At 45.9% G+C, this 57,671-nt stretch carries 54 protein-coding genes and 1 riboswitch (1 of these 55 running past the window's edge); of the genes, 20 read left to right on the top strand and 34 right to left on the bottom strand.

The window, feature by feature from the left end; genetic code table 11:
• On the top strand, positions 1 to 172 hold the final stretch of the coding sequence (locus AB6E78_RS10340) for a thiol:disulfide interchange protein DsbA/DsbL (RefSeq protein WP_055318939.1). The gene continues 428 nt to the left of window position 1, outside the view; only the last 172 of its 600 coding nucleotides appear in the window; its start codon lies off the left edge, out of view; its stop codon occupies positions 170 to 172.
• A gap of 205 nt (positions 173 to 377) precedes the next feature.
• Complete coding sequence (locus AB6E78_RS10335; RefSeq protein ID WP_019825524.1) at positions 378 to 1,331, top strand: DUF2860 domain-containing protein; 954 nt, start codon at positions 378 to 380, stop codon at positions 1,329 to 1,331.
• A gap of 64 nt (positions 1,332 to 1,395) precedes the next feature.
• Here the strand turns inward: AB6E78_RS10335 and AB6E78_RS10330 are convergent, their stop codons facing one another.
• The gene (locus AB6E78_RS10330; RefSeq protein WP_019825526.1) at positions 1,396 to 2,919 is read right to left on the bottom strand and encodes a YifB family Mg chelatase-like AAA ATPase; all 1,524 of its coding nucleotides are present in this window, start codon (positions 2,917 to 2,919) and stop codon (positions 1,396 to 1,398) included.
• A gap of 472 nt (positions 2,920 to 3,391) precedes the next feature.
• Between AB6E78_RS10330 and ilvG the strand changes: the two genes are divergently transcribed.
• The 5 genes from ilvG to ilvA are packed head-to-tail and all read left to right on the top strand — an operon-like array spanning position 3,392 to position 9,728.
• Positions 3,392 to 5,038 (top strand): acetolactate synthase 2 catalytic subunit, encoded by a 1,647-nt coding sequence (gene ilvG, locus AB6E78_RS10325; RefSeq protein ID WP_048657824.1) that lies wholly within the window; start codon positions 3,392 to 3,394, stop codon positions 5,036 to 5,038.
• A 1-nt stretch (position 5,039) separates the two neighbouring features.
• Positions 5,040 to 5,324 carry an acetolactate synthase 2 small subunit gene (gene ilvM / locus AB6E78_RS10320; protein WP_017055442.1) on the top strand — a complete coding sequence of 95 codons (285 nt, stop codon included), beginning with the start codon at positions 5,040 to 5,042 and terminating at the stop codon, positions 5,322 to 5,324.
• 12 nt (positions 5,325 to 5,336) lie between these two features.
• Positions 5,337 to 6,305, top strand: a complete 969-nt coding sequence (locus AB6E78_RS10315) for a branched-chain amino acid transaminase (RefSeq protein WP_017063017.1) — start codon at positions 5,337 to 5,339, stop codon at positions 6,303 to 6,305.
• Positions 6,306 to 6,338: 33 nt separating this feature from the next.
• Positions 6,339 to 8,180, top strand: a complete 1,842-nt coding sequence (gene ilvD, locus AB6E78_RS10310; protein ID WP_017058786.1) for a dihydroxy-acid dehydratase — start codon at positions 6,339 to 6,341, stop codon at positions 8,178 to 8,180.
• A gap of 3 nt (positions 8,181 to 8,183) precedes the next feature.
• Complete coding sequence (gene ilvA / locus AB6E78_RS10305) at positions 8,184 to 9,728, top strand: threonine ammonia-lyase, biosynthetic (protein ID WP_102426595.1); 1,545 nt, start codon at positions 8,184 to 8,186, stop codon at positions 9,726 to 9,728.
• Positions 9,729 to 9,825: 97 nt separating this feature from the next.
• On the opposite strand, the gene punR is transcribed toward ilvA, so the two are convergent.
• A complete protein-coding gene (punR, locus tag AB6E78_RS10300) occupies positions 9,826 to 10,740 on the bottom strand; it encodes a DNA-binding transcriptional activator PunR (RefSeq protein ID WP_372133394.1) in 915 nt (304 codons plus the stop codon).
• A 163-nt stretch (positions 10,741 to 10,903) separates the two neighbouring features.
• Between punR and punC the strand changes: the two genes are divergently transcribed.
• Positions 10,904 to 12,115: a purine nucleoside transporter PunC gene (gene punC / locus AB6E78_RS10295; protein ID WP_017063021.1), complete on the top strand. Its 1,212-nt coding sequence runs from the start codon at positions 10,904 to 10,906 to the stop codon at positions 12,113 to 12,115.
• A gap of 124 nt (positions 12,116 to 12,239) precedes the next feature.
• Here the strand turns inward: punC and glmU are convergent, their stop codons facing one another.
• The 23 genes from glmU to AB6E78_RS10180 form a co-directional block, all read right to left on the bottom strand.
• Positions 12,240 to 13,601 (bottom strand): bifunctional UDP-N-acetylglucosamine diphosphorylase/glucosamine-1-phosphate N-acetyltransferase GlmU, encoded by a 1,362-nt coding sequence (gene glmU, locus AB6E78_RS10290; RefSeq protein ID WP_017058790.1) that lies wholly within the window; start codon positions 13,599 to 13,601, stop codon positions 12,240 to 12,242.
• 182 nt (positions 13,602 to 13,783) lie between these two features.
• Positions 13,784 to 14,206, bottom strand: coding sequence for a F0F1 ATP synthase subunit epsilon (locus AB6E78_RS10285; protein ID WP_017058791.1), 423 nt, complete (start codon positions 14,204 to 14,206; stop codon positions 13,784 to 13,786).
• Between the two features lie 18 nt (positions 14,207 to 14,224).
• The gene (atpD, locus tag AB6E78_RS10280; protein ID WP_017058792.1) at positions 14,225 to 15,628 is read right to left on the bottom strand and encodes a F0F1 ATP synthase subunit beta; all 1,404 of its coding nucleotides are present in this window, start codon (positions 15,626 to 15,628) and stop codon (positions 14,225 to 14,227) included.
• Between the two features lie 34 nt (positions 15,629 to 15,662).
• The gene (gene atpG / locus AB6E78_RS10275) at positions 15,663 to 16,529 is read right to left on the bottom strand and encodes a F0F1 ATP synthase subunit gamma (RefSeq protein ID WP_017058793.1); all 867 of its coding nucleotides are present in this window, start codon (positions 16,527 to 16,529) and stop codon (positions 15,663 to 15,665) included.
• A gap of 48 nt (positions 16,530 to 16,577) precedes the next feature.
• Positions 16,578 to 18,119 (bottom strand): F0F1 ATP synthase subunit alpha, encoded by a 1,542-nt coding sequence (gene atpA, locus AB6E78_RS10270; RefSeq protein ID WP_102321083.1) that lies wholly within the window; start codon positions 18,117 to 18,119, stop codon positions 16,578 to 16,580.
• Positions 18,120 to 18,132: 13 nt separating this feature from the next.
• On the bottom strand, positions 18,133 to 18,666 hold the full coding sequence (gene atpH / locus AB6E78_RS10265) for a F0F1 ATP synthase subunit delta (RefSeq protein WP_017058795.1): 534 nt from the start codon (positions 18,664 to 18,666) through the stop codon (positions 18,133 to 18,135).
• Between the two features lie 15 nt (positions 18,667 to 18,681).
• Positions 18,682 to 19,152, bottom strand: coding sequence for a F0F1 ATP synthase subunit B (gene atpF / locus AB6E78_RS10260; RefSeq protein WP_032545592.1), 471 nt, complete (start codon positions 19,150 to 19,152; stop codon positions 18,682 to 18,684).
• Positions 19,153 to 19,211: 59 nt separating this feature from the next.
• Positions 19,212 to 19,469: a F0F1 ATP synthase subunit C gene (atpE, locus tag AB6E78_RS10255; protein WP_004411110.1), complete on the bottom strand. Its 258-nt coding sequence runs from the start codon at positions 19,467 to 19,469 to the stop codon at positions 19,212 to 19,214.
• Positions 19,470 to 19,517: 48 nt separating this feature from the next.
• Entirely contained in the window at positions 19,518 to 20,315 is a 798-nt protein-coding gene (gene atpB, locus AB6E78_RS10250) for a F0F1 ATP synthase subunit A (RefSeq protein ID WP_017058797.1), read from the bottom strand.
• Between the two features lie 8 nt (positions 20,316 to 20,323).
• Positions 20,324 to 20,713: a F0F1 ATP synthase subunit I gene (locus AB6E78_RS10245; RefSeq protein WP_017058798.1), complete on the bottom strand. Its 390-nt coding sequence runs from the start codon at positions 20,711 to 20,713 to the stop codon at positions 20,324 to 20,326.
• A 192-nt stretch (positions 20,714 to 20,905) separates the two neighbouring features.
• A complete protein-coding gene (locus AB6E78_RS10240) occupies positions 20,906 to 21,787 on the bottom strand; it encodes a ParB/RepB/Spo0J family partition protein (RefSeq protein WP_017058799.1) in 882 nt (293 codons plus the stop codon).
• Positions 21,788 to 21,810: 23 nt separating this feature from the next.
• Positions 21,811 to 22,584 (bottom strand): ParA family protein, encoded by a 774-nt coding sequence (locus AB6E78_RS10235; RefSeq protein WP_029235097.1) that lies wholly within the window; start codon positions 22,582 to 22,584, stop codon positions 21,811 to 21,813.
• A gap of 14 nt (positions 22,585 to 22,598) precedes the next feature.
• Positions 22,599 to 23,231, bottom strand: a complete 633-nt coding sequence (gene rsmG / locus AB6E78_RS10230; protein ID WP_372133397.1) for a 16S rRNA (guanine(527)-N(7))-methyltransferase RsmG — start codon at positions 23,229 to 23,231, stop codon at positions 22,599 to 22,601.
• Positions 23,231 to 25,126: a tRNA uridine-5-carboxymethylaminomethyl(34) synthesis enzyme MnmG gene (gene mnmG, locus AB6E78_RS10225; protein ID WP_017058802.1), complete on the bottom strand. Its 1,896-nt coding sequence runs from the start codon at positions 25,124 to 25,126 to the stop codon at positions 23,231 to 23,233. Before mnmG ends, rsmG begins: the two co-directional genes overlap by 1 nt.
• 482 nt (positions 25,127 to 25,608) lie before the next feature.
• Positions 25,609 to 26,043 (bottom strand): FMN-binding protein MioC, encoded by a 435-nt coding sequence (mioC, locus tag AB6E78_RS10220; RefSeq protein ID WP_017058804.1) that lies wholly within the window; start codon positions 26,041 to 26,043, stop codon positions 25,609 to 25,611.
• Positions 26,044 to 26,093: 50 nt separating this feature from the next.
• Positions 26,094 to 27,455: a tRNA uridine-5-carboxymethylaminomethyl(34) synthesis GTPase MnmE gene (gene mnmE / locus AB6E78_RS10215; RefSeq protein WP_029235098.1), complete on the bottom strand. Its 1,362-nt coding sequence runs from the start codon at positions 27,453 to 27,455 to the stop codon at positions 26,094 to 26,096.
• 130 nt (positions 27,456 to 27,585) lie between these two features.
• On the bottom strand, positions 27,586 to 29,208 hold the full coding sequence (gene yidC / locus AB6E78_RS10210) for a membrane protein insertase YidC (RefSeq protein ID WP_017058806.1): 1,623 nt from the start codon (positions 29,206 to 29,208) through the stop codon (positions 27,586 to 27,588).
• A gap of 2 nt (positions 29,209 to 29,210) precedes the next feature.
• Complete coding sequence (gene yidD / locus AB6E78_RS10205) at positions 29,211 to 29,468, bottom strand: membrane protein insertion efficiency factor YidD (protein WP_004735802.1); 258 nt, start codon at positions 29,466 to 29,468, stop codon at positions 29,211 to 29,213.
• Positions 29,435 to 29,758 carry a ribonuclease P protein component gene (rnpA, locus tag AB6E78_RS10200; protein WP_017055478.1) on the bottom strand — a complete coding sequence of 108 codons (324 nt, stop codon included), beginning with the start codon at positions 29,756 to 29,758 and terminating at the stop codon, positions 29,435 to 29,437. The genes yidD and rnpA overlap by 34 nt, the downstream gene beginning before the upstream one ends.
• Positions 29,759 to 29,803: 45 nt before the next feature.
• Positions 29,804 to 29,938, bottom strand: coding sequence for a 50S ribosomal protein L34 (gene rpmH / locus AB6E78_RS10195; protein WP_004735800.1), 135 nt, complete (start codon positions 29,936 to 29,938; stop codon positions 29,804 to 29,806).
• Between the two features lie 206 nt (positions 29,939 to 30,144).
• The gene (locus AB6E78_RS10190) at positions 30,145 to 30,882 is read right to left on the bottom strand and encodes an amino acid ABC transporter ATP-binding protein (protein ID WP_017063027.1); all 738 of its coding nucleotides are present in this window, start codon (positions 30,880 to 30,882) and stop codon (positions 30,145 to 30,147) included.
• Positions 30,879 to 31,550: an amino acid ABC transporter permease gene (locus AB6E78_RS10185; protein ID WP_009848134.1), complete on the bottom strand. Its 672-nt coding sequence runs from the start codon at positions 31,548 to 31,550 to the stop codon at positions 30,879 to 30,881. Before AB6E78_RS10185 ends, AB6E78_RS10190 begins: the two co-directional genes overlap by 4 nt.
• A 135-nt stretch (positions 31,551 to 31,685) precedes the next feature.
• Positions 31,686 to 32,435: an amino acid ABC transporter substrate-binding protein gene (locus AB6E78_RS10180; protein ID WP_009848135.1), complete on the bottom strand. Its 750-nt coding sequence runs from the start codon at positions 32,433 to 32,435 to the stop codon at positions 31,686 to 31,688.
• A 311-nt stretch (positions 32,436 to 32,746) separates the two neighbouring features.
• Between AB6E78_RS10180 and dnaA the strand changes: the two genes are divergently transcribed.
• The 4 genes from dnaA to gyrB all read left to right on the top strand — a co-directional run bounded on the left by dnaA (position 32,747) and on the right by gyrB (position 38,918).
• On the top strand, positions 32,747 to 34,168 hold the full coding sequence (gene dnaA, locus AB6E78_RS10175) for a chromosomal replication initiator protein DnaA (protein WP_017058808.1): 1,422 nt from the start codon (positions 32,747 to 32,749) through the stop codon (positions 34,166 to 34,168).
• Between the two features lie 81 nt (positions 34,169 to 34,249).
• Positions 34,250 to 35,350 carry a DNA polymerase III subunit beta gene (gene dnaN, locus AB6E78_RS10170; protein ID WP_017058809.1) on the top strand — a complete coding sequence of 367 codons (1,101 nt, stop codon included), beginning with the start codon at positions 34,250 to 34,252 and terminating at the stop codon, positions 35,348 to 35,350.
• A 53-nt stretch (positions 35,351 to 35,403) separates the two neighbouring features.
• A complete protein-coding gene (recF, locus tag AB6E78_RS10165; RefSeq protein WP_017058810.1) occupies positions 35,404 to 36,483 on the top strand; it encodes a DNA replication/repair protein RecF in 1,080 nt (359 codons plus the stop codon).
• Between the two features lie 17 nt (positions 36,484 to 36,500).
• Positions 36,501 to 38,918, top strand: a complete 2,418-nt coding sequence (gyrB, locus tag AB6E78_RS10160) for a DNA topoisomerase (ATP-hydrolyzing) subunit B (RefSeq protein ID WP_017058811.1) — start codon at positions 36,501 to 36,503, stop codon at positions 38,916 to 38,918.
• Between the two features lie 239 nt (positions 38,919 to 39,157).
• On the opposite strand, the gene AB6E78_RS10155 is transcribed toward gyrB, so the two are convergent.
• Positions 39,158 to 39,280, bottom strand: coding sequence for a hypothetical protein (locus AB6E78_RS10155; protein ID WP_267869012.1), 123 nt, complete (start codon positions 39,278 to 39,280; stop codon positions 39,158 to 39,160).
• Positions 39,281 to 39,422: 142 nt separating this feature from the next.
• Here AB6E78_RS10155 and AB6E78_RS10150 point away from each other — a divergent pair, with 142 nt between their 5' ends.
• Entirely contained in the window at positions 39,423 to 39,857 is a 435-nt protein-coding gene (locus tag AB6E78_RS10150; RefSeq protein WP_009848140.1) for an Hsp20 family protein, read from the top strand.
• A 106-nt stretch (positions 39,858 to 39,963) separates the two neighbouring features.
• On the opposite strand, the gene AB6E78_RS10145 is transcribed toward AB6E78_RS10150, so the two are convergent.
• From AB6E78_RS10145 to glyQ, 4 genes are all read right to left on the bottom strand, one after another.
• The gene (locus AB6E78_RS10145) at positions 39,964 to 41,214 is read right to left on the bottom strand and encodes a valine--pyruvate transaminase (RefSeq protein WP_048611244.1); all 1,251 of its coding nucleotides are present in this window, start codon (positions 41,212 to 41,214) and stop codon (positions 39,964 to 39,966) included.
• A 254-nt stretch (positions 41,215 to 41,468) separates the two neighbouring features.
• Entirely contained in the window at positions 41,469 to 43,556 is a 2,088-nt protein-coding gene (locus AB6E78_RS10140; RefSeq protein ID WP_372133400.1) for an alpha-amylase, read from the bottom strand.
• A gap of 202 nt (positions 43,557 to 43,758) precedes the next feature.
• A complete protein-coding gene (gene glyS / locus AB6E78_RS10135) occupies positions 43,759 to 45,825 on the bottom strand; it encodes a glycine--tRNA ligase subunit beta (protein ID WP_048610822.1) in 2,067 nt (688 codons plus the stop codon).
• A gap of 2 nt (positions 45,826 to 45,827) precedes the next feature.
• A complete protein-coding gene (glyQ, locus tag AB6E78_RS10130; RefSeq protein ID WP_017058815.1) occupies positions 45,828 to 46,745 on the bottom strand; it encodes a glycine--tRNA ligase subunit alpha in 918 nt (305 codons plus the stop codon).
• A gap of 210 nt (positions 46,746 to 46,955) precedes the next feature.
• A riboswitch (yybP-ykoY riboswitch) is annotated at positions 46,956 to 47,072 on the top strand.
• Positions 47,073 to 47,165: 93 nt separating this feature from the next.
• Here glyQ and AB6E78_RS10125 point away from each other — a divergent pair.
• Together AB6E78_RS10125 and AB6E78_RS10120 are read left to right on the top strand one after the other, a co-directional pair.
• Entirely contained in the window at positions 47,166 to 47,720 is a 555-nt protein-coding gene (locus tag AB6E78_RS10125) for a TMEM165/GDT1 family protein (protein ID WP_017058817.1), read from the top strand.
• 151 nt (positions 47,721 to 47,871) lie between these two features.
• Positions 47,872 to 48,126: a hypothetical protein gene (locus AB6E78_RS10120; protein WP_017058818.1), complete on the top strand. Its 255-nt coding sequence runs from the start codon at positions 47,872 to 47,874 to the stop codon at positions 48,124 to 48,126.
• Positions 48,127 to 48,209: 83 nt separating this feature from the next.
• Here the strand turns inward: AB6E78_RS10120 and tusA are convergent, their stop codons facing one another.
• Positions 48,210 to 48,461: a sulfurtransferase TusA gene (tusA, locus tag AB6E78_RS10115; protein WP_004736675.1), complete on the bottom strand. Its 252-nt coding sequence runs from the start codon at positions 48,459 to 48,461 to the stop codon at positions 48,210 to 48,212.
• Positions 48,462 to 48,610: 149 nt separating this feature from the next.
• Between tusA and AB6E78_RS10110 the strand changes: the two genes are divergently transcribed.
• Together AB6E78_RS10110 and AB6E78_RS10105 are read left to right on the top strand one after the other, a co-directional pair.
• Positions 48,611 to 48,796, top strand: a complete 186-nt coding sequence (locus AB6E78_RS10110; RefSeq protein ID WP_004736674.1) for a hypothetical protein — start codon at positions 48,611 to 48,613, stop codon at positions 48,794 to 48,796.
• Positions 48,797 to 48,952: 156 nt separating this feature from the next.
• Positions 48,953 to 49,894, top strand: a complete 942-nt coding sequence (locus tag AB6E78_RS10105) for a LysR family transcriptional regulator (RefSeq protein WP_017058819.1) — start codon at positions 48,953 to 48,955, stop codon at positions 49,892 to 49,894.
• Positions 49,895 to 50,029: 135 nt separating this feature from the next.
• Here AB6E78_RS10105 and AB6E78_RS10100 read toward each other — a convergent pair whose 3' ends face one another.
• From AB6E78_RS10100 to fadB, 3 genes are all read right to left on the bottom strand, one after another.
• On the bottom strand, positions 50,030 to 51,010 hold the full coding sequence (locus AB6E78_RS10100; RefSeq protein ID WP_017058820.1) for an MDR family oxidoreductase: 981 nt from the start codon (positions 51,008 to 51,010) through the stop codon (positions 50,030 to 50,032).
• A gap of 242 nt (positions 51,011 to 51,252) precedes the next feature.
• A complete protein-coding gene (gene fadA / locus AB6E78_RS10095) occupies positions 51,253 to 52,416 on the bottom strand; it encodes an acetyl-CoA C-acyltransferase FadA (protein WP_017058821.1) in 1,164 nt (387 codons plus the stop codon).
• Between the two features lie 26 nt (positions 52,417 to 52,442).
• The gene (fadB, locus tag AB6E78_RS10090; RefSeq protein WP_017058822.1) at positions 52,443 to 54,614 is read right to left on the bottom strand and encodes a fatty acid oxidation complex subunit alpha FadB; all 2,172 of its coding nucleotides are present in this window, start codon (positions 54,612 to 54,614) and stop codon (positions 52,443 to 52,445) included.
• A gap of 227 nt (positions 54,615 to 54,841) precedes the next feature.
• Between fadB and AB6E78_RS10085 the strand changes: the two genes are divergently transcribed.
• Genes AB6E78_RS10085 through hemG form a run of 3 tightly spaced genes read left to right on the top strand, consistent with a single transcriptional unit; the run spans position 54,842 to position 57,495 of the window.
• Entirely contained in the window at positions 54,842 to 55,465 is a 624-nt protein-coding gene (locus tag AB6E78_RS10085) for a YigZ family protein (protein WP_017058823.1), read from the top strand.
• Between the two features lie 34 nt (positions 55,466 to 55,499).
• Positions 55,500 to 56,957 carry a TrkH family potassium uptake protein gene (locus tag AB6E78_RS10080; RefSeq protein WP_008223210.1) on the top strand — a complete coding sequence of 486 codons (1,458 nt, stop codon included), beginning with the start codon at positions 55,500 to 55,502 and terminating at the stop codon, positions 56,955 to 56,957.
• A 10-nt stretch (positions 56,958 to 56,967) separates the two neighbouring features.
• Positions 56,968 to 57,495: a menaquinone-dependent protoporphyrinogen IX dehydrogenase gene (hemG, locus tag AB6E78_RS10075; RefSeq protein ID WP_017058824.1), complete on the top strand. Its 528-nt coding sequence runs from the start codon at positions 56,968 to 56,970 to the stop codon at positions 57,493 to 57,495.
• Positions 57,496 to 57,671: the final 176 nt, after the last annotated feature.

Genomic DNA, 57,671 nt, shown 5'->3' with positions numbered 1-57,671 from the left:
CAACGGCTTTGCGGTCGACTCTATGGTTCGCCGCTTCGACAAAGCATTCAAAGACAGCGGCCTTTCTGGTGTACCTGCTGTTGTAGTTAACAACCGTTACTTAGTAGAAGCGCAAGGCATCAGCAGCCTAGACGAGTACTTTGAATTGGTTAACTTCTTACTGAAAAAGTAAAAAAACAATCAAAAATACAAAATAAGGGAGCTTCGGCTTCCTTTTTTGTACCTGACGCTTTTTAATGACTTCTTGCAAGAGACACCATCTTGGGATGCTGTTCGGTTTCCCATTTATCCAATTAACCTTTATATTCTGTTGTTTTCTATAATCTTTTATTAACAGCTATTTATTGCTACCAATCACTGGGGCAAGGAGCCTCTGAATGAAAATCAAATATACGTTATTGGCGTTAAGCGTTGCCGCTGCGCCCGCGTTAGCCAAGCTTGCTGATGAGCCAGGTTTCAGTGGTGAGATATCTATCAACGCCGGTGTCACTTCTTCAACCTCAAATTTTAATACCGACGCTGACAGTAAGATCTCATCGACTAACCAGAAAGCTTCGTCTGAGAGCTCGTTTTTAGTTGCGCCTCTCGGTAGCATTGCTTACACCTTTGGTGAAAAGCTGAACCATCAGGTTTACACAGGTACCGCGCGTGATGATGTGGCGACGGGTACTGTTGTGCTTGAGGTTGGTTATAAATACCAACTAGAGTCAGGCATGACCATCGATGCTTCGATTCTGCCAACTATTATGTCTGGCGAGACTTGGGCCGATCCGTACAACACGACGTCAGCTCGCAGCAAAACCGACGAGACGGGTAATGCCTTTCGTTTAACACTAGAGAGCATCGCTGGCTCTGCTTTCTCTTTAGACATGGCCTACGCCACCAAAGATGTGAAAGATGATCGAGTTGAAGACGCGCTAAAACGCGACGCCGATACTTTCTACCTGAAAGGTCAATATCGTCAGCCAATCAGTCGTACCATGATGTTAGTACCGTCACTGATCTACCAATCAAGTTCTGCGGATGGCAAAGCTGCCTCTTATGAACAGTTTGGCGGTGAGGTAAGCTTATTTGGCGGCATGGGACGTCATCAATACGCACTAACGGCGGGTTACAACCAACGCTCTTACGATGCGAGCAGCATTACTTTCCAAAAGAAACGCAGTGACGATAACATCAATCTATTCGCCGCGTATGAATATGATCAATTCATGGATTGGGAAAACTGGTCGTTTGTTTCTCTTGCAGGCTACGGTACTAGTGACTCGAACATTACCTTCTATGATGAGTCTCAATACATCGTATCACTCGGTCTGAACTACAAGTTCTAACTCCAGCCAGCGCCAATAAATTATCAAACTAAAGCCTGCACACAAGCAGGCTTTCTATTTACTACTACACAGCTTGAGCCGTGAGTTGCTTCAACAATCGGTCCATCGCTCGATAGCCCAGCGCTTCCGATAGGTGTTTCTTTTCTATCTGCTCGTTACCGTCAAGGTCAGCAATGGTTCGCGCTACCTTAATGATTCGGTGATAGGCACGAATCGACAGCCCCAATCGATGGAGTGCTGTCTCAAGAAACTCCGCATCTTCACGTCGCAGTGGGCAATACTTCTCAATTTCTCGACTGCCGAGTAAAGCATTTGATTTATGGTTGCGAGATAACATGGTTTGACGAGCCTGTTTGACCCTGTGCTTTACGACTTGGGTGGTTTCACCTCGGTCACCTCCTTCGGCCAACATTCCCTTGGGCAATAGAGGTATCTCCAATGACATATCGAACCTATCTAGCAAGGGGCCAGATAAACGGTTGAGATAGCGCAAGATTATCTGTGGGTTAGCCCGCGCTTGATTACCTTCGTAGTAACCTGTTGGACTTGGGTTGAGTGCACCGACCAACTGAAAGCGCGCAGGGAAACGCGTCTTGCCCGCTGCACGGGAGATAATAATCTCGCCCGACTCTAGTGGCTCACGTAATGAATCGAGCACCTTACGCTCAAACTCTGGCATCTCATCCAAGAACAATAAGCCGTTATGCGCCAAAGAGATCTCTCCGGGGCGAGGCACTGAGCCTCCTCCCACCAATGCCGCCATTGAGCTTGAATGGTGAGGGGATCGAAAAGGTCGTTGCTTCCAGTTGTACTGATTGATCTCTTGCTGCGTTAACGAAGCGACCGATGCAGTTTCCATCGCCTCGTCATCACTCATTTCAGGTAACAAATCACGCAGACGAGACGCCAACATAGTCTTGCCAGTTCCTGGAGGGCCAAGGAAAAGTAAGTTGTGATTTCCAGCGGCTGCTATCTCCAGAGCTCGCTTGCCTTGTTGTTGGCCGATAATATCTTGTAGGTCGCGAAGCACTGAAACATCAGCCTGATGATGTTCCGTTCTATATAGGCCAAGCTGAGTCTGTCCACACATGTCAGCACAAACCTCCAACAAGGTTTGCGCTGATTTATGAGCTCCCTTGCCCACCAACGCAGCCTGATCGCCGTTATGATGTGGGACAACTAAGCATCGTTCGACGCTATCGGCGGCTAACGTCGCTGGCAACACGCCCTTTACTGAACGCAACTCTCCTGACAACGCCAACTCACCGATGAATTCATGCTGAGCTATTTTTGATGTCGGTAGCTGATCCGATGCCACTAAAATCCCAAGCGCGATTGGCAGGTCGAAACGACCTCCTTCCTTGGGTAAATCGGCAGGGGCGAGGTTGACCGTGATTCTTTTGGATGGAAACTCAAAGCGGGAATTGATGATCGCGCTTCTCACTCGATCTTTAGATTCCTTGACCGTTGTTTCAGGTAGACCTACCAGCGTAAAACCAGGCATTCCGTTGCTTATATGCACCTCAACGGTCACTTCTGGCGCCTCTACACCCACACTAGCTCGACTATGAATTATCGCGAGTCCCATAACTTTCCTTTGTCTTTGATTTAAAAGTATTCGCTCTGGATATTCGTTGCTCACCAAAGCTATAAGGTTGTTATATAGCTTGGTGGAATGGTGTTTTAATGTGAAAAAAGAATGACATTTTCCTTGTCATGCGGCAGATTTGTGTGATAACACTAGAGATGTAGAAATTTACTGAAGACAATAAACGAGAAAACTCGAATATTATGATTTTTAACGCTCGCATTTACGCACTGATTAACCTGATTATCGTAGTCATTATTAAGACTGCGCGGGGGCGAGTGGGAAGAAAGTAACCACGAATTAGAAAAAACCCCCGCACTGACAAGTCCGGGGGTTTTTTCTAATTTAAACATTCGATTTTTATATTTTTGAGCATTTTCGGCTTTGCCGATTTACAGGAAGAATGGGAGCACAAGATGTGCAGAGACAAAGGAAACAGTTACCAAAATAAAGGTAATACGGGAGAATTCCGATGAAAGGCGCAGAACTAGTCGTATCCGCACTCAAGCAACAAGGAATTGAGACCGTATTTGGTTACCCAGGTGGTGCCATCATGCCAATCTACGATGCACTCTATGACGGCGGGGTTGAACATATCCTATGTCGCCATGAGCAAGGCGCTGCTATGGCCGCGATCGGCATGGCTCGAGCAACACAAGATGTCGCTGTTTGTATGGCAACGTCTGGCCCAGGTGCAACCAACCTAGTCACTGGCCTTGCTGATGCCTTTATGGACTCTATCCCAATGGTTGCAATCACAGGTCAGGTTGCAAGTTCCCACATTGGTACCGATGCATTCCAAGAAATGGATGTGATTGGTATGTCTCTGTCATGTACTAAACACAGCTACCTAGTGACTGATATTGAAGATCTTGCTCCAACCCTCGCTGAAGCGTTTGTGGTTGCGAAGTCTGGTCGTCCTGGCCCGGTTATCGTCGATATCGCTAAAGATGTTCAACTGGCTGAAGCTCCAGTTAACTCTCTTCCTGAATTTACTCCACCCGCAATTCCTGTTTCAACAACTGATGCCATTGAACAGGCGCAGTACTTCTTATCTCAAGCAACCCGTCCTGTTTTATACGTAGGTGGTGGTGTTCAACTTGCTAAAGCAACCGATGCGGTTCGTGAGTTTTTACGCCTTAACCCAATGCCAGCCGTAAGCACACTAAAAGGCTTGGGAACTATCGAACGTGATGACCCACACTACCTTGGCATGCTGGGTATGCACGGCACTAAAGCCGCTAACCTTGTAGTTCAAGAGAGTGACCTACTGATTGTTGTCGGTGCCCGTTTTGATGACCGAGTAACAGGCAAACTCGATACTTTTGCGCCACACGCGAAGGTTATCCATATCGATATCGATGCCGCTGAGTTCAGCAAACTGCGTCTTGCCAATGCGCCAATTCGCGGTGACATCAACAAGATCATGCCTCAACTAGAGCTAAGCCAAGACATCTCCTCTTGGGTTCATCACTCTGAAGGTCTTCGTAGCTCATTCAAATGGCGTTACGACCACCCTGGTGATCTGATTTTTGCTCCACTGCTGTTGAAGCAACTGTCAGACATGATGCCAGCAAGCTCTATCGTATCGACTGATGTGGGCCAACACCAAATGTGGGCAGCTCAGCACATTCAGCCTCGCGATCCACAGAACTTCATTACCTCTGCCGGTTTAGGCACCATGGGCTTTGGCTTGCCAGCTGCAATGGGTGCATCGGTTGGGCGTCCTGACGACCAATCTATACTTATCTCTGGTGACGGCTCGTTCATGATGAACATTCAAGAGCTTGGCACATTGAAGCGTCGTCAGATCCCAGTGAAGATGGTACTGCTTAATAACTCTCGTTTGGGCATGGTTCGCCAATGGCAATCGCTGTTCTTTGATGGCCGCCACAGTGAAACTATCTTAGATGACAACCCTGATTTCGTGATGCTCGCGAAAGCGTTCGATATCCCGGGCAAAACCATCACTCGTAAAGAAGAAGTAGAACCAGCATTGAAAGAGATGCTAGAGAGCAAAACCGCTTACCTACTTCATGTTCTTATCGATGAAGAAGAAAACGTATGGCCACTAGTACCGCCAGGTGCTTCAAACAGTGAGATGTTGGAGAACACATAACATGAAAAGATACCTATTAGACATCAAAGCCGATGATAAGCCTGTACTACTAGAGCGTGTTCTTCGTGTTATCCGCCACCGTGGCTTCATTGTTAAGCAAGTTGCGGGCACTCAAAACCACGAAAGCAAAGTGGCGAGTGTTGAGATCATCGTAGACAGTGACCGTCCGATCTCGTTCTTGGTAAACCAAATCGAAAAGCTGTGGGATGTACGTACCGTTGACGTTATCTCGATCAGCCGTAATGAACTGCCAAACAACAACTTACAACAAAAGATAAACGCATAAGGAACCGCAAACATGACAGCTAAAACAGCAGACTATATTTGGTTTAACGGTGAGATGGTTCCTTGGGCAGAGGCGAACGTTCACGTCCTGACTCACGCAATGCACTACGGTACTTCTGTGTTTGAAGGTGTTCGTTGTTACAACACACCAAAAGGGCCGGTTATCTTCCGTCACCCTGAACATGCTAAGCGCCTAAAAGACTCAGCAAAAATCTATCGCTTCCCTATTCCTTACACTGAGGAAGAAATTATGGAAGCGACTCGCGAAACGCTACGCCAAAATAAGCTAGAGTCAGCGTACATCCGCCCTCTAGGTTTCGTAGGTAACGTTGGTTTGGGTGTCTGCCCGCCAGAAAATACTGAGATGGAACTGATCATCGCTGCTTTCCCTTGGGGGTCTTACCTAGGCGAAGAAGCACTAGAAAACGGCGTTGATGCAATGATTTCTAGCTGGAACCGTGCCGCTCCAAACACGATCCCAACCGCAGCAAAAGCCGGTGGTAACTACCTATCTTCACTATTAGTTGGTGGCGAAGCTCGCCGTCATGGTTACGATGAAGGCATCGCACTGAGTGTTGATGGTTACCTTTCTGAAGGGGCTGGTGAGAACATCTTTGTGGTACGTAACGGCGTGCTATCCACACCACCAGCGACCAGTGCGATTCTGCCGGGTATCACGCGTGATTCGATCATGACACTAGCAAAAGACATGGGTTATGAGATCCGTGAAGAGAACATTGCTCGTGAAGCGCTATACCTTGCCGATGAAGTATTCATGACAGGCACAGCGGCGGAAATCGTTCCGGTTCGCAGCGTAGACAAAATTACAGTAGGTGAAGGCAAACGCGGTCCTATCACTGAAAAAGTTCAAGCGGCTTACTTTGGTCTATTCAATGGAACCACTGAAGATAAGTGGGGCTGGTTAGACTACGTTTACCCAGCAGACCAAACTTCAGAAAACCAAACGCAAACAACTAAGTAAGCAACAGCCAAATATTTTATAAGGATTTAAGCAATGCCAATCTATCGTTCAGCAACGACTACCCACGGACGCAACATGGCTGGTGCGCGCGCTTTATGGCGTGCAACTGGCGTTAAAGATGATGACTTCGGTAAGCCAATCATCGCAGTTGTAAACTCTTTCACTCAATTCGTACCAGGCCACGTTCACCTTAAAGATATGGGTCAATTGGTAGCAGGTGAAATCGAGAAAGCGGGCGGTATCGCTAAAGAATTCAACACCATCGCAGTTGATGATGGTATCGCAATGGGTCACGGTGGCATGCTGTACTCACTGCCATCACGTGAGCTTATCGCAGACTCAGTAGAGTACATGGTGAATGCTCACTGTGCGGATGCGATGGTATGTATCTCTAACTGTGACAAAATCACTCCGGGAATGATGATGGCAGCAATGCGCCTTAACATCCCAGTGATCTTTGTATCAGGCGGCCCAATGGAAGCGGGTAAAACTAAGCTTTCCGATCAAATCATCAAGCTAGACCTTGTTGACGCAATGATCCAAGGTGCCGATCCAACCATTTCTGATGAGCAAAGTGAGCAAGTAGAGCGTTCTGCATGTCCGACATGTGGTTCATGTTCAGGTATGTTCACAGCGAACTCAATGAACTGTCTAACAGAAGCGCTTGGTCTATCTCAGCCAGGTAACGGTTCTATGCTAGCAACCCACGCAGACCGTGAAGAGCTATTCATCAATGCTGGTAAGCGCATCGTTGACCTAACCAAGCGTTACTACGAGCAAGATGACGAATCAGCACTGCCTCGTAACATCGCAAACCGCGCAGCATTTGAAAACGCGATGGCACTGGATATCGCAATGGGCGGTTCTAGTAACACCGTTCTTCACCTATTGGCAGCAGCTCAAGAAGGTGAAGTCGACTTTGATATGGGTGATATCGACGAGATGTCTCGTCGCGTTCCACACCTATGTAAGGTTGCGCCTTCAACACCTAAATACCACATGGAAGACGTTCACCGCGCTGGTGGTGTTATGGCTATCCTAGGTGAACTAGACCGCGCAGGCCTACTGAACAACCAAACTCGCACTGTACTTGGCCTAAGCATGCAAGAGCAGCTAGCTCAATACGACATCATGCAGACAGAAGACGAAGCGGTACTTAAGTTCTTCCGCGCGGGCCCAGCAGGTATTCGTACCACCAAAGCCTTCTCACAAGATTGCCGTTGGGATCGTCTTGATGACGACCGTAAAGAAGGTTGTATCCGTACTAAAGAGAATGCATTCAGCCAAGAAGGTGGCCTAGCCGTACTTTCAGGCAACATCGCCGTTGACGGTTGTATCGTTAAGACAGCAGGTGTTGATGAAGAGAACCTGAAATTCCAAGGTCCTGCTATCGTATTTGAAAGCCAAGACACAGCCGTAGACGGCATCTTAGCGGGTAAAGTAAAAGCAGGCGAAGTGGTTGTTATCCGTTACGAAGGTCCTAAAGGTGGTCCGGGCATGCAAGAAATGCTCTACCCAACTACCTACCTAAAATCTATGGGTCTAGGTAAGTCTTGTGCTCTTCTAACTGACGGACGTTTCTCTGGCGGTACATCCGGTTTGTCTATCGGTCACGCTTCTCCAGAAGCAGCAAGTGGCGGTGTGATTGGTCTAGTAAACACTGGCGATATCATCACTATCGACATCCCTAGCCGTTCGATCACACTTGATGTGCCTGAAGCTGAACTAGAAGCGCGTCGTGTTAAGCAAGACGCACTAGGCTGGAAACCAGAAAACCGTCAGCGTGAAGTTTCATTCGCACTGAAAGCTTACGCAAGCATGGCAACCAGTGCCGACAAAGGCGCCGTGCGTGATAAGTCTAAGCTAGAGGGCTAGTCTATGAGTGATGACACGGTCAGTCCCCAAAAACAAACTGGCGCAGATTATCTGCGTCAGATCCTGAGAGCGCCAGTTTACGAAGCCGCAATCGTGACACCTCTGCAAGAGATGCCTCGCTTAAGTGCTCGCATTGGTAATCAGGTTCAGCTAAAGCGTGAAGACCGTCAGCCGGTCCACTCGTTCAAGCTACGTGGTGCCTACAACATGGTATCAAGCCTTTCAGAGCAACAGAAAGCCGCAGGTGTGATTGCAGCATCGGCAGGTAACCATGCTCAAGGTATGGCGCTGTCTGGCTCTAAGCTGGGCATTCAGACTACGATTGTGATGCCAAAAACCACGCCAGACATCAAGGTTGATGCGGTACGTGGCTTTGGCGGTAACGTAGTTCTACACGGCAGCAACTTTGATGAAGCTAAAGCTGAAGCAGAACGCCTTTCCGCTGAACATGGCTACACCTTTGTGCCTCCATTCGATCACCCATTGGTGATCGCCGGACAGGGCACCATGGGTATGGAAATGCTTCAGCAAAATGGTCACATGGATTACATCTTTGTGCCTGTCGGTGGTGGTGGTTTGGCTGCGGGTGTTGCCGTGCTAGTTAAGCAATTGATGCCGGAAATAAAAGTCATCGCGGTTGAACCTGAAGATTCATCTTGCTTGAAAGCAGCACTGGATGCCGGTGAGCCAGTAGTACTGGATCAAGTCAGCATGTTTGCCGATGGCGTTGCGGTTAAGCGCATTGGTGAAGAGACATTCCGTCTGTGTCAGCAGTACATCGATGGTCACATTGCCGTGTCTAGCGATGAGATCTGCTCTGCGGTCAAAGACATCTTTGAAGACACTCGTGCGATTGCCGAGCCTTCTGGTGCGCTTGCTCTGGCTGGTTTAAAGAAGTTTGCAGAGCAGAACCAACTGCAAGGCAAACAACTGGCAACTGTACTTTCTGGTGCTAATACCAACTTCCATGGTCTGCGCTATGTGTCTGAACGTTGTGAGCTGGGTGAAAAGCGCGAAGGTCTACTTGCGGTTACTATTCCTGAGCGACAAGGTGCCTTCCTAGAGTTCTGTAATATCATTGGCGGCCGTGCTGTGACTGAGTTTAACTACCGTCATAACGATGACAGCCTAGCGAACATCTTCGTCGGTGTACGTCTCAATGGTGGACAAGAAGAACTCGATCACATCATCAACGACCTGCGTGAAGGTGGCTATCCAGTCGTCGATCTGTCTGATGATGAGATGGCAAAACTGCACATTCGTTACATGATTGGTGGCAAACCATCAAAACCATTGAAAGAGCGCCTATACAGCTTCGAGTTTCCTGAATACCCAGGAGCATTGATTAAGTTCCTTGATACCTTAGGTACCCATTGGAATATCAGCCTGTTCAACTACCGTAACCACGGCGCTGATTACGGCCGTGTATTGTGTGGATTCGAACTGGATGATGATGATTTAGCTCAGTTCTCAACACATCTACGAGAGCTTGGCTATCAGTGTAAAGATGAAACCGATAACCCTTCCTACAAGTTCTTCTTGTCATAAGAGTTAACGACCGAATCAAAAAGAGCGAGTATTTACTCGCTCTTTTTATTGGTGCTGATTCAACTCAAACTTGAAAAGGATCTTCTCGCTAAGATCATTAGACCGCCTTGCGATGATCCAACCAATCTTGGTGAAGTTGTTCACTCGATCCTAGGTATTTCACCATCCACTCGATCAACTTATGGTTATCGTCTTTTCGCCACACCAAACAACAATGACTCTGCGGACTCGGTTCAGGCAGTATTTTTTCCACCAGCAAGCCTTGTTCGATAATTGGCGCGGCAATGTGCCTCGGCATATAACCCACCCCTATTCCATTTTTAAGGCATTCAATTGCGCTATACCAATTGGGTAACAACAGGCGTCTTTGACTTGAGTAGTGGCCTGTGTGTCGCTTAGGGAGCACACTGGAGGTATCATCCAAGCAGATGGCTGGATATTGGCTCACGAACTCTTCATTGAGGTTCTGTTCGCGCACACACGGGTGACTTGGCGACATTACAAATGCCCAATCTAATTGCCCCATGTCTTTGACTTCAAAATCGCCACCAACTGGCACAGCTGAGGTGGCGCCAATCACGATATCCGCCCTGCCCTGTGCAATCGCTTCCCATGAGCCGTTGAATACCTCCATGTTGATCTGAAGTTCGGCAAACTCAAAGGTTTGATAGAACTCTTCAATCATCGGCTTCATCTTGTCGAGCTTCACCACATTATCGAGCGTCAGACGCAAGGTTTTCTTCCAACCTCGAGCTGCTCGACGAGTCTGGGCACTGACCTCTTCCATTTGCCTCAGTAGTGCACGCGCCTCTTCAATGAACAGTTCACCTGCCGGAGTGAGCTCAACCTTTCTCGGTAAACGCCTGAAAAGCAGCACATCCAGTTCTTGTTCGACCTGTCTGACACCATAACTGATCGCCGAGGGCACTTTGTGCAACTGCTCAGCCGCCGCGGTAAAACTGCCCAAGCGCGCTACCGTATCGAGCATTTCTAAAGAGGATTTAGAGAACATAAGCCTTCAAATTTTTTGATTGATAACCACATATTTTAGCGTTTTATTTTATCAGGTCTGAAAAATAGAATGTCAGCATAAATAAACAGGGGCTTTCACTTCTGTATATCAAACAATTTTTTTGATGATAAAAACATCACTACCTTTAGCTTAATGGCATCTTATGAATATTTCTAAATTTCAATTGGTCTACCTTGCAGTTCTTTCAATGCTTGGCTTTATTGCGACCGATATGTACCTTCCTGCATTTAAGGCAATGGAAGTTGATTTCGCAACCGGCCCAGAGCAGATTGCCCTGTCTTTAACGGTATTCCTTGGCGGTATGGCAATGGGTCAGCTTCTTTGGGGTCTGGCGAGTGACAAGTATGGTCACCGTAATACGCTGGCGGTTGGTCTTGTTATCTTTACTGCAGCTTCATTCGGCTTAGCATTCAGCACCGAGGTATGGCATCTACTGACACTGCGCTTCATTCAAGCGATCGGCGTATGTGCTCCTGCGGTAATCTGGCAAGCAATGGTTATCAAGCGTTACTCACAAAGCAGTAGCCAACAAATTTTTGCAACCATCATGCCTTTGGTTGCGCTATCTCCTGCATTAGCACCTCAGCTAGGTGTGTTACTGGCGGATAGCTTTGGCTGGCACAGCATCTTCATCACATTAACCTTGATGGGTGCACTGCTAGTGGCGACAACAATGGCTCAACCAAAAGAAGCACCTGAAGTAAAACAGACATCGATTAAGACAGACATCAAGATGTTGCTTAAATCAAAGCCTTACATGGGTAATGTCTTAATGTTTGCTTCAGCATCTGCAGCGTTCTTCGCTTACCTAACGGGTATGCCAGAGATCATGGCTCAACTAGGTTATGAAGCAAAAGACATCGGTTTGAGCTTTATCCCACAAACAATCGCGTTCATGGCGGGTGGTTACTTCGGTAAGCAAGCAGTGAAGAAATATGGCGATGGCGTTGTACTAAGAAACCTTATCGGTTTGTTCAGTGTAGCGGCGATGCTTATCTTTATCGCATCACAGTGGGAACTGACGTCAATCTGGCCTCTACTTGCGCCTTTCTGTTTGATTGCTGTCGCAAACGGCGCACTTTACCCAATCGTAGTAAACCGTGCTCTATCAAGCGCTAAACAAAGCCCAGCAACAGCTGCTGGTCTACAAAACAGCCTGCAAATCAGTATCAGTGGCCTATCAAGTGCATTGGTCGCGGCAATGGCTAGCCAAGCACTAAGCGCGACGGGTATTGCCGTTGTGATCTGTTTGGGTGCGTTGTGGGTTGGCTATATTGTTTCGAACAAAGAGCTTTCTGAACACTTCGCGACACCTGACAACTCTCGAGTAGTCGCTGACGAGAAACAAGACTAGTTTCTAAGTTAACGAAAACAAAAAAGAGCGAGATTACTCGCTCTTTTTTTATATCTAGATAAATAAGAAAAAGCCAGTAGCGGTACTACTGACTTTCATTTAAATCATCTTATTTATTAAGAGACTACTTTTTCTTAGTCGGACGCTGCCAGTCAGCAATCTTACGTTCTTTCGCACGGCTGATAACTAGCTCATTTTCAGAAACATCGCGTGTTACGGTAGAGCCAGCTCCAACGGTAGCACCATTACCAATCGTAACAGGCGCTATTAATTGACTATCTGAACCAACAAACACGTCATCACCAATAATGGTCTTAAACTTATTCGCCCCATCGTAGTTACAAGTAATTGCACCCGCACCCACGTTTACGCGCTGACCAATTTCAGCATCCCCAAGATAAGTCAGGTGGTTGGCTTTAGAGCCTTCGCCAAGGCGAGTGTTCTTCACTTCAACAAAGTTACCGACGTGCGAGTTATTACGCATATCGGCACCCGGACGTAGGCGAGTGAATGGACCAACGGTACAGTCTTCCCCCACCGTTGCCCCTTCAATAACGCTGTATGGACGAACGATGGTGTTGTCGTCAATCTCACAGTCTTTCAGTACACATCCCGTACCAATAACCACATTATCACCAATGCTGACACTGCCTTCAATGATAACGTTAGTATCGATCTCGACATCCATACCGCACTGCAGATCACCGCGTAGATCAAAGCGGCTAGGGTCGCGTAGCATCACGCCTTGCTTCAATAGCTTATCGGCTTGCGTAGCTTGGTAAGCGCGCTCTAGGCGAGCCAGTTGCGAACGATCGTTAACGCCTTCCACTTCAATTGGGCTTACTGGGTGTACCGCTTCAACTGCACGACCTTCGTCGTGAGCCGCAGCGATAACGTCAGTCAGGTAATATTCACCCTGTGCGTTGTCGTTGCTTAGACCTGACAACCAGCGCTTCAGATCGCCACCAGTCGCCACCATAACGCCGGTATTGATCTCTTTGATAAGCTTCTGCTCATCCGTTGCATCTTTCTGTTCAACGATAGCCACAACAGGGCCATTACGACGAATAATACGTCCGTAGCCCATCGGGTTGTCTAACACGACAGTAAGTAGCGCGATGCCACCGTTTGGTTGAGCGTCTAATAGGTTTTCAATGGTTTCAGGTGAGATCAGTGGAACATCACCGTATAGCACCAATACTTTTTCATCATCAGCGAAATGTGCAGATGCTTGATCCACAGCGTGACCCGTACCCAGCTGCTCAGCTTGCAGTGCCCAGTTTACAGATTCTTCAGCTAGAGTAGCCTTCATCTGATCACCACCGTGGCCGTAAACCAGGTTGATGTTTTGAGCGCCTAAACCATTACATGTATCGATAACATGCTTCACCATTGGCTTACCCGCAAGTGTGTGCAGAACCTTTGGTGTGTTTGAATACATGCGAGTGCCTTTGCCCGCCGCGAGAATTACCGCGCTAAACTTCATTGTAAACCTATCCAACGTTATTTTTATTAAGCCGATATTGTAACCGTTTTTGGGCAAAAAATTAAATCGCAATAACCATTTAACCAGTAGTGATACGTAAAAGAAGCATTTTTGAGAATCTAAAAATGCAAAAAGGCGACCCTTAGGTCGCCTTTATCTCAGAGTCTGTAATCTTAAAAAGATTAACGACGCTGTTTTGTCAGTTCGATAACTCGTAACTGAGCAATGGCTTTAGCCAGTTCACCGGCCGCTTGTGCGAAGTCTATGTCGCCATGCTGATTTTGGATATTCTCCACAGCCTTGCGCTTAGCTTCTTCCGCCTTTGCTGCGTCTAGCTCTTCACCACGGATAGCTGTATCAGCCAGTACAGTTGCTGTACCAGGCTGAACTTCTACCATACCACCAGAAACATAAATGATTTCTTCGTGGCCGTGCTGCTTAACAATACGCACCATGCCAGGCTTGATAGCGGTCAGCAGTGGACAGTGACCATGGAAAATACCAAGTTCACCCTCACTACCGGTCACCTGAAACGTCTCAACAAGGCCTGAGAAAATTTGTTTCTCTGCACTTACAACGTCTAGGTGAAAGGTTATTGCTGCCATATCGCCTCCTAGTTAGCCTTATAGCTTCTTAGCATTCTCGATAGCTTCGTCAATTGCACCACAGTACATGAACGCTTGCTCTGGAATGTCATCGTATTCACCAGATAGAAGACCTTGGAAGCCACGTAGAGTCTCTTTAAGAGGTACGTAAATGCCTGGGTCACCTGTAAATACTTCCGCTACGTGGTAAGGCTGAGTTAGGAACTTCTCAATCTTACGAGCACGAGATACAACTTGCTTATCTTCTTCAGATAGCTCGTCCATACCTAGGATAGCAATGATATCTTTCAGCTCTTTATAGCGCTGAAGAGTAGACTGAACGCCACGAGCGATGTCGTAGTGCTCTTGTCCAACTACCAATGGATCCAGTTGACGTGAAGTAGAATCTAGCGGGTCGATCGCAGGGTATAGACCCATAGATGCGATGTTACGGTTAAGTACAACCGTTGCATCCAAGTGAGCGAACGTTGTTGCTGGAGACGGGTCAGTCAAGTCATCCGCAGGTACGTATACCGCCTGTACAGACGTGATAGAACCAGCTTTAGTTGACGTGATACGCTCTTGTAGAACACCCATTTCTTCAGCCAGTGTAGGTTGGTAACCTACCGCAGAAGGCATACGACCTAGAAGTGCTGATACTTCAGTACCTGCTAGTGTGTAACGGTAGATGTTATCAACGAACAGTAGAACGTCACGACCTTCGTCACGGAAGCGCTCTGCCATTGTTAGGCCAGTCAGGGCAACACGTAGACGGTTACCTGGTGGCTCGTTCATCTGACCGTAAACCATCGCTACTTTTGATTCTTCAGGTTTTTCGATGTTTACAACACCTGCTTCCTGCATCTCAAAGTAGAAATCGTTACCTTCACGAGTACGCTCACCTACACCTGCAAATACAGATAGGCCTGAGTGTTGAAGTGCGATGTTGTTGATAAGTTCCATCATGTTAACGGTCTTACCTACACCAGCACCACCGAATAGACCGATTTTACCACCCTTAGCGAATGGACAAATCAAGTCGATTACTTTAACACCAGTTTCTAGAAGAGCTGTCTCGTTAGACTGCTCTTCGTAGCTTGGAGCTTCACGGTGAATGGCGTAATGCTCTTCAGCACCAATCTCGCCACACTCATCAATCGCGTCACCTAGGACATTCATGATACGACCCAATGTCTTAGTACCTACTGGTACTGAGATTGGAGCGCCAGTATTTTCAACTGTCAAACCACGACGTAAACCATCAGAGCTACCCATTACGATTGCGCGAACTACGCCACCGCCAAGTTGTTGCTGAACTTCAAGAACTAGACGTTCTTGTACTTCATTAACATTCAGAGCGTCGTATACACGAGGTACTTCACCCTGTGGGAACTCTACGTCGACTACCGCACCGATGATCTGTACGATCTTACCTGTAGCCATCGTTAATCCTCTAACTATTTAGTTTTACCTAAGCTTAAACCGCAGCTGCACCTGAAACGATCTCAGAAAGTTCTTGTGTAATTGCCGCTTGACGCGCTTTGTTGTACACAAGTTCTAAGTCATCAATAATGTCACCAGCGTTATCTGTTGCTGATTTCATAGCAATCATTCGAGCCGCTTGCTCACAAGCAAGGTTCTCGACCACACCTTGATATACTTGAGATTCGACGTAGCGAACCAGTAGTGCATCTAGTAGTGGTTTTGGCTCAGGCTCATAAATGTAGTCCCAAGCATGATCGCGTTTCATGTCTTCGCTGTCTGATTTAGGCAAAGGAAGTAATTGATCGATCGTTGGTTCTTGTACCATAGTGTTTTCAAACTTGTTGAACACTACGAACAGGCGATCCAATTCGCCTTCATCATATTTCTTCAGCATAACGCTTACAGAGCCAATCAAGTCTTCAAGGCTTGGGCGATCGCCCAGACCAGAAACTTGAGCTGCTACTTTCGCGCCGCTGTTGTTGAAAAATGCTGTCGCTTTTGAACCTACAATTGCAAGTTCAACGTCAGCACCTTTCTCAGACCAATCTTTCATGTCGTTCATGGCTTTTTTGAACAAGTTAATGTTCAAACCACCACAAAGACCACGGTCTGTAGAAACGATGATGTAACCAACACGTTTGGCTTCACGTTCCTCAAGATAAGGATGCTTATACTCGAGGCTACCATTAGCCAAATGACCGATCACTTTACGCATTGTTTCTGCATATGGACGAGTAGCTTCCATTGCGTCTTGAGAACGACGCATTTTTGAAGCTGCTACCATTTCCATTGCTTTCGTAATCTTCTGTGTGCTTTTAACACTACCGATTTTATTACGTATCTCTTTTGCGCCGGCCATCGTTACTCTCCGTTAATGGTATGAGGTGGCCCTAAGACCACCTACCAATTACCAGGTCTGGGTTGCCTTGAAATCGTCAACAAGCTTCTTCAGCTCAGCTTCGATTTCTTTATTGAAAGCACCCGTTGTGTCGATCTGTGTTGCTAGATCGGCATATTGACCACGAGCAAACGACAGTAAAGCAGCTTCAAAGTCTAGAACTTTAGAAAGTTCAACGTCTTGAAGGTATCCACGCTCTGCAGCGAAGATTACTAGAGCTTGGTCAAATACAGACATAGGAGCGTATTGCTTCTGCTTCATCAGTTCTGTAACTTTTTGACCGTGGTCTAGCTGCTTCTTAGTCGCTTCATCAAGATCCGAAGAGAACTGAGCAAATGCTGCAAGTTCACGGTATTGAGCTAGAGCAGTACGGATACCGCCAGATAGCTTCTTGATGATTTTAGTCTGCGCCGAACCACCTACACGAGAAACTGAGATACCAGGGTCAACAGCTGGACGTACGCCCGCGTTGAATAGCTCAGTTTGTAGGAAGATCTGACCATCGGTAATCGAGATTACGTTCGTCGGTACGAATGCAGATACGTCACCAGCTTGCGTTTCGATGATAGGAAGAGCAGTTAAAGAACCCGTCTTGCCTTTCACTTCGCCTTTAGTGAATTCTTCTACGTAGTGTTCGCTTACACGAGCAGCACGCTCTAGTAGACGAGAGTGAAGGTAGAAAACATCACCAGGGAACGCTTCACGACCTGGTGGACGCTTAAGCAGTAGTGAGATCTGACGGTAAGCGACAGCTTGCTTAGATAGATCATCATAAACAATCAGTGCATCTTCACCGCGATCACGGAAGTATTCACCCATCGCACAACCAGCATACGGTGCAAGGTATTGCAGCGCTGCAGATTCAGAAGCCGATGCAACAACAACAACAGTGTTTGCTAGTGCGCCGTGCTCTTCTAGTTTGCGAACTACGTTAGCGATAGTCGACGCTTTTTGGCCGATTGCAACGTAGATAGAGAAAATACCAGAATTTTTTTGGTTAATAATCGCATCGATCGCCATTGCTGTTTTACCAGTCTGACGGTCACCGATAATAAGTTCACGCTGACCACGACCGATAGGGATCATTGAGTCAACTGACTTGTAACCAGTTTGAACAGGTTGATCTACCGATTTACGGTCGATTACACCTGGTGCGATAATTTCTACAGGCGAAGTCAATTTCGCATCAATAGGACCTTTACCATCAATTGGCTCACCTAGCGTGTTTACCACACGACCAAGCATTTCAGGACCTACTGGTACTTCGAGAATACGACCCGTACCTGTAACTTTCATGCCTTCCTGTAGGTCAGCATATGGGCCCATTACAACAGCACCAACCGAATCACGGTTCAAGTTAAGTGCTAGCGCGTAACGGCCACCCGGTAGTTCAATCATTTCACCTTGCATCACGTCCGCTAGGCCGTGAATGCTAAGGATGCCATCGCTTACCGAAACGATAGTACCTTCATTGCGAGCTTCACTAACAACGTCGAAAGATTCAATACGTTGTTTAATTAGATCGCTAATTTCAGTGGAATTAAGTTGCATGCTCCAATCCCCATTAAGACTGCAATGCATCGCTCAGGCGGTCTAAACGACTGCGCGCTGAGTTATCGATGACTAGGTCTCCGGCTCGAATAATAACTCCACTAAGTAGAGTCTCATCTATACTGCAATTCAGCTGAACTTTGCGCGCTAAGCGCTGTTCCAATTTGCTGCTGATCTCTGCGCGTTGTTCTTTAGAAAGTTCAACCGCTGAAGTGACTTCAACGTCGATCTCTTTCTCGTGCTCTTGTTTGAGCAATAAGAACTCTTTGCAAACATCAGGAAAAGCCATTAAGCGGCCATTCTCTGCCATTACTTTTATCAAGTTCTGGCCGAATTCATCAAATTGTTCGCCACAAATTACAATGAATACTTCAGCTAATTTTTCAGCAGTTTGAGAGCTGCTTAAGAAATTGTGAACATCATCATTTTGTGCCACTTCGGCAGCAAAAGTAAGCATCTGACCCCATTGGTCTAGCTCACCTTTCTCTACCGCAAAGTCAAACGCTGCTTTAGCATAGGGGCGTGCGATTGTAGTCAAATCAGACATATACAGCCCCTTGCTTTAAAGTTTTGCAGTAATGTTGTTAAGAAGATCATCGTGTACATCTTTATCGATTGTACGCTCAAGGATTTTCTCAGCACCAGCAATTGCCAGAGTTGCGACTTGTTTGCGCAGGTCATCACGGGCACGTGTGCGCTCAGCTTCAATTTCGGCTTCCGCTTGCGCTAAGATTTTCTGGCGTTCTGCCTGAGCCTCTTCGCGAGCTTCATCAATAATTTGAGCCTTGCGTTTATTTGCCTGTTCAATAACCTCAGTTGCGGTGCGCTTCGCTTCTTTCAATTGGTCAGAAGCGTTGGCTTGTGCTAGATCCAAGTTTTTAGCAGCGCGTTCAGCGGCTACTAGACCGTCAGCAATTTTTTTCTGACGCTCTTCAATTGCTTGCATGATTGGTGGCCATACATATTTCATGCAGAACCAAACAAACATAGAAAAAGCAATTGCTTGACCTAACAGAGTTGCGTTCATATTCACAACAGCTACCCCTCGTTAAGAATCAACTACAAAAATTTAATTAACTAATTAACAGTTAATTAGCCTGCTAGTTGACCAACAAATGGGTTAGCAAACGTGAATAGTAGTGCGATTACGATACCGATCATTGGAACAGCATCCAGTAGACCAGCGATGATGAACATCTTAACTTGTAGCATTGGAGCCATTTCAGGTTGACGCGCAGCGCCTTCTAGGAATTTACCACCAAGAATAGCAAAACCAATTGCAGTACCTACGGCACAAAGACCAACAATAATAGCAACAGCGATTGCTGAAAAACTTAGTACAGTTTCCATTTACGTTCTCCGATTAACATTAATAGTTAGAATAAAACTTAAAAATTTTTAGTGATCGCCATCTTCATGGGCCATTGATAAATAAACAATTGTTAACATCATGAAAACAAATGCTTGAATCAAAATAACCAAGATATGGAAGATAGCCCAAGGTAGAGAGCCTACCCATTGTAAATACCACGGTAGCATTGCCGCACAAAGAATGAATACAACCTCACCTGCGAACATGTTACCGAATAGACGCATACCAAGTGATAGAGGCTTCGCGAGTAGCGATACCACTTCAATCAGTAGGTTAAACGGGATCATGATTGGGTGATTAAATGGATGTAAAGCAAGTTCTTTGGCGAATCCACCTAAGCCTTTTACTTTGATGCTGTAGTAGATCATCAGAGCAAAAACACCTAAGGCCATTGACATGGTTATATTAACATCAGCTGAAGGAACCACTTTCAAATAAGGGATACCTAGCCAATGCTCCGCAGGATATGGTAAGAAATCGATAGGCACTAAGTCCATCAAGTTCATTAAAATAATCCAGCAGAATATAGTCAGTGCTAATGGAGCAATCAGAGGGTTGCGGCCATGGAAAGTGTCTTTAACGTTGCCATCAACGAATTCAACTACCATTTCAACAAAACACTGAAGCTTACCAGGTACACCTACTGTTGCTTTCTTAGCGACTGAGCGAAAAACCCAAAGGAATAACATCCCTGTCAACACCGAAAAAAACAGACTGTCTATATGTACGTTCCAGAAACTTGTCTCCTCTACAAGACCAAACTTAGCTAAAGAAAGGTTTTGTAAGTGGTGCTCAATGTATCCGGATGCTGTTGGCGCAGCCATAACTCATCCTATTTTTTATTGTTAATGAAAAGCACTGGCGCAAAGATATTAATACCTAGAACCAGTAAATAGGTCAGTTTGAGGGGAACTAATTCCACCTGCATATACATGTAGACAATAGAGAATAGTAGAACTGTGATAAGGATTTTTAGCGCTTCGCCTGCATAGAACGACGCCGCAACTAACTTAGTTGCGCGAGCTCCACTAAATAGGAAAGCACACACACAAAAAACTGCATTTGCGATGACAAAAATACCGCCACCGATTAATGCAGCAAAACCCCAATCAGGATTAACAGCTAAACCTAACCCTATCGCCACTAATATAACCGCGCTAAGCTCGATCAATAACATTTGCTTTGCAAGCACTCGTCCTGGTCTTGCTAACGCCGCTACCATGTATTCGTTCCTCTTTTAAGCCTTCTTTACTACTCGCTTAAAAGCGTGCTGAGAAATTGGCGAAAATTATACGTTCAGCCAAATTGATTGCAATAACAATGCAGCAATCATTTACATTTTTGCATACAAACCTACAACTTTTGTACGAAATTACTTGTTTATTACATAATTGACCTAAATCAATTATCTCATTTAGTACTCTAGTTTAGCAATAAGTTGCTCTAATTTGTGAGGCTCATCAAGAGTAATTGTCACTTTTGACTTACCGCTAACAGAACGAGTAACTGAAACGTTTGCTTGCAATTTTTCCGTGAGTCTTCGTGAAAGTTCGATAGCTTCTGTGTCTTCAGGCTTCGATTCACCTTCAACGTCTGGTTTTAAGCACTTTTTGACAAGTTGCTCAGTTTGACGCACGGTCATTTTTTTGGTTGCCGCAGTGTTTGCTGCTTCAACCTGGGTATCACCTTCAAGCGCAAGCAGTGCTCGAGCATGCCCCATTTCCAGTTGTTTATTGGAAACTAAACCTTTTACTTCATTTTCGAGCTGATTTAGACGTAATAAGTTACTCACCGTAGCTCTCGATTTACCGATTACATCAGCGACTTGTTGGTGTGTCAGCTCAAATTCGTTCTGTAAGCGCTCTAGCGCTTGTGCTTCTTCGATAACATTCAGATCTTCACGCTGAATATTCTCAATCAACGCCATCGCGATAGCGGCTTTGTCTTCGACTCTCTTGACCAAACATGGCACTTGTTTAAGGCCAGCTTGACGAGCCGCTCTCCAACGACGTTCACCAGCAATAATCTCGAACTGGTCGTGCGCCAATGGGCGAACTACGATCGGTTGGATAATGCCTTGAGATTGAATTGATGCTGCCAGCTCTTCTAGCGCTTCAGGCGCAATATCCTTACGCGGTTGATATACACCAGGCTTCAAGCAACCAACAGCCAGTTCAATAAGCTCACCATCAGCCGACAACGCCTGACTATGAGAAGCAACTTGCTGTTTTTCACGAGCCAATGAGCTAGTTGCAAGCAATGCATCTAGCCCTTTTCCTAAACCACGCTTAGACATTGAGCGAATTCCTTTGGTTGGACCTATACTGGGACTTCTTCACGACGCAACATTTCGCCAGCAAGAGCAAGGTAAGCCTTAGCTCCTGCGGAATATTTGTCGTAGTACATTGCTGGCTTGCCATGACTAGGCGCTTCTGCCAGACGCACATTTCTAGGGATAACAGTTCGGTAGACTTTGCTACCAAAATGTTTTTTGAGTTGATCAGATACTTCGTTCGATAAGCGGTTACGAGGATCGTACATAGTACGTAGAAGACCTTCGATCTTAAGATTCTCGTTTACTACCGCAGCGAGTTTACTGATGGTATCCATCAACGCAGTCAAACCTTCCAAAGCAAAGTATTCACATTGCATAGGAACCAATACGGAGTCGGCCGCAGCCATCGCGTTGATTGTAAGAAGGTTTAATGAGGGCGGACAATCAATAAAGATGAAATCATAGTTATTGCGAATGGGTTCGAGTGCATTTTTTAAACGAACTTCACGAGCAAACACTTCCATCAGCTTGATTTCTGCCGCAGTAACATCACCGTTCGCGGCGATGAGGTCATAATTGCCAGATGTACTCCGGCAAACCACCTCATCAAATGGGGTGTCTTCAACCAACAAATCGTAAGCTGTTGCTTCAACTTGATACTTGTCGACACCGCTCGCCATAGTGGCATTACCTTGAGGATCGAGGTCAACAACCAATATCTTGCGTTTTGTTGCCGCCATTGATGCTGCTAAATTAATGCAAGTTGTTGTTTTTCCTACGCCACCCTTCTGGTTGGCAATTGCTACGATTCTACCCACTATGGCCTCGCTGATTATCCCTGACGCGATAAAGTAACTAGATGACGCTCTCCATCAAGCTCTGGCACTTGCAAAGCTTTAATGTCTGTCACTGAACACCATTCAGGTAACAGGTCGATTTCGTCTCTAGGATGTTGTCCCTTAAGAGCCAAAAATACACCGGATTGCTCTTTAGGTAAATGGTGACACCACTCTACCATGTCTGTCATTGACGCAAATGCACGACTGAGCACTGCATCAAACTTTTCTTCTGGTTGAAATTCTTCAACGCGACTTTGAACCGGTACCACGTTGTCGATAACCAGCTCATGAATCACCTGTTTGATAAAACGAATACGCTTACCTAGGCTGTCTAGCAAGTAAAACTCGCAGTCTGGATTCATGATTGAGAGCGGAATCCCAGGAAGACCAGGTCCCGTACCCACATCGATAAAGCGCTTACCTTGTAAGTGAGTGCTAACAATGATGCTATCTAAGATATGTTTCACCATCATTTCTTGTGGGTCACGAACTGATGTTAGGTTATAAGCTTTGTTCCACTTGTTCAGTAACTCAACGTAGCCAACCAACTGGCCACGTTGTTTTTCAGATACTTCAAGTTCAGTCTGGCCAATAAGGTGATCCAGTTTTTCGCGTAATGCGCTCATTATGCTTCCTCACCTTTTTTCAACAGGCCGTGTTTTTTCAAGTAAACCAACAGAATTGAGATTGCTGCAGGTGTGATACCTGAAATTCGCGAAGCAATACCAATTGAGTCAGGCTTAGCTGTCGTTAGTTTAAGAACCACTTCGTTAGAAAGTCCTTTTACCTTGCTGTAATCGATATCAGCAGGCAGTTTGGTGTTTTCATGACGCAGTGATTTTTCAATTTCGTCTTGTTGACGCTGAATGTAACCATCGTACTTCACTTGGATCTCAACTTGCTCAGACGCTTGTTGATCTTCCAGTGCAGGACCAAAACGATCCAATGCGGTTAACTGTGAATAAGTCATTTCAGGGCGACGAAGAAGATCTTCACCGCTCGCTTCACGAGACATTGGTGTTTTCAGAATTTGGTTCAGTTGATCAATATCTTCAGATTTTGGATTAATCCAAGTCTCTTTCAGACGTTGACGCTCCTTCTCCATGTTTTCCATCTTCTCGTTGAAACGAGCCCAACGAGCGTCATCAACAAGGCCAAGTTCACGCGACTTTTCAGTCAAGCGGATATCGGCGTTGTCTTCACGAAGCAGCAGACGGTATTCCGCGCGAGACGTAAACATGCGGTAAGGTTCTTTGGTACCCATGGTAGATAGGTCGTCGATAAGCACGCCCATGTAAGCTTGGTCACGACGTGGACTCCAGCCTTCTTTGCCTTGAGTAAACAAACTTGCATTCAGACCTGCCATCAAGCCTTGTGCAGCTGCTTCTTCGTAGCCAGTGGTACCGTTGATTTGACCCGCAAAGAATAGACCTTTAATAAACTTAGTTTCGTAAGTCAGCTTAAGGTCGCGAGGATCAAAGAAATCGTACTCAATCGCATAGCCAGGGCGAACGATATGAGCATTTTCAAAGCCCTTCATCGAACGAACAATTTGAACCTGTACATCAAACGGCAGACTGGTAGAGATACCATTCGGGTATAGCTCGTGAGTCGTTAGACCTTCTGGCTCAATAAAAATTTGGTGACTGTTCTTGTCAGCAAAACGCATTACTTTGTCTTCAATCGAAGGGCAGTAACGAGGGCCAATGCCTTCAATCACACCCGCGTACATAGGGCTGCGATCAAGGTTGGCACGAATTACGTCATGCGTATTTTCATTGGTATGCGTGATGTAACATGGAATTTGACGAGGTTGTTGAGCTCGGCTGCCCATGAACGAGAAAACAGGCGTCGGGTTATCACCGTGCTGAACCTCAAGCTCAGAAAAATCAACGCTACGCGCATCGATACGAGGAGGAGTACCTGTTTTCAGGCGATCAACTCGGAATGGAAGATCACGAAGACGGTCAGCCAGTGCGATCGATGGTGGATCACCAGCACGGCCACCTGAAGAACTTTCCATACCAATATGGATCTTGCCGCCTAGGAATGTGCCCACAGTCAGAACCACAGCGCTTGCGCGGAACTTAAGGCCCATCTGCGTTACCACACCTACCACTTGATCCTGTTCAACGATCAAGTCATCAACCGACTGTTGGAACAAAGTCAGGTTTGGCGTGTTTTCAAGAACGTTACGAACAAAGGCTTTGTACAGTGCGCGGTCAGCTTGTGCACGAGTAGCACGAACCGCAGGGCCTTTTGATGCGTTCAATGTTCTGAACTGAATACCTGCATGATCAATAGCTTGCGCCATTAATCCACCCATTGCATCGACCTCTTTTACCAAGTGGCCCTTACCGATCCCGCCAATGGCTGGGTTACAAGACATTTGTCCTAGTGTATCGATATTATGAGTAAGTAATAACGTACTTTGACCAGTACGTGCAGATGCGAGTGCGGCTTCCGTTCCTGCATGGCCACCACCAACAACGATGACGTCAAATTTTTCGTGATAAAGCATGAACCGACCTCAGGTATTCAAACGTTTTCTAGATTGATAAAAAGGAGCGATATTCTACCTGTTTTCATAGCCTGAGAAAACGTTTTTGGGATTTTTCGAAAAAGCTGTTTTTAATTAATATAGATAAGATCTTTAAGGAGATCTTTTATTAGATTTATTATTAGGATCGAGGGTATCTGTGGATAAGTCGGAAATGATCAACGAGATCATGGATCTTTTTTGGATCAAATGATGTGATCTAACTTTGATCAGGATGAGGATTAGCTGGGATCAAAATGGCTACTTATTCACAGGAGGAAATTAGCCTAAAACTTGTTATTTGGATAACTATAGGTTAATCACCGTATATGTATGATCTTATCCACAGAAGAAATTGAAAATAGATCGCTACTTTTCGATGTTTTTGAAAAAAAGTTATTCACAATCACGATGTTCAGAGACAAAAAAAGCGGCATAAGCCGCTTTTTGAGAGAGGAGAGAGGTTAAAACTGGTCGCTATGATCGTTGAACCAAGCTTCTGCTGCGTCTTCTGGTACCGGAGTTTCCAATACATCGATGGTAAAACAGTCAGAAATAGGCTGAGCACCGAGCTCTTTCATCTGGCTGTGGACTGATTTTCCCGCCAAACAGAAGGTATCGTAACTCGAATCACCAAGCGCCACGACAGCAAAGCGAACCGGGCTTAAATCTGGAGATTGCTGGGTCAATGCGTCGATAAACGGCTTAATATTATCTGGAAATTCACCCGCACCATGAGTTGAAGTCACCAGCAACCAAAAGCCTTGTTGGGGAATATCATCGAATTCAGGCTGATTATGAAGGGTGATCTCGTGGCCTTGCTCTTCAAGAAGATCATTAAGGTGATCGCCAACGTACTCTGCACCACCTAAGGTGCTGCCTGTAATAATGTGGATCATTAAGCTGTCCTTACTAAAGAAAAAGGCCAGCATGAGCCGGCCTTTAAAGGTTATTTACCAATACAGAAAGAGGTGAAGATACGGCCGAGTAGGTCATCGGAACTGAATTCACCAGTAATCTCGTTAAGGTGTTGCTGCGTTATACGCAGTTCTTCTGCCAAGATTTCCCCTGCCATATAGCCTTCGAGCTGTTGCTGGCCAATATCTAGATGCTCAGATGCGCGTTCTAGGGCATCTAAGTGGCGACGACGTGCCATGAAGCCACCTTCATTGCCACCAGCAAAGCCCATGCAATCTTTTAAGTGATTACGTAGTGCATCAACGCCTTGTCCCGTCTTTGCTGATAGTCGAATCAGAGTTGGATCATTAACATGGCAAATCCCGAGATCTTCACCGGTTTGATCGGCTTTGTTACGAATCACGGTCATTCCGATGTTATTCGGCAGACGATCAACGAAATCTGGCCAGATATCTTTCGGGTCGGTTGCATCGGTAGTGGTGCCATCGACCATAAATAAAACGCGATCGGCTTGAGCAATTTCTTCCCAAGCGCGTTCAATACCGATTTTTTCGACTTCATCCGAGGCTTCACGCAGGCCTGCGGTATCAATAATGTGCAGTGGCATACCATCAATATGGATATGTTCACGAAGTACATCACGGGTTGTACCTGCAATATCAGTCACAATCGCGGAGTCTTTACCCGATAATGCATTCAGTAAGCTCGACTTACCGGCATTAGGACGACCTGCAATCACCACCTTCATACCTTCACGCATGATGGCACCTTGATTGGCTTCTTGGCGAACCGCTTCGAGGTTGTCGATGATAGCTTGTAAGTCAGCACTTACTTTACCGTCAGCAAGGAAATCAATCTCTTCTTCTGGGAAGTCGATAGCGGCTTCAACATAGATGCGTAAGTGAATCAGAGAGTCCACCAGCGTATTAATGCGTTTCGAGAACTCACCTTGCAACGATTGCAGAGCTGATTTCGCCGCTTCTTCTGAACTGGCATCAATGAGGTCAGCAATCGCTTCTGCTTGGGTTAAATCCATCTTGTCGTTCAAGAAGGCACGCTCCGAGAACTCACCTGGGCGTGCTGCGCGTAGCCCTGGAATAGCGAGGATGCGCTTGATGAGCATATCCATTACCACAGGACCACCGTGGCCTTGCAGCTCTAAAACGTCTTCACCGGTAAACGAGTGCGGGTTAGGAAAGTAAAGCGCGATGCCTTGGTCTAGCTCTAAACCATCGTGAGATTTAAAAGGGGTGTACTCAGCGTAACGTGGTTTCAGTACTTTGCCGGTAACTTCAAGCGCAACTTGGGCTGCTTGTGGGCCTGAAACGCGAATAATACCGACGCCGCCACGGCCGGGTGCAGTCGCTTGAGCAACAATCGTATCTGTAGTCATAGTTGTGCCTGCTAGCATGTGAAAGCCAAAAAGGGGCGCTCACGATTAATCAATTAGCTGAATTGTAATCAGCTAAAAACAAAAAGGCGACCTTTTGGTCGCCTTTCTTTGTCTCTTTCTATTATCGAACTTACTTAGAATGTAAGCCTTTCTTTTCCAGCGCGCGGTAGATAAGCGTTTGCTGAATCAGAGTTACGATGTTCGATACTAGCCAGTATAGAACCAGACCTGAAGGGAAGAACAGGAAGAAGAATGTGAACATAACCGGCATAAAGGTCATGATCTTCTGCTGCATTGGATCCGTTACAGTTGTCGGGCTCATCTTCTGGATTAGGAACATTGAAGCACCCATCAGAAGTGGCAAGATGTAGTATGGGTCTTGTGCTGAAAGGTCAGTAATCCAACCGAAGAACGGTGAGTGACGCAGTTCAACAGACTCCATTAGTGCCCAGTATAGCGAAATGAAGATAGGCATTTGCAGAAGGATAGGTAAACAGCCACCTAGTGGGTTTACTTTCTCTTTCTTGTAAAGCTCCATCATTTCTTGGCTCATGCGTTGACGATCGTCGCCGATACGCTCACGCATTGCAGTCAGCTTAGGCTGAAGCATACGCATTTTCGCCATAGACGTGTACTGAGCTTTCGTTAGTGGGTACATAGCACCACGAACGATGAAAGTTAGACAGATGATTGCCAGACCCCAGTTCACAACGATGCCTTGAATGAACGAAAGCAGAGTATGAAGTGGTTTAGCAATGAACCATAACCAACCGTAGTCAACTACTAGGTCTAGGTTAGGTGCAACAGCAGCCATTTGGTCTTGAAGTTTAGGACCAACCCAAAGCGTTGCTTTGAAGTTTGCTTCGTCGCCAGTAGCGATGGTTTTGTTCGGCATGCGAACACCGATGTCGCCAAGGTTACCAATGACACGAGTGTAAAGGTTGCTGCCTGCTTCGTCGCGTGGGATCCATGCACTTGCAAAGTAGTGCTGAATCATCGCTGCCCAACCTTGACCGTTTGCTAGGTTAAGAGACAGGTTGCGATCTTGCATGTCGTCGAAGCTGTATTTTTTGTAACGCGTATCTTCCGTAGAGTAAGCACCACCACGGTAAGTTGGCATTGTTAGGCTACCGCCGTCATCCATTACGTTCTGACGCAGGTGAGCGTACATGCCGAATGTCGCGTTGTTACCAGAGTTGTTGACTACATCGTATTCAACATCCATTGCGTAGCTGCCACGCTTAAGGATGAATGTTTTCGTGTAATCAAGGCCGTTCGCTTGGTAAGTCATCGGGATGCGTAGTTCATCCTGACCATCAGCAAGCGTGAAGCTGTCTGCTGAAACTGTGTAGCTTGGGCGGTTTGTGCTGCTTAAATCGATACCTTGAGGACCCACTAGACCGCTTTGTGCGATAAATTGGTGACCTGGTTCGTTTTTAAGAAGAACAAACGTATCTTCAGAATCGAACTCAGCAGAGTAATCGTTTAGGTTTGCTTTAACGACATCACCACCAACCGTATCAATTGACAGAGTCAGTACATCAGTTGTTACTGTGATAGTTTTAGCAGAAGAAGCAACTTGACCAGGAGCCGGGTCTAGATCATCTGCATAAGATGGCGCTGGTAGGGTGCTGCCAGATTGTGCCTGCTCAACCGCTTGTGGTGCTGGATTCTGAGCTACGTTCCATTGTTGGAACAGTAGGAAAGAAACCAAAGCCAATGCGATTAACAGGATATTACGTTGAGAATCCATCGTTATTTATCTCTGTCTTGTTTTTGGACTGGTGGAACGGGGTCAAAGCCCCCTTCGTTCAAAGGATGGCATTTTAATAGACGTTTGCCTGATAACCAACACCCTTTTACAAAACCGTGAGCTTTCAACGCTTCTATCGCATATAAAGAGCAGGTTGGAGTAAATCGGCAGCGTGGGCCGATGAGTGGACTAATAAACCATCTATAAAAATAGATGGGTATTAGCGCTATCCACGCGAAGGGCGAGACAGGCGAAGCCATAATTTGTCGAGTAGCTTGAACATTTCTTCATTGCTTAAATCTTGCGCGCTCTTCTTAGCGATTACAACAAAATCTTTGTTAGGAAGTTTGTGTTGAGTGTTACGAAAGCTTTCACGAGTAAGACGCTTGAATCGGTTACGACCCACGGCGGTTTTAATCTGCTTTTTCGGAACGGCTAATCCAAGACGAGGATTTGAAAGAGAGTTATTTCGGGCAATGATGGTGAAATGAGGGGAGCCAGCTCGATGAGCTTGCTTGAAGACATTTTGATAATGTTCGGGAGTTAACAAGCGTAACTCCCGACCGAAGGCTAGCTTATTCAAAATAATCAAAGATTACTTAGAAAGACGCTTACGGCCTTTTGCACGACGTGCATTGATTGTTGCGCGACCGTTCTTAGTAGCCATGCGAGCACGGAAACCGTGAGTACGCTTACGCTTTAGAACTGTAGGTTGAAAAGTGCGTTTCATTGTAATTACCTTACTGATCAGTAGTTTTAGGTTTTTGTTAAACCCGGCGTGGGCATTTTTTCTCTTCTTTATATAAGAAAGGAAAACCGACGCCTCTCAACAAAGAGGCGGAATTGTAATCACTGTCACAAAAAGTGTCAATGATTGGGTTAACTAAAATTCCGGTCGGGGGATTATACGTAGAATAACTAAAATCACAAGGATCCTTAGTCGATCCCAACCTTATTTAAGAATTTTTTTAATTTAGGATCCTGTGGATTACCAAAAATATCCTGTGGAGATCCCTGCTCGATAATATGACCGTCAGCCATGAAGATCACTCGGTCTGCGACCTCTCTCGCGAACTGCATTTCATGGGTAACCACCAGCATGGTTTGATGCTGATTTGCCAGTTTTTTCATTAGGTTAAGCACTTCGCCAACCCACTCAGGATCGAGCGCTGAAGTCGGCTCATCAAACAGTAAAAGCTCGGGTTGTAGTGCCATTGCACGGCCAATACCCACCCGTTGTTGCTGGCCACCAGAGAGCGCGGCTGGGTAGCTATCACCTTTGTCACCTAAGCCAATATCATCAAGTATTTGTTGTGCTTTTTCATGGGCTTGCTGTTTTTTCCAACCACGAACGGTAATTAAACCTTCAGCAATATTCTGTCTCGCGGTTTGGTGAGCGAACAGTGCATAGTTTTGGAACACAAAACCGGTCTTACGACGCAGTGCAAGCACCTCTGCCTTAGTGTGTTTCTGAGTATCAACCTTGATATCATCAATCGAAATCGTGCCTTGATCGGCTTGCTCTAGAAAATTCACACAACGCAGTAGGGTAGATTTACCCGTACCACTTGAACCTATGATGACAATTATCTCACCTTGTTTGATTTCTAGGTCGATCCCTTTCAAAACTTCGGTGTCACCAAACTGCTTGTGGATACTTTGTAATTTGATCATCGTACATACGCCTTATTCAGTTTCACTTCGGCCCAAATTTGAATACGAGTGAGGATAACCACCACGCCCCAGTAAATCAGTGCGACTGCTAAGAAAGCCTCGAAGAAGCGGAAACTTGAAGAAGCCTCCATCTGAGCTTTAGCCATGATTTCGGCGACACCTAGGGTGAAGGCAAGTGAAGTCGACTTGATCATATCGATGAAGTAGTTCATCAACGACGGCAGTGCCACGCGAGTTGCTTGCGGTAAGATCACTCGGCGCATCGCTTGGCTGGTTGTCATACCGACCGAAAGGCTGGCTTCCATCTGGCTGCGATCAATACCGATAATCGCGGCACGAATACTTTCTGCCATATACGCGGCAAAGTGCAGGGTTAAGCCAATCACAGCGGCGCTGAAGGCATCCAACCCAACCATCCACGGGAAGACTTGTGGTAAGCCGTAATAAAGGAGGAACAGCTGCACCAACAGTGGTGTGCCTCGGAAGAAGCTAATGTACAGCTGGCTCAGTTGGTCGAGCACTGGGATTTTGAATACACGAATATTCGCCAGTATCAGAGACAGGATCAGAGCAAAGAACAAGCCCCAGGTCGCCATCTCCATCGTGGTGCCTAAATACTTCAGTAGTATTGGCAACAGCTCTAGCATGTAATTAAAGTCAAATCCCATAATCTATCTCGTATTTTTATTGGCAGTGTTGTTCTATATGTAAGTACTGTTGTATCAGGTTTTTTAATCAGTGCACAAAAGCAAAAAGCCCACCGCTGTATAAAGCAGTGGGCCTTGAATGGAGAAAGTGAGTAATTACTTCTGAGTAATGTCCGCACCAAACCATTTCTGAGAGATACTTTCTAGCGTACCATCTGCGCGCATTGCTGCTAATGCTTCATTTACTTCTGCTTGCAGTTTTTTGCCGTTATCGTTGTCGACGAAAGGCCAAGCGTTTTCAATTGTTTCGAATGGCTGACCTGCTAGTTGTAATGGTAGACCAGTCTTCTTGATAAGCTCTAGTGCTGATAGGCGATCCATTACGAATGCATCGGCACGACCCAGTGCCACGTCATGTTCAATACCTGTATCGTAGGTTTTTACATTGATCTTGCCATCTTTGTCGTAGCTGCGAAGCAGTTGTTCAAAGTTTGAGCCTAGGTTTACCGCAACCGTCTTGCCATCAAGGTCTTCGATGCCTTTAATGCTGTCATTACCTTTACGAACGGTAATTTGTGCGCCGTCTACTACGTATGGGTCTGCGAATAGGTATTTCGCTTTACGTGCATCCGTCATTGTAATTTGGTTTGAAATGGTATCGATGCGACCCGTTTCAAGAAGACCAAACAGACCAGAGAAGTTTGCCGTTACGTATTCAACCTTGTAATCGTTACGCTTACCGATCTCATCCCATAAATCCACTTCAAAACCCTGTAGCTGGTCTTGTTTAACGAACGTAAACGGGAAATAGCGACCAGACATGCCGACTTTAACTTCAGTCGCAGCTTGAACAGTAGCAGCAGAGAGTGCGATAGCCGCAATTGCAGCCTTAATCCAGTTATTCATTTGGTAACTCCTTATATTTATGGGGTTGGATGTTACTGGGAAAATGCTCACTAGAATAAATAACCAGATGTTATTAACCATAACCAGATTGAATTCCCGATTTGGGGATAACTAGCAAGGATCCGGGCATAAGTGGATCATTGTGTGAGTAAATTAGGGGCAAGATGTGTGGATCCACCGATAAATTACAAATTTATTGTGAATAACTTGGATCTTATTCACTGGATCTGTGATCAATTGCTGGTGATCTGACTTATCAACAGGTAAAATTAGCGGTCATTTCATATTACTTTAAATAGAGTGAGGGCACCGTGTCATCTTCGCTTTGGTTGCAGTGTTTGCAACAGCTTCAAGAAGAGTTACCAGCTACAGAATTCAGTATGTGGGTTCGTCCGTTACAAGCGGAACTCAATGACAATACTCTAACTCTATTTGCACCGAACCGTTTCGTACTCGATTGGGTTCGTGATAAGTATCTAAATAGCATTAACCGTCTGCTGCAAGAATATTGCGGTAACGATATCCCACATCTTCATTTTGAAGTGGGAAGCAAGCGTGTGATTGCACCAAAGCCTGCGACACCGACACCAACTCAGACTCGCACTGCAGCTGATGTGGCCGCTGAGTCATCAGCACCTGCGCAATTACAAGCTCGCAAACCTGTCCATAATATCTGGCGTGATGAAGAGCCTGTCGCGGTTGACTTGAATCACCGCTCAAACGTGAACCCAAAACATAAGTTCAATAACTTTGTTGAAGGTAAGTCGAACCAACTCGGTTTGGCTGCGGCACGTCAGGTTTCTGATAACCCAGGTACAGCCTACAACCCGTTGTTCCTATACGGCGGCACTGGTTTAGGTAAAACGCACTTGTTGCATGCGGTGGGTAACGCCATTGTTGATAATAAGCCGAATGCGAAAGTGGTTTACATGCACTCAGAGCGTTTTGTTCAGGATATGGTAAAGGCTCTGCAAAACAACGCGATCGAAGAATTTAAGCGCTACTACCGTAGTGTTGATGCATTGCTTATCGATGACATCCAATTCTTTGCTAATAAAGAGCGTTCTCAAGAAGAGTTCTTCCATACCTTTAACGCGCTGCTTGAAGGCAATCAACAGATCATCCTAACGTCTGACCGTTATCCAAAAGAGATCAACGGGGTAGAAGATCGTCTTAAATCTCGTTTCGGCTGGGGTTTGACGGTAGCGATTGAGCCACCAGAGCTTGAGACACGTGTTGCGATCTTGATGAAGAAAGCCGAAGACCACCAAATTCACCTTGCGGATGAAGTGGCGTTCTTTATTGCCAAGCGTCTACGCTCTAACGTTCGTGAACTGGAAGGCGCATTGAACCGTGTTATTGCGAATGCAAACTTCACTGGCCGCCCGATCACGATCGATTTCGTGCGTGAAGCACTGCGTGACTTACTTGCCCTGCAAGAAAAACTGGTCACTATTGATAACATTCAAAAGACAGTAGCCGAGTACTACAAAATCAAAGTCGCTGATCTATTGTCTAAGCGTCGTTCTCGTTCTGTTGCTCGTCCACGTCAATTGGCGATGGCACTGGCGAAAGAGCTAACAAACCACAGCTTGCCTGAGATTGGCGATGCATTCGGTGGTCGTGACCACACGACGGTACTGCATGCTTGTCGTAAGATTGCTCAGCTGCGTGAAGAGAGCCACGACATTAAAGAAGATTATTCGAACTTGATTCGTACCCTTTCTTCTTAATACACAGTATTCTTAACCTTAATAAGCAGAATCTTGGCCACGTACTATTACGCAGTGCCATTTAGACCGTAAGAGCAAGATATGAAATTTACCATTGAACGTAGTCACCTGATTAAGCCATTACAACAAGTATCTGGCGCACTCGGTGGCAGGCCAACGCTTCCAATTCTAGGAAACCTACTGATTAAAGTAGAAGATAACGTGTTGTCGATGACAGCGACGGATCTAGAAGTTGAATTGATCAGCCGTGTAACGCTTGAAGGTGATTTCGAAGCGGGCAGCATTACCGTACCTTCACGTAAGTTCCTAGATATCTGTCGCGGTTTGCCAGATAACTCAGTGATCACGGTGGTATTGGATGGTGACCGTATTCAGGTTCGCTCTGGTCGTAGCCGCTTCTCTTTAGCAACATTACCTGCGGCAGATTTTCCAAATATTGAAGACTGGAGCAGTGAAGTTGAAGTGTCAGTGACACAAGCTGAACTTCGCGGTCTTATCGAGAAAACACAATTCTCAATGGCGAACCAAGATGTTCGTTACTACCTCAACGGTATGTTGTTTGAGATTGAAGGCTCTATCCTGCGCAGCGTAGCGACCGATGGTCACCGTATGGCAGTATCTCAAGCACAACTGGGTGCGGATTTTGCTCAGAAGCAGATCATTGTTCCTCGTAAAGGTGTTCAAGAGTTAGTGAAGCTATTGGATGCACCTGAACAGCCAGTAACACTGCAAATTGGTAACTCTAACGTGCGAGCTGAAGTGAACAACTATGTCTTCACTTCTAAGCTGGTTGATGGTCGTTTCCCTGATTATCGCCGCGTAATGCCGCAAAATACCACCAAGACACTTGAAGCTGGCTGTGATGAATTACGTTCAGCATTTTCTCGTGCTGCGATTCTATCGAATGAAAAATTCCGTGGTGTTCGCGTTAACCTTGCGGATAGCGAGATGCGCATTACCGCGAACAACCCAGAGCAAGAAGAAGCAGAAGAAGTTCTCGATGTTAACTTCGACGGTGACGCGCTAGAGATTGGCTTCAACGTAAGCTACGTATTGGATGTTCTGAACACACTGCGTTGTGAACAGGTTCGCATCTCAATGTCAGACGCCAATGCGAGTGCTCTTATCGAGAACGCACAAGATGACAGCGCGATGTACGTTGTTATGCCAATTCGCTTATAAGCAGCCCTATGTTGACCTACCGAGTCGTGATTGAAGATTAATATGAAGACGTTATGCCTTTATCGCGCTTAATCGTTAAGCAGTTTAGAAATATTGAAGCCTGTGACATTCAACCGTCATCAGGCTTTAACTTTCTTATAGGGGCTAACGGAAGCGGCAAAACCAGTGTCCTTGAAGCTGTGTATCTGCTCGGACATGGTCGCTCATTCAAGAGTTCACTTACCGGTCGTATCATACAAAACGAGTGTAGTGAGCTGTTTGTACATGGCCGTTTTATGACCTCGGATCAATTTGAGCTGCCAATTGGCATTAATAAGCAGCGCGATGGCACGACAGAGGTTAAAATAAGCGGTCAAACTGGGCAAAAGTTGGCTCAGTTAGCTCAAGTCTTACCTTTGCAGTTGATTCACCCTGAAGGGTTTGATTTACTAACCGATGGACCTAAGCATCGCCGAGCATTCATTGATTGGGGAGTCTTCCACAGTGAGTCGGGCTTTTATGATGCGTGGGGCAGGGTAAAGCGCCTCAATAAGCAGCGAAACGCCTTATTGAAAACGGCAACGCACTATCGAGAGCTGAGCTATTGGGACCAAGAATTGGCCCGTTTAGCAGAAAGCATCAGTCAGTGGCGTGCCACCTACGTTGATCAGCTCAAAGAAGTCGCCGAAGAAATCTGTGCGACCTTTCTTCCTGAGTTTGAGATAAAGATTAACTACTATCGTGGCTGGGACAAAGACACCCCGTACGCCGATATATTAGAAAAGAATTTTGAAAGGGATCAGCAGCTTGGTTACACCTTTAGTGGGCCAAACAAAGCGGATCTGAAGATAAAAGTGAACGGCACTCCAGTGGAAGATGTCTTGTCACGAGGTCAATTGAAGTTGATGGTGTGCGCGCTACGAGTAGCACAAGGGCAACACCTCACTCAAATGACAGGTAAGCAGTGCATCTATTTGATAGATGACTTCGCTTCCGAATTAGATAGCCAACGCCGAGCACGTCTTGCTGAGTGTTTAAAGGCGACCCAGGCTCAAGTTTTTGTAAGCTCTATTACCGCTGATCAGATTGCAGATATGCATGACGAAAATAGCAGGATGTTTCATGTGGAACATGGCAAAATAGAGCAAGGATAATTAGTCAGAGAGTAACTATGTCAGATAATTACGATTCATCGAGTATTAAAGTACTGAAGGGTCTGGATGCGGTACGTAAGCGTCCTGGAATGTACATTGGCGACACGGATGATGGTACCGGTCTGCACCACATGGTTTTTGAGGTGGTAGATAACTCTATTGATGAAGCGCTAGCTGGTCACTGTAATGACATCATTGTAACTATCCATGAAGATAGTTCTGTGTCTGTGAGCGATGACGGCCGTGGTATTCCAACAGAATTGCACCCAGAAGAAAACGTATCTGCAGCCGAAGTAATCATGACGGTTCTTCACGCTGGTGGTAAGTTCGATGATAACTCGTACAAGGTATCTGGTGGTCTGCACGGTGTTGGTGTTTCAGTAGTTAACGCACTTTCTAAGCAAGTTACTCTTACTATCCACCGCGGTGGCAAAATCCACACTCAAACCTACAGCCACGGTGAGCCTCAAGCGCCACTAGCGGTTATCGGTGACACGGATAAAACAGGTACAGAGATTCGTTTCTGGCCGAGTGAAGAAACCTTCACTAACATCGAGTTCCATTACGACATTTTAGCTAAGCGTCTACGTGAGCTATCATTCTTGAACTCAGGTGTATCAATTAAGCTAATTGACGAGCGCGAAGAAGACAAAATGGATCACTTCGAATACGAAGGCGGTATCCAAGCGTTTGTTGAACACCTTAATACTAACAAAACGCCAATCATCCAAAAAATCTTCCACTTTAACTCTGAGCGCGAAGACGGTATTACCGTTGAAGTTGCGATGCAGTGGAATGACGGCTACCAAGAAAACATCTACTGTTTCACCAACAACATCCCTCAACGCGATGGTGGTGCTCACTTAGCAGGTTTCCGTGCGGCGCTAACGCGTACTCTGAACAGCTTCATGGACAAGGAAGGCTTCTCTAAGAAAGCGAAGACTGCGACCTCTGGTGATGATGCTCGTGAAGGTCTGACGGCGATTGTTTCTGTTAAAGTGCCTGATCCTAAGTTCTCAAGCCAAACTAAAGATAAGCTGGTTTCTTCAGAAGTGAAGTCTGCCGTTGAATCTACAATGGGTGAGAAGTTGTCTGAGTTCCTTATTGAGAACCCAGGTGAAGCGAAAACAGTTTGTTCTAAAATTATTGATGCAGCACGTGCTCGTGATGCAGCGCGTAAAGCTCGTGAAATGACTCGTCGTAAAGGCGCATTAGATTTAGCGGGTCTTCCTGGTAAGCTTGCTGACTGTCAGGAAAAAGATCCTGCACTGTCTGAACTATATATTGTGGAAGGAGACTCTGCTGGCGGTTCAGCTAAGCAGGGGCGTAACCGTAAGAACCAAGCAATCCTACCGCTGAAAGGTAAAATCCTTAACGTAGAGAAAGCACGTTTCGATAAAATGCTGTCTTCTCAAGAAGTAGCAACGCTAATCACCGCTCTTGGTTGTGGTATTGGTCGTGACGAATACAACCCAGATAAACTGCGTTACCACAACATCATCATCATGACCGATGCCGATGTCGATGGTTCTCACATCCGTACCCTGCTACTGACGTTCTTCTACCGTCAAATGCCAGAGCTGATTGAACGTGGCTACATCTACATTGCTCAACCGCCACTTTACAAAGTGAAGAAAGGTAAGCAAGAGCAGTACATTAAAGATGAAGATGCGATGAACCAGTATCAAGTATCTTTGGCTTTAGACAACGCAGAACTGCACGTAAACCCTGAAGCGCCAGCATTTGCAGGTGAAGGTTTAGAGAAGCTTGTTCAGCAATACAATGCAGGCATCAAGCTTGTTGATCGTATGAGCCGCCGTTACCCACGCGCATTGGTTCACGAACTGATTTACGTTCCTCGTCTAACGGCCGAGCAGTGTCATGATGACGCGGCAGTTGAAGCTTGGGGTAAGCAGCTTGTTGAACAGCTAAACGCGAAAGAAGTAGGTGCAAGCCAATACAGCCTTGAAGTTGAAAAACACGAAGAGCTAGGCTTAAGCGTTCCTAAGATTGTGGTTCGTACTCATGGTGTGACTCATGAACACCTACTAAGCATCGATCTTATTAACTCTAAAGAGTTTGGTAAGCTAGCGGATCTTTCTGAAGCTCTTGATGGCTTGATTGAAGAAGGCGCTTACATTAAGCGTGGTGAGCGTACTCAAGAAGTTTCTAGCTTCGTTGATGCTCTGAACTGGTTAGTGAAAGAGTCTCGTCGTGGTCTAAGCCTACAGCGATACAAAGGTCTAGGTGAGATGAACCCTGATCAACTTTGGGAAACCACGATGGATCCTGAAACTCGCCGTATGATGCAAGTAACAATTGAAGACGCTGTTGGTGCTGATTTGTTGTTTACGACGCTAATGGGTGACCAAGTTGAACCTCGTCGTAACTTCATCGAAGAGAATGCACTGAAAGTAGCAAACCTAGACGTTTAGTCTCTTTGATACTTCGCTCTTTGGCTTAATTTCTGTGTCAGAGGTGCTCACATACATTCGTATGCTCCGCGCCTCTTCCTTGAACTAAAGCCAAATAGCTTCGTCTCAAAAAACTAAAATCATGTTAAAGCACTATCCTTTGGATGGTGCTTTTTTATGTTTGTAAGATATTGAAAAATATTGAGTTGCAAAAATAATTGAAAATAACCCCTTGAAACTATTTTGCTCAATCCATATATCTATTTGTGAAGAGGATGACTGTCTTGCTCTACAAGAGAAGAAACAGAACCTTCATTACCGCTAACGAAGTATCGCTCAATAGAGGATAACTTTGGCAGCACACAACTTAAAAATTGATTCATTGCCATGTCCCAGCGTTGTCGCCAATAGAGGTGAAACCCGAGGAATGCGAATTGAATCTCTTAGCTGTTTACTGGGTCACACACAGGTTAGATCCAAGTAAAATTCGCAGCTAAGACTATTGCTTACTAAAAGGATAGCATTATGAGAACTGTAGATTTCACTCCACTTTACCGCAACGCAATCGGCTTCGATCGTCTATTCAACATGATGGAAGCGAATACATCGAAGAACTCTTCTGGCGGTTACCCTCCATACAACATCGAGCAAAAAGACGAGAACAACTACCGTATTACTATGGCAGTCGCTGGTTTTGCTGATGACCAATTAGATCTGACTCAGAAAGAGAACATGCTAATTGTGAAAGGTGAGCGTAAAGCAGAAGCAGAGAAAACCTTCGTATACCAAGGTATCGCAGAGCGCGATTTCGAGCGTAAATTCCAACTGGCTGACTACGTAAAAGTGGTAGGTGCAAGCATGGAAAATGGTCTTCTTCACATCGACCTCGAACGCGAAATCCCAGAAGCGATGCAACCACGTAAGATTGCTATCAATGGTAATAGTTTACTAGAAGGCTAATTACTGTTAGCTCCTTAGAGCTAAAAAATATCGGGAAGTAAAAGTGAAAGAGCACCTAATGAGGTGCTCTTTTTGTATTTGACCTGCGGTAAGCTAAAAGCTCTTATTACTGCTCTGAGTAAGCCTTTTTCACTTCTTCAGCAATGATAGCAATGCCTTTCTGCATCGCCTCATCATCTTGTACGTAGTTCATGCGTAAGCACTGGTGAGCATGATCCCACTCGTCTTCTTGGCCGATAAAGAAGTATTCACCCGGAACAATCAATACGCCGCGAGCTTTAAGGCGGTCGTACAGTTCCATTGTGGTGATCGGCAGCTCATCAAACCATAGCCATAAGAAGATAGCGCCTTCAGGCTTGTGAATACGGAAGCGAGGGTCGTCGATAGCGTCTTGTAACAGTTCAACTGCACGTAGTGACTTATCTTTATAGAAAGGTTTGATTACCTCGCTACTTAAGCGCAGTAAATCGCCTTTTTCAATCATGTGATTGGCAATTGCAGGGCCAACACTGTTTGGCGCTAAGCTAATGATGCCATTCATGTTGGTCAATGCTTGTGTTACTTCTTCACTCGCAATTACGATACCGCAACGCACACCCGGCAAACCAAGCTTAGAAAGGCTCATGCACAGAATCGTATTTTCATTCCAGAACGGTTCGACATCTTCAAAGATGATGTTAGGAAACGGCAGGCCGTAAGCATTGTCGATCAGCAGTGGGATGTTGTTTTCACGCGCCAGTTTATCCAGTTTACGCACTTCTTCGTCGGTCAGTACGTTACCCGTTGGGTTGGTTGGACGAGATGCACAGATAGCCGCGACTGAGTCATCAACCTTTAGTTGTTCAAAATCAACGTGGTATTTAAACTGACGGTTTTCTAGCAGTTCGATCTCTGGGTGGTAAGAGATAAAAATATCGTCATCAATACCCGCGTCGCCGTAGCCGATGTATTCCGGTGCGATCGGCAGTAGGATTTTCTTATGTGAGCCGTCAGGCTGTTGGCCTGCTAGCAGGTTGAATAGGTAGAAGAAGCCACTTTGACTGCCATTAGTCAGGCTGATGTTCTTCTCGCTGATGTCCCAACCGTAGGTCTCTTTCAGCATTGCCGCTAACGATTTGATGAAGCTGTCTTTACCCTGCGGACCATCGTAGTTGGCGAGGGCGGCGATGAGTTCTCCACTGGCGAGCATGTCGGCACTGGCTTGGTTAAAGTAATCGAGCATGGCAGGGATAGCGGCTGGGTTGCCACCACCGAGCATGATAGCGCCAGGAGTGCGCAGGCCATCATTCAAATCATCCATTAAACGAGTGATTCCAGAGTATCGATTAAACTTTTCGCCAAACTTAGAGAACTGCATTACTAATTTTACCTAATTCATTGTGATTGCTTGTTACGTGTCATTAAGGCAGACCTTATGTCTGCCATCAGTGTATTCCTTGAACATACCGCAATGTTTTTGCGACGCATAGCGCCAAATGCTCTAACACGTAAAAAACTTCTATAAAGTTTGGTTAATGAGTGACAGCTTGCTTATTGAACGTACCTTTAGCGATAAAAAAAGGAGAAGCCTAAGCTTCCCCTTTAGTTTCTGGTGTTTATGTTAATGAAGGTTTACTTCGATCCGGTATAAACGATTAATACCTTGTCATCTTGGTATTGGCGTTCGAACGCATAGTAGCCCTTGATGTTACGGATGATGTGCTTACCTTGGGCTACTGCTGGGTGGCGTTGGCGGAATTGGCCAAGCGCTTGCCAGTGTTCTAGCAGCTCTGCACGTTCGCCAGTGATTTGATCCCAAGGCATGTCTGAGCGTGTGCCTTGCATTGGATCAGAACCCGTTGGGCCGAAATCACGAGCGATTTCATCACCGTAATAGATCTGCACCGCACCGGGAGCCAGCATCAACGCGTTTGCAGCTTTGGTTTGTTTTGCAAAGTCACTGCCATGTTGTGTCCAGAATAGCGAGGTGTCGTGAGACGAAAGGTAACTCAGTACGTTGAACTCGCTGTCGTTGTTGATCTTCTCTGAGTATCGAAGGTAATCAGCATCAAGATCGGATAGGCACTTGAGCGCCTTTGGTGCGATATCACTCTGGAATTCAAAGTTGATGATCGAATCAAATCCGTTAGCGAAGTAATCTGATTTGACGACGCTGTGTGCCCATACTTCGCCAGTCATCCAGAAGGGTAAGTCATCCAAGGCCTTGTCTGGGTTGTTCTGTTTCCACTCGGCAAGTGCTTGGTTGGTGCTCTCTTTCAGTTCTGCCCATGCTTCGAGTTCAACGTGTTTAGCGGTATCGACCCTGAAACCATCGACACCATATTCGCGCACCCAATCTGATAACCAAGTGATTAAATGGTCACGAGGTGTTTTGAGTTCATCGGTCGTGCTGGTGGACTTATTGCGATAGAAATTAGGCAGCCCGGTTGTTTCTGTCGACTCTGTTTTGAAATCGGGCAGGTGCGCCAAAGACATGGTGAGGTTATTGTAACCCGGAGAGTCATAGGCGCCGATATCGCTGCGCAACCAAGCTTTGCCCCACCACTTTTCCCACGCTTCTTTGTCGCTGTAAGAGATGTAGTTGTTGAAGTAGTGCCAGTTCTGACCTTTAGCGGGTTGCCAATCTGTCCAGTTTTCGCCAAGCGTTTTTGTTGCTTCCTCATCAGTTAGGTTGAGCTTACCAAAATTAAACTCTTGCATGTCGGCAAGCGTTGCATAGCCCGTGTGGTTCATTACCACATCCCAAACAACGCGAATGCCTTTGCTGTGCGCGGTATCGATGAAGGTTTTCAGCTCGTCTTCGGTGCCCATGTTGTCATCGAGCTTAGTCCAATCTTGATGGTAGTAGCCGTGGTAGCCGTAGTGTTTGAAGTCACCTCGATCACCGCCGCCAACCCAGCCGTGGATTTGCTCTAACGGAGATGTTATCCAGATAGCATTAGCCCCGAGTGATTCTATGTAATCGAGCTTTTCAGTTAATCCGGCCAAGTCACCACCGTGGAAGGTGCCGATTTCGTCTTGTCCATCTTGGCTGCGACCGTAACTGTTGTCGTTATCAGGATTACCATTGTGGAAACGGTCAGTCATTACGAAGTAAACCGTGGCGTTATCCCAACTAAAGTCTGCCTTGGTTTCTGGTTCTACTTTCTCAAGCAGCAGAACACCTTGGCTGTTTTCTGCAGGCTGCATGGTGACGCTGCCATTCGTTACTGTGACTTGTTTGCCTGAAAGAGCGTCTCTTACCACGGTGCCATCATCAAAGGTTTGAGTAACATCGATGGTGGTTGGTTGGTCACTGGGTACAGGGCAGGCAAAGCTTTGAACTTGTTGTTGCTTCGGCTTTATCTGAACCGTGAGTTCATTGGTCTGTGGGTTGAGCGTGAATTGATAAGTGTTAGCGCGAAAGACTTTTATGGCGATCTCAGATTTCTCGGCGCAGTCGTTTAGGCGAAGGGGTTTATTGAATTTGATGCGATTCTCTTCGGCCAGCGCATAGTTGGTGCCACAGGTATTTTGAGTATCGCTGATAGAGAAGGTATAGCTACCTTTCGCGAGTTCCTGTTCTGCAATCACGGTGCCTTTACCGGATGATTCGAATACGACAGTGTCGTTATCAATCGTCAGTAATAGGTTGTTGTCACTGGTTTGGCTGCATGCGCTGAGTGCGAGCATTGAAAGCGCGAGTACTGTTTTTTTCATTGTTCCCTTCCCCTGAATAAACAGGTCAGTTATAGCAAACAATGCCCTCTACAGTCTGAGTGCTGTTTCATTCAGTTAATCAATAAGACCTCTACAAACAAATGCTTGGTTCACAAAAACAAAAAGGGAAGCTTTCGCTTCCCTTTGGGTGTTTACCGTTAATTACTCAGAGTATGACTTAGAGTAATTGTCTCACTTGTGCTTATTTTTGCAGTAGAGAGATGTCAGCAATCTGTAGGAACAGGTTACGTAGGTTATTCAGTAGCGTTAGACGGTTCTTCTTAAGTGCTTCGTCATCAGCCATAACCATTACGTTATCGAAGAATGCATCAACAGGTTCACGTAGATCAGCAAGCTTGCTTAGAGCTTCTTGGTAGTTGCCTGTCGCGAATGCTGGTTCTAGTGCTTCTGTCATTACTTCAACGTTTTCAGCCAGCGCTTTCTCTGCGTCTTCTTGAAGAAGAGCAAGATCGATTTCAGCAGGTAGCTCGCCATCGAATTTCGCAAGGATGTTACCTACACGCTTGTTCGCTGCTGCTAGTGCTTCTGCTGCTTCCAGTTCACGGAAGTGAGAAACCGCTTTAACACGTTGGTCAAAGTCAGCTGGCTTAGTTGGACGACGTGCTAGTACCGCTTGGATGATATCAACGCTGAAACCAGCATCTTGGTACCATGCGCGGAAACGACCTAGCATGAAGTCGATAACGTCAGCTTCTACGTTGTCGTTGGTTAGCTTGTCGCCTAGTAGCTCTTTCGCTTTACCGATAAGGTCTGTTAGGTCTAGGTTGTAGCCGTTTTCAACGATGATACGTAGCACACCTAGTGATGCACGACGTAGCGCGAATGGGTCAGAACCTTTTGGTGCTTGGCCAATACCGAAGATACCTACGATAGTGTCTAGCTTGTCTGCCATTGCTACTGCTGAAGAGATACCAGTGCTTGGTAGATCGTCACCCGCGAAACGAGGCATGTATTGCTCGTAAAGTGCCAGTGCAACCTGCTCGTCTTCACCGTCGTGCGTCGCGTAGTGCATACCCATTACACCTTGAGTATCCGTAAATTCGAATACCATTGATGTCATTAGGTCACACTTAGCCAGTAGGCCAGCACGCTTAGACTTTTCAACGTCAGCATCGATTTGCTCAGCAATGTAGCCAGCAAGTTCTGTGATGCGGTCTGTTTTGTCTTTGATAGTACCCAATTGCTTCTGGAAGATAGCTTGGTCTAGTTCAGCAAGACGGTCGATAAGCGGGCGCTTACGGTCTGTGTTGAAGAAGAATTCAGCATCAGCAAGACGTGGGCGTACTACTTTCTCGTTACCTTCGATAACATGGCGAGGCTCTTTAGACTCGATGTTTGATACGAAGATGAAGTTCGGTAGTAGCTTCTTGTTGTCATCGTAAACAGGGAAGTACTTTTGGTCACCTTTCATGGTGTAAACCAACGCTTCAGAAGGGACTTTTAGGAACTCTTCTTCGAACTTCGCTGTAAGTACTACTGGCCATTCAACCAGAGACGTTACTTCTTCAACAAGGTCATCTTCTAGGTCAGCTGTACCGCCAACCGCAGCCGCCGCTTTTTGCGAATCAGCAAGGATGATCGCTTTACGCGCTTCGTAATCTGCCATTACTTTACCGCGCTCTTCTAAGATCGCAGGGTATTGGTCAGCAGAGTCGATTGTGAACTCTTGTTCGCCCATGAAACGGTGGCCACGGATAGTACGAGCAGATGCTACGCCTAGGATTTCGCCTTCAACAAGCTCATCACCTAGTAGTACTGTCAGTGTTTTCACTGGACGGATAAATTGAATGTCTGAGTTACCCCAGCGCATTGCTTTAGGAATTGGTAGGCCAGCCAGTGCTTTCGCAGCGATGTCCATCACCAATTCTTGAACTGGTTTGCCAGCTACTTCTTGTTTGAAAAGAAGCCACTCGCCTTTGTCTGTTTTCAGACGGTCAGCTTGCTCAACAGTAATACCGTTACCACGAGCCCAACCTTGTGCCGCTTTGGTCGCGTTGCCTTCAGCATCGAATGCCACAGAAACAGCAGGGCCACGCTTCTCAACCACTTTGTCTGCTTGGCCTTCAGCCAGTGCAGTTACTTTAAGTGCTAGACGACGAGGTGCTGCGTACCACTTGATGCCTTCGTGAGAAAGCTCAGCCGTTTTAAGGCCTGCTTCAAAGTTAGAAGCAAATGCTTCTGCTAGAGAACGAAGTGCTGTTGGTGGAAGCTCTTCCGTACCCAGTTCAATTAGAAAATTCTTCGCCATGATTATTTACCTTCCTTCTTACACATTGGGAAGCCAAGCGCTTCACGTGACGCGTAGTACGCTTCAGCAACTGATTTAGTCAGGTTGCGGATACGAAGGATGTAACGTTGACGCTCTGTTACAGAGATAGCTTTGCGCGCATCAAGGATGTTGAATGCGTGACCTGCTTTTAGAATGCGCTCGTAAGCTGGAAGCGGCAGTGGCTTCTCAAGCTCAAGTAGCTCTTTACACTCTTTCTCGCACTGGTCGAAGAAAGTGAATAGGAAATCTACGTCTGCGTGCTCGAAGTTGTACGTCGATTGCTCAACTTCGTTTTGGTGGAAGATGTCACCGTAAGTCACGTTAGAACCGTCTGGTGCTACGTTCCATACTAGGTCGTAAACAGAATCTACTTCCTGGATGTACATTGCTAGACGCTCGATACCGTAAGTGATCTCGCCAGTTACTGGCTTACACTCAAGGCCGCCAACCTGTTGGAAGTAAGTAAACTGAGTTACTTCCATGCCGTTTAGCCATACTTCCCAACCAAGGCCCCATGCGCCTAGTGTTGGGTTTTCCCAGTTATCCTCAACGAAGCGAATGTCGTGAACAAGTGGGTCAACACCAAGAACCTCTAGGGAGCCTAGGTACAACTCTTGGATATTGTCTGGCGATGGTTTTAGCGCTACTTGGAATTGGTAGTAGTGCTGCAGACGGTTCGGGTTTTCACCGTAACGGCCATCGGTCGGACGACGAGAAGGTTGAACGTAAGCTGTAGACATTGGCTCTGGGCCAAGTGCTCGTAGACATGTCATTGGGTGAGAGGTGCCTGCACCTACTTCCATATCTAGAGGTTGAACAATGGTACAACCGTTTTGAGCCCAGTAATCCTGCAGCGCGAGGATCATTCCCTGGAAGGTTTTGATATCGTATTTTTGCATAGTCAGGTTCGCGCGATTCTTTTAAATGAATGAGAAAAATAACCTCTGAGTATACCGAGATATTCGTAAAGCGAGTAGGGGTAATCTTGTTTAATTAGTGGTCTAAAATGTCGTTTAGTGGATTTTTGTGCCTTTAATGTTTGTTTTTCGGCACAAGTGGATATTTTGATAACTTTGACACTTGTGTTTGAAAGCATGGGCTATTAAAATCTCGCGGTCTTTGGGGAGTAGCTTACTTATTCATATCCTATTGAATGAGTTCGTTCGTCAACATAATTGATGCAAAATCATCATGGCGTTCGAGGCAACCACCACCTTGGTGGTGCTTAGCAAGACCATAGACAAGCATCGTGAACCGGGATGGGGCGCGAGGTTTGTCTTTGGTTAAATATAATAATCCCCATCCCAAATGAGCATGTCGTGAGCGTTTTAGCAATTTCAATTACAACTGTCGCCTTAGCCGAGATCGGTGATAAGACTCAGTTGCTATCTCTTTTATTAGCCAGTCGATATCGCAAGCCGATACCTATCATCGCAGCTATCTTCTTTGCCACCATTGCCAATCATGCCCTTGCAGCATGGCTCGGGGTCGTGGTTGCTGATTATCTTTCACCTGAAGTATTAAAGTGGGTGCTGGTGGTCAGTTTCATTGCGATGGCTGGCTGGATTTTGATTCCCGATAAGTTAGATGACGATGAACAGATCTCAAACCGAGGACCGTTTGTCGCCAGTTTTATCGCTTTCTTTATTGCTGAGATCGGCGATAAAACCCAAATTGCGACCTCTATCCTAGGGGCTCAATATGCGGATGCATTAGCGTGGGTGATTCTGGGTACAACCATTGGTATGTTGCTGGCAAATGTGCCTGTGGTGATCATCGGTAAGCTGTCTGCTGATAAGATGCCTCTTGATCTGATTCGTAAGATCACAGCCTTGCTATTCGTGGGTTTAGCTATCGCTGCTGCTTTCTATTAACAGGTGGTATTGAGTCTTATTATACTCAATCAGTAGAGTAATGTGTTGTAGGTCATACTCTTACAGTATTGTGGGGTTTATCGAGCGAATGGACATATAACTGTCATACTTGTCATGATATTTTAATCTTGTGAGTTAAGAACACGAGGGCATGATTATGTTGACGCGTTATATGGGTATTACTCCACAAAGCCAAAGTTATCTATTTACTTTTGGTCTTGCACTTACACTGTTAGGCATGGTGTTGACGGACATGTGGCTGCCAATGGTCGCGGGTGCCATCATCATGACTGCACTTGCGGTAGAGGCTTGGATTCGGGTCGCGCATATTATTCCGATGCGCAAAGATATCCGAGAAATTCAGCATCAGCTGGAGCATCTGCAAAACAAATCTAGAAGCGAATAAACAAAAAGCCGCTCGTACTCTGAGTTCTGTTTAAGAACATAAGGTACGAGCGGCTTTTTTGATACTTGATAGTCGGTGGGGCGTTACGCCTCCAATCCCTTTCTGATCAAATACTGGTAAGGCAACGTTTCTGTTGCTTGGCCTACCAACTGGTGATCCATGAATCGACAAAAGCTCGGAATATCTCGAGTTGTCGAAGGATCGTCAGCTTTTACCAGTAACACATCGCCATCCTGCATGTTTCTAATTGTCTTCCTGACCATCATTACTGGTTCCGGGCAACGCAGGCCTTCAGCTTCTAAAGTATGGGTTGCCAGTTCAGGTTTGAATGTCATGGTTTGTATCTCTATATCTATCTAACGAGTGAATAATACGTCTGCAGAAAAAATATGCAATAAGTGCTTGGCAAACAGAATCATTTCCTATAACTTAGTTAACAAGTTGATAACAACTTGAAGCAAAGGCAACTAGCTAAGGAGTGGCGATGTTGACAGGATTAGATAGATTAACAATTTATTCGGTTCTCTGTTTTATTTCTTTTTGTGCGTTAGTACTACGCTCATCGACAGAGACCTCACTGATGCCTATTTTTGGCATAGTAGCAACGATTATTGGTATTTGGGTAGAGATGCGCCGTTGGCAAGGCATAGCCGAAGAGCAAGAGCACTAACCCGAATACAGCAAGCGAATTCCGATACGACAACATTCCGACACTATCCCCAAATTTTCTTGGGCTTCCCCGCGTAATTGCGGGATTTTTTTTATCTAAAGCATGCTATAAACAACTTAGTGACTAATGGCAATCGTATACAGCTAGGTAAGTGGCGTGGAATTAGAAGACATCTATCGTAGAGACCTTAATTTATTGGTCGCTTTAAAGGTATTGATTGAAGAGGGCAGCGTAAGCCAGGCCGCGCTTCGTCTTAACTTAAGCCAATCCGCAACCAGTCGAGTATTAGGGCGTTTAAGAGAATTACTAAACGATCCGTTGTTTACACGTCAAGGTCAGCACCTTATTCCTACCAAGAAAGCACTCGAGATCAGTCAGCGTATTGATCAGCCTTTGGAGTCTTTTCGCCAATTGCTGAGTCCGAGTGACTTTGACCCTTACTATTGCAGCGAACGTTTTCTGATCGCTACCACCGATTATGCGATGCAAACCATCTTGCCTTATGCGTTGCCTAAGATTTATGAACAAGCACCCAATATCTCTTTGGAGTTTGCTCCGTTGCAGCATGAGCATTTGTTTAAACAGCTCAGCACCGAACGCGTTGATATGGCGATCTGTCGTCCGAGTGGCAGCATTGCACCACTTCATCAAGAAGTCTTGGGGCCGGTTGGTGTGTCGTGTCTGTTATCTAAAAACCATCCATTAGCCGATCAACCTTTAAGCCTTGCAGACTATGTTTCACTCCCACATGCGATGATTGCGATCAGTGATGGTGTTAAGGCTTTATTGGACAACGCTTTAGCTAATCAACAACCCAGAAAAATGGTACTGCGTGCTTATCACCTTGAAGCGGCATTGGCGATTGTCGATAGAATGCCGTTGGTGATTACTGTGCCTGCTGATTTGGCTTATTTGGTAGCAGAGCGTTATGACTTGGTTGTTAAGCCATTACCATTTGAATTTATGCCGTTTGATTACTCACTGATCTGGCACTCGCGTTGCGATTCTTCTGCTTCACAACAATGGTTAAGAAGAGTGGTAAAAGAAGAGTGTGGTGAGTTGATTCAAAAACGGATTGCGGATGTCGGTTTGGGTTAACCGGATCTGAGTCTGAGTTCACTTGACCCGAATGACAAAAACGCAAAAGGGCTGATAAAAATCAGCCCTTTGTTGTTTTGGGTTATCCAAGCCTAAAGCTGTTGCTTAAGGTTTGATAACTTTATGTTTGAGAGCCTATAGTTTAATGACTACGCGACCAGTGATTTGACCGTTAGTGATGTCTTCTGCTGCTTGAATTGCACCGTCTAAAGACACTTCTTTGGTTGCTTGAGCGTAGAAAGATTCTGGTAGTAGCTCAGCCAGTTGTTCCCACGCTTTAATACGTTTTTCACGAGGGCACATTACAGAATCAACACCTTGTAGGCGAACGTTACGCAGAATGAATGGCATTACCGTGGTTGGTAAGTCAAAACCGCCAGCTAGACCACACATCGCAACCGCACCGTTGTAATCAATTTGCGCCAATACTTTCGCAAGCACTTTGCTGCCTACCGTATCGATAGCGCCAGCCCACAGTTGTTTTTCTAGTGGCTTAGCTGGTTCTTCTAGTTCAGCACGCTCTACAATACGTGTCGCGCCTAGTGATTTAAGTAGTTCACCGTTTACAGAAGCACGGCCAGTCACTGCTGCCACTTTGTAGCCCAGTTGGTTTAGTAGAGTGATAGATACGCTACCTACACCGCCACTTGCGCCGGTAACTAGGATTTCACCGTCTTCAGGCTTGATGCCAGCATCGACAATAGCTTGAACACAAAGCATTGCTGTGAAGCCTGCTGTACCAATCGCCATTACTTTCTTAGCGTCTAGACCTTTAGGCATTGGCACTAACCAGTCACCGTTTAGGCTTGCTTTCTCAGCCATGCCGCCCCAGTGACCTTCACCAACACCCCAACCAGTTAGAACCACTTCGTCGCCTGCTTTGTAGCGAGGGTCATCAGATTGTGAAACCACACCAGAAAGGTCGATACCAGGAACCATAGGGAAGTTGCGAACAATGCGCCCTTTACCTGTAATCGCCAAACCATCTTTGTAGTTCAAAGAAGAGTAGCTAACATCAATCTTCACGTTACCTTCTGGTAATTGAGATTCTTCAATTTGAGAAACTGACGCGATAGTTTTTTTGTCTTCTTGGTTTAGTACAAGTGCTTTAAACATGATCTGCTCCGTGGAGGAATATTAGGAAACTGAAGTAACTTTAGTTGAATCATCCGAGAAAAAATAATGAAACATCAACATTGAATATATGCGTTTTGTGCATAGATGTCAGGGTTGGTTTTTCTCTCGTTGAGTTAGCTGAACACAATCGATGCATTGTTGGATGCCAAGCAATAAAAAGTGCAGCTATATAAATATAGCTGCACAAAAGATTACCCTTCAAATATTACAGTCAGTAAACGCTATGGGCGTTCAAATACCGTTGCAATACCTTGGCCTAAACCAATACACATAGTCGCCAAGCCGTATTTCACGTCTTGTGCTTCCATCAGGTTGATTAGCGTCGTCGAGATACGAGAACCAGAACAGCCTAGTGGGTGACCCAGAGCAATCGCACCGCCGTTAAGGTTTACTTTCTCGTCAACAACATCCAGTAGACCTAAGTCTTTAGCACAAGGTAGAGATTGAGCAGCAAACGCTTCGTTTAACTCAATCACACCCATGTCTTCAATGGTTAGTCCTGCACGTTTAAGTGCTTTTTGGGTTGCTGGTACTGGGCCGTAACCCATGATTGAAGGATCGCAGCCAGCGATAGCCATAGACTTCACGCGAGCGCGAATCTTAAGGCCAAGTGCGTTAGCTTTCTCTTCGCTCATGATAAGCATTGCAGAAGCACCATCAGACAGAGCTGATGAAGTACCTGCTGTTACTGTGCCGTTTGCTGGGTCAAATACCGGACGCAGCTGGGATAAGCCTTCAACTGTTGTCTCTGGGCGAATGACTTCGTCGTAATCCAGAGTGAACAGAGAACCGTCTGCAGCGTGAGCTTCGGTTGGCAGGATTTCATTTTTGAAACGACCTTCAACCGTAGCTGCTTGAGCGCGAGCATGTGAGCGTGCTGCGAATGCATCTTGGTCTTCACGGCTAATACCGTGCATTTTGCCTAACATCTCAGCGGTTAGCCCCATCATGCCGGCCGCTTTTGCTACGTGTTTTGACATGCCTGGGTGAAAATCAACACCATGGTTCATTGGTACGTGGCCCATGTGCTCCACACCACCAATCAGGCAGATTTCAGCATCACCAACCATGATAGAGCGAGTTGCATCATGCAAAGCTTGCATAGATGAACCACATAAACGGTTGACTGTTACAGCACCAATCTCAATCGGTAGACCAGCAAGCAAGGCAGCGTTACGTGCAACGTTGAAGCCTTGCTCTAGTGTTTGTTGTACACAACCCCAGTAAATATCTTCAATTTCGACAGGGTTTACTTCTGGGTTGCGCTCTAAAATGCCTTTCATCAAATGTGCAGACAGATCTTCAGCACGAGTGTGACGGAAAGCTCCACCTTTGGAACGTCCCATTGGGGTGCGAAGGCAATCAACAACAACTACATTTTTCATTTTGCTATTCCTTTTCCAAATGTGGGTTACAGAGAACTGGCTTGTTGGCTGTCGTAAAAGCTTTCGCCCTTCGCTGCCATATCAAGCAATAGCTGAGGAACTTGGTACATTGCACCTAAGTCTTGGTAGCCTTTCGCCATTTCAACGAAGTTACCAATGCCCACACTGTCTAAGTAGCGGAATACGCCGCCTCTAAATGGAGGGAAGCCTAAACCGTAAACCAGTGCCATATCCGCTTCTTGCGGTGTCGCGATAATGCCTTCTTCTAGACAAAGCACCACTTCGTTGATCATTGGAATCATCACGCGCTGGATAATTGTTTGGTCATCAAAATCTTGTGGTGCTTGACATACGTCAGCCAAGATAGGAAGAATGTCTTCAGAGAAGGTCTTCTTCGGACGACCACGCTTGTCTACGCTGTATGTGTAGAAACCGCTACCGTTTTTCTGACCGTATTTTTCAGCAACGTAAAGTGCATCAATCGCATCACGACCTTCTTTGCCCATACGCTCTGGGAAACCTTGCGCCATCACAGCTTGTGCGTGGTGTGCAGTGTCTAGGCCTACAACGTCTAGTAAGTAAGCCGGGCCCATTGGCCAACCGAACTTACGCTCCATCACTTTATCGATCTTAGTGAAATCAGCACCGTCGCGTAGCAACATGCTGAAACCGCCAAAGTAAGGGAAAAGTACACGGTTAACGAAGAAGCCTGGGCAGTCGTTAACAACGATTGGGGATTTACCCATCTTCGCTGCGTAAGCAACCACGCGATTGATGGTCTCTTCTGAAGTTTGTTCACCACGGATGATCTCAACCAAAGGCATGCGATGCACAGGGTTAAAGAAGTGCATGCCACAGAAGTTTTCTGGGCGCTTCAGTGATTTCGCTAGCAGGTTGATCGGAATTGTAGAGGTGTTTGATGTTAGAACCGTGTCTTCACCAACCAAACCTTCCACTTCGCTCAGTACTGCTGCTTTTACTTTCGGGTTTTCTACTACTGCTTCAACAATCACATCCGACTGTTCTACACCCGCGTAATGCAGGCTTGGAGTAATAGAAGACAGAATACCTGCCATCTTGAATCCATCTAAGCGACCGCGTGATAAGCGTTTATTCAACAGCTTAGATGCTTCGTTCATACCTAGATCAAGCGATGCTTGTGCGATGTCTTTCATCATCACTGGCACGCCTTTTAGAGCTGATTGGTAAGCAATACCGCCGCCCATGATACCTGCACCAAGTACGGCTGCACGCTCAGTTGCTTTGTTTGCTGACTTACCCGCTTGTTTCGCTAAGCCTTTGATGTACTGGTCATTCAGGAATAAGCCAACTAATGCTTTTGCTTCTTCCGATTTCGCTAGCTTAACGAAGTGCTTACGTTCGATGTCGAGTGCTGCATCGCGATTGCTGCGTGCTGCTTCTTCAATCGCAATCACAGAAGTAATCGGAGCTGGGTAGTGAGGCCCTGCTTTTTGAGCAACTAAGCCCTTCGCCATGGTAAAGCTCATCATCGCTTCGAGTTTGCTTAGTGAAAGCGCTGATGTCTTTTGTTTACGGCGTAGCTGCCAGTCTAATTTTTCATTAGCAGCCAGAGAAACGGTATTGATTGCCGATTCTAGTAACTGGTCTGTTTCAACAATCGCATCTAACAAGCCAACTTTAAGCGCTTCATCTGCACGGCATGCTTTGCCTTGCGTGATAATTTCCATTGCGCTGTCAGCACCGATAACACGAGGTAGGCGTACACAACCACCAAAACCAGGCATGATGCCAAGTTTGGTTTCAGGTAGGCCAATGCTGGTGGTCTTGTCACCGATACGGAAATCGGTAGCGAGTACACATTCACAGCCGCCGCCAAGGGCATGGCCACGCATCATTGAAAGAGTTGGGACAGGAAGGTCTTCGAGCTTGCTGAAGATTGAATTAGCGAATCTTAACCATTCATCAAGTTCTGCTTCTGGCTTAGCAAATAGGCCAAGAAATTCAGTGATGTCTGCGCCTACAATGAACGCGTCTTTGTTTGAAGTTAAGATTAAACCACGTAATCCTGCGTGAGCATTAAGAGCATCTAACGCTTTATCTAGTGATTCTAAAGTAGCAAGGTCGAGTTTGTTTACAGAGGCTGGTGCACAGAAGCTTAATTCCGCAATACCATCTTGTAATTCCTTTACCTGTAGGGTGTTAGCTTGGTAAATCATTGTCTATCTCCATGACATACAATCCACGATTGTTTGAGAGAATCTTGTTATCTTTCTATTATTGTAGAATACCTGGTAAGACCAGTTATCTTAGTCTGTACCTCTGCTTGATTAATTTCAATACATTTTTTAAACAATTGTTTAACATTGTGCGATGGCACAGATCCTCTAACCCTTATTATTCACGCGTGATACACTTCGTCGCTCTTATTAACTAAGTTAACGATATGAATGAACAGCCTTATTTAATACCTTCTGCGTCGGCTCTGTTTGAAGAAGAGATAAAAAAGAGCGTCTTTATTACGCATCTTGCTCATACTCCAAGTGTTGAAGCTGCAAAACAGTTCGTAGAACAGGTGAAAAAAGAGCATTCTTCAGCACGACATAACTGTTGGGGTTTTGTTGCTGGTCGACCTGAAGACTCAATGCTTTGGGGTTTCAGTGATGATGGTGAACCCTCGGGTACAGCGGGTAAGCCTATCTTGGCGCAACTATCGGGCTCTGGTGTCGGTGAATTAACGGCTGTTGTGACGCGCTACTCTGGCGGAATTAAGCTTGGAACCGGCGGTTTGGTTAAGGCTTACGGCGGTGGCGTACAACAAGCTCTCAAGCTGCTTCAAACTATCGAGAAAAAAATAACCACAAAATTACGGCTAGAGTTAGACTATGGCTTTGTGCCGATCGCACAATCCATCATGGCTCAGCATCAGGCTGTTGAGGTCCAAGCGGATTATGGTGTTCAAGTTGAGCTTATTATTGAAATAGAGCTCCTTCAGGTAGATTCGTTTACCCAAACCATGATCAATAAAAGCGGTGCTAAGGCACTGGTAACGAAAGTCAAAGACAACTAGGAAGTGTGAAGCATTTCGCTTCGTTCAATAGCTCATGCAATTTCGCTCAATTATTCGAATCGTCGGATTATTATTAGCACTTTTTAGTGTATCAATGCTTGCTCCTGCGCTCGTCGCACTGATCTATCGAGATGGTGCGGGTGTGCCATTTGTGACGACCTTCTTCGTTCTCTTATTCTGTGGAGCAACTTGCTGGTTTCCAAACCGACGTTATAAGCATGAATTGAAAGCGCGTGATGGCTTTTTGATTGTTGTTCTGTTTTGGACGGTAATCGGTAGTGCGGGTGCGCTGCCGTTTTTGATCGCCGATAACCCCAATGTATCGGTAACCGATGCTTTCTTCGAATCCTTCTCTGCATTAACTACGACAGGTGCGACCGTAATTGTCGGCCTCGATGATCTGCCTAAGGCGATTCTTTTTTATCGTCAGTTCCTACAATGGTTTGGTGGTATGGGTATCATCGTATTAGCGGTAGCTATCCTCCCTGTTCTGGGTATCGGTGGTATGCAGTTATATCGTGCTGAAATCCCGGGTCCAGTAAAAGATAGCAAGATGACTCCGCGTATTGCTGAAACGGCAAAAGCGCTTTGGTACATCTACCTGAGCTTAACCATTGCTTGTGCAGTGGCGTTTTGGCTTGCTGGGATGAGCTTCTTTGATGCCATCAGTCATAGCTTCTCTACTATTGCGATTGGTGGCTTCTCGACTCACGATGCGAGCATGGGGTATTTCAATAGCCCTGCGATCAACATGATTACAGTTGTGTTCCTTCTTATATCCGCATGTAACTATTCGCTTCACTTTGCTGCATTTGCTTCAGGTGGTGTGCATCCTAAGTATTATTGGAAAGATCCTGAGTTCCGCGCCTTTATCTTTATTCAGGCAGTACTGTTCTTGGTTTGTTTCTTATTACTGCTCAATCATCACTCTTATGATTCGTACTACGATGCTTTCGACCAAGCCTTGTTCCAAACCGTGTCTATCTCTACGACCGCGGGTTTTACAACGACGGGTTTCTCAGAGTGGCCATTGTTCTTACCCGTACTGCTTTTGTTCTCTTCTTTTATAGGGGGATGTGCAGGTTCTACGGGTGGTGGTATGAAAGTGATTCGAATCTTACTACTTACTCTGCAAGGTGCTCGTGAAATGAAGCGTCTTGTTCACCCACGGGCTGTCTATACCATCAAGGTTGGCGGTTCTGCACTACCACAACGTGTTGTAGATGCGGTCTGGGGCTTCTTCTCTGCATACGCATTAGTGTTTGTGGTTTGTATGCTGGCTCTTATTGCAACTGGTATGGACGAGTTGAGTGCTTTCTCTGCGGTAGCGGCGACATTAAATAACCTTGGCCCGGGCCTTGGTGAAGTCGCGGTGCACTTTGGCGATGTGAACGACAAAGCAAAATGGGTACTTATCGTATCTATGCTGTTTGGCCGATTAGAAATCTTCACCTTATTAATCTTATTGACCCCTACGTTTTGGCGTAGCTAAGGACAACATTGTGGCAAAAGTTCTATTTTTGTATTCAAGCCGTGAAGGGCAGACCAAGAAAATCTTGAACTATATAAAAGAAGAAATGAGTGAGTTCGAATGTGAGCTTCAAGATCTGCACACTATTGGCAAGGTGGACTTTGCTCAGTACGACAGAGTGTTGATTGGCGCATCGATTCGTTATGGCCACCTTAATAAGAAGCTATATCAATTTATTGATGCCAACCTTACTCAGTTGCAATCAAGCAAGGTTGCGTTCTTCTGTGTTAACTTAACGGCGCGTAAAGAAGACCAAGGCAAAGATACACCAGAAGGCAGTGCGTATATTAAGAAGTTCCTTACCAAGTCTCCATGGCAGCCGACTTTAATCGGTGTATTTGCAGGTGCCCTCTATTACCCACGTTATAACTGGTTCGATAGAACCATGATCCGCTTTATTATGAATATGACAGGTGGTGAAACGGATACAACGAAGGAAGTTGAGTACACAAACTGGGAAAAAGTCTCTTTGTTCACTGAAAAACTGAAGAATATGTAAGATAAAAGCCTACTTTTGAGGCGTTTTGAGTTCTTTTTAATCGAACGAATAAAAAAACGAAAAAAACTTAAAAAAGGGCTTGCCAGTGTGATCGAAATCTCTATAATGCCACCTCGCTGACACGGGATGGCTTCTTAGGAAACCAGAACGAATCAGCAAGCCAAATTAGCCAAGCC

This window comes from Vibrio sp. 10N.247.310.98, from assembly GCF_041467395.1.
GTDB lineage: Bacteria > Pseudomonadota > Gammaproteobacteria > Enterobacterales > Vibrionaceae > Vibrio > Vibrio crassostreae_C.
Note: the sequence above shows the minus strand (reverse complement) of the source record. Positions and strands in the feature narration are given on the sequence as shown.

Coding starts and splice junctions, on each gene's coding strand:
- AB6E78_RS10335 (WP_019825524.1), top strand. CDS start 378: ATGAAAATCAAATATACGTTATTGGCGTTAAGCGTTGCCGCTGCGCCC.
- AB6E78_RS10330 (WP_019825526.1), bottom strand. CDS start 2,919: ATGGGACTCGCGATAATTCATAGTCGAGCTAGTGTGGGTGTAGAGGCG.
- ilvG (WP_048657824.1), top strand. CDS start 3,392: ATGAAAGGCGCAGAACTAGTCGTATCCGCACTCAAGCAACAAGGAATT.
- ilvM (WP_017055442.1), top strand. CDS start 5,040: ATGAAAAGATACCTATTAGACATCAAAGCCGATGATAAGCCTGTACTA.
- AB6E78_RS10315 (WP_017063017.1), top strand. CDS start 5,337: ATGACAGCTAAAACAGCAGACTATATTTGGTTTAACGGTGAGATGGTT.
- ilvD (WP_017058786.1), top strand. CDS start 6,339: ATGCCAATCTATCGTTCAGCAACGACTACCCACGGACGCAACATGGCT.
- ilvA (WP_102426595.1), top strand. CDS start 8,184: ATGAGTGATGACACGGTCAGTCCCCAAAAACAAACTGGCGCAGATTAT.
- punR (WP_372133394.1), bottom strand. CDS start 10,740: ATGTTCTCTAAATCCTCTTTAGAAATGCTCGATACGGTAGCGCGCTTG.
- punC (WP_017063021.1), top strand. CDS start 10,904: ATGAATATTTCTAAATTTCAATTGGTCTACCTTGCAGTTCTTTCAATG.
- glmU (WP_017058790.1), bottom strand. CDS start 13,601: ATGAAGTTTAGCGCGGTAATTCTCGCGGCGGGCAAAGGCACTCGCATG.
- AB6E78_RS10285 (WP_017058791.1), bottom strand. CDS start 14,206: ATGGCAGCAATAACCTTTCACCTAGACGTTGTAAGTGCAGAGAAACAA.
- atpD (WP_017058792.1), bottom strand. CDS start 15,628: ATGGCTACAGGTAAGATCGTACAGATCATCGGTGCGGTAGTCGACGTA.
- atpG (WP_017058793.1), bottom strand. CDS start 16,529: ATGGCCGGCGCAAAAGAGATACGTAATAAAATCGGTAGTGTTAAAAGC.
- atpA (WP_102321083.1), bottom strand. CDS start 18,119: ATGCAACTTAATTCCACTGAAATTAGCGATCTAATTAAACAACGTATT.
- atpH (WP_017058795.1), bottom strand. CDS start 18,666: ATGTCTGATTTGACTACAATCGCACGCCCCTATGCTAAAGCAGCGTTT.
- atpE (WP_004411110.1), bottom strand. CDS start 19,469: ATGGAAACTGTACTAAGTTTTTCAGCAATCGCTGTTGCTATTATTGTT.
- atpB (WP_017058797.1), bottom strand. CDS start 20,315: ATGGCTGCGCCAACAGCATCCGGATACATTGAGCACCACTTACAAAAC.
- AB6E78_RS10245 (WP_017058798.1), bottom strand. CDS start 20,713: ATGGTAGCGGCGTTAGCAAGACCAGGACGAGTGCTTGCAAAGCAAATG.
- AB6E78_RS10240 (WP_017058799.1), bottom strand. CDS start 21,787: ATGTCTAAGCGTGGTTTAGGAAAAGGGCTAGATGCATTGCTTGCAACT.
- rsmG (WP_372133397.1), bottom strand. CDS start 23,231: ATGAGCGCATTACGCGAAAAACTGGATCACCTTATTGGCCAGACTGAA.
- mnmG (WP_017058802.1), bottom strand. CDS start 25,126: ATGCTTTATCACGAAAAATTTGACGTCATCGTTGTTGGTGGTGGCCAT.
- mioC (WP_017058804.1), bottom strand. CDS start 26,043: ATGATCCACATTATTACAGGCAGCACCTTAGGTGGTGCAGAGTACGTT.
- mnmE (WP_029235098.1), bottom strand. CDS start 27,455: ATGACTACAGATACGATTGTTGCTCAAGCGACTGCACCCGGCCGTGGC.
- yidC (WP_017058806.1), bottom strand. CDS start 29,208: ATGGATTCTCAACGTAATATCCTGTTAATCGCATTGGCTTTGGTTTCT.
- yidD (WP_004735802.1), bottom strand. CDS start 29,468: ATGGCTTCGCCTGTCTCGCCCTTCGCGTGGATAGCGCTAATACCCATC.
- rpmH (WP_004735800.1), bottom strand. CDS start 29,938: ATGAAACGCACTTTTCAACCTACAGTTCTAAAGCGTAAGCGTACTCAC.
- AB6E78_RS10190 (WP_017063027.1), bottom strand. CDS start 30,882: ATGATCAAATTACAAAGTATCCACAAGCAGTTTGGTGACACCGAAGTT.
- AB6E78_RS10185 (WP_009848134.1), bottom strand. CDS start 31,550: ATGGGATTTGACTTTAATTACATGCTAGAGCTGTTGCCAATACTACTG.
- AB6E78_RS10180 (WP_009848135.1), bottom strand. CDS start 32,435: ATGAATAACTGGATTAAGGCTGCAATTGCGGCTATCGCACTCTCTGCT.
- dnaN (WP_017058809.1), top strand. CDS start 34,250: ATGAAATTTACCATTGAACGTAGTCACCTGATTAAGCCATTACAACAA.
- recF (WP_017058810.1), top strand. CDS start 35,404: ATGCCTTTATCGCGCTTAATCGTTAAGCAGTTTAGAAATATTGAAGCC.
- gyrB (WP_017058811.1), top strand. CDS start 36,501: ATGTCAGATAATTACGATTCATCGAGTATTAAAGTACTGAAGGGTCTG.
- AB6E78_RS10155 (WP_267869012.1), bottom strand. CDS start 39,280: ATGAATCAATTTTTAAGTTGTGTGCTGCCAAAGTTATCCTCTATTGAG.
- AB6E78_RS10150 (WP_009848140.1), top strand. CDS start 39,423: ATGAGAACTGTAGATTTCACTCCACTTTACCGCAACGCAATCGGCTTC.
- AB6E78_RS10145 (WP_048611244.1), bottom strand. CDS start 41,214: ATGCAGTTCTCTAAGTTTGGCGAAAAGTTTAATCGATACTCTGGAATC.
- AB6E78_RS10140 (WP_372133400.1), bottom strand. CDS start 43,556: ATGAAAAAAACAGTACTCGCGCTTTCAATGCTCGCACTCAGCGCATGC.
- glyS (WP_048610822.1), bottom strand. CDS start 45,825: ATGGCGAAGAATTTTCTAATTGAACTGGGTACGGAAGAGCTTCCACCA.
- glyQ (WP_017058815.1), bottom strand. CDS start 46,745: ATGCAAAAATACGATATCAAAACCTTCCAGGGAATGATCCTCGCGCTG.
- AB6E78_RS10120 (WP_017058818.1), top strand. CDS start 47,872: ATGATTATGTTGACGCGTTATATGGGTATTACTCCACAAAGCCAAAGT.
- tusA (WP_004736675.1), bottom strand. CDS start 48,461: ATGACATTCAAACCTGAACTGGCAACCCATACTTTAGAAGCTGAAGGC.
- AB6E78_RS10110 (WP_004736674.1), top strand. CDS start 48,611: ATGTTGACAGGATTAGATAGATTAACAATTTATTCGGTTCTCTGTTTT.
- AB6E78_RS10100 (WP_017058820.1), bottom strand. CDS start 51,010: ATGTTTAAAGCACTTGTACTAAACCAAGAAGACAAAAAAACTATCGCG.
- fadA (WP_017058821.1), bottom strand. CDS start 52,416: ATGAAAAATGTAGTTGTTGTTGATTGCCTTCGCACCCCAATGGGACGT.
- fadB (WP_017058822.1), bottom strand. CDS start 54,614: ATGATTTACCAAGCTAACACCCTACAGGTAAAGGAATTACAAGATGGT.
- AB6E78_RS10085 (WP_017058823.1), top strand. CDS start 54,842: ATGAATGAACAGCCTTATTTAATACCTTCTGCGTCGGCTCTGTTTGAA.
- AB6E78_RS10080 (WP_008223210.1), top strand. CDS start 55,500: ATGCAATTTCGCTCAATTATTCGAATCGTCGGATTATTATTAGCACTT.